57 protein-coding genes and 1 pseudogene (2 of these 58 running past the window's edge) are annotated in these 57,671 nt (G+C 39.2%); 15 read left to right on the top strand and 43 right to left on the bottom strand.

Annotated elements, in window-relative coordinates; genetic code table 11:
* The 11 genes and pseudogenes from ftsZ to HMPREF1517_RS06840 form a co-directional block, all read right to left on the bottom strand.
* A pseudogene (ftsZ, locus tag HMPREF1517_RS06890) lies at positions 1 to 383 on the bottom strand (cell division protein FtsZ) (its annotated part extends 707 nt beyond the left edge of the window); the annotation flags it as partial.
* Positions 384 to 411: 28 nt separating this feature from the next.
* Positions 412 to 1,788, bottom strand: a complete 1,377-nt coding sequence (ftsA, locus tag HMPREF1517_RS06885) for a cell division protein FtsA (RefSeq protein WP_037600477.1) — start codon at positions 1,786 to 1,788, stop codon at positions 412 to 414.
* A gap of 126 nt (positions 1,789 to 1,914) precedes the next feature.
* Positions 1,915 to 3,057, bottom strand: coding sequence for a cell division protein FtsQ/DivIB (locus tag HMPREF1517_RS06880; RefSeq protein ID WP_037600474.1), 1,143 nt, complete (start codon positions 3,055 to 3,057; stop codon positions 1,915 to 1,917).
* A 9-nt stretch (positions 3,058 to 3,066) separates the two neighbouring features.
* Positions 3,067 to 4,137, bottom strand: a complete 1,071-nt coding sequence (locus tag HMPREF1517_RS06875) for a UDP-N-acetylglucosamine--N-acetylmuramyl-(pentapeptide) pyrophosphoryl-undecaprenol N-acetylglucosamine transferase (RefSeq protein ID WP_037600470.1) — start codon at positions 4,135 to 4,137, stop codon at positions 3,067 to 3,069.
* 3 nt (positions 4,138 to 4,140) lie between these two features.
* Complete coding sequence (gene murD / locus HMPREF1517_RS06870; protein ID WP_037600467.1) at positions 4,141 to 5,493, bottom strand: UDP-N-acetylmuramoyl-L-alanine--D-glutamate ligase; 1,353 nt, start codon at positions 5,491 to 5,493, stop codon at positions 4,141 to 4,143.
* Between the two features lie 127 nt (positions 5,494 to 5,620).
* Positions 5,621 to 5,890, bottom strand: coding sequence for a DUF3165 family protein (locus HMPREF1517_RS06865; RefSeq protein ID WP_002890660.1), 270 nt, complete (start codon positions 5,888 to 5,890; stop codon positions 5,621 to 5,623).
* 19 nt (positions 5,891 to 5,909) lie between these two features.
* Positions 5,910 to 7,760, bottom strand: a complete 1,851-nt coding sequence (gene typA / locus HMPREF1517_RS06860; RefSeq protein WP_002884130.1) for a translational GTPase TypA — start codon at positions 7,758 to 7,760, stop codon at positions 5,910 to 5,912.
* A 140-nt stretch (positions 7,761 to 7,900) separates the two neighbouring features.
* Positions 7,901 to 8,869 (bottom strand): ROK family glucokinase, encoded by a 969-nt coding sequence (locus HMPREF1517_RS06855; protein ID WP_037600464.1) that lies wholly within the window; start codon positions 8,867 to 8,869, stop codon positions 7,901 to 7,903.
* On the bottom strand, positions 8,844 to 9,068 hold the full coding sequence (locus HMPREF1517_RS06850) for a YqgQ family protein (RefSeq protein WP_037600461.1): 225 nt from the start codon (positions 9,066 to 9,068) through the stop codon (positions 8,844 to 8,846). Before HMPREF1517_RS06850 ends, HMPREF1517_RS06855 begins: the two co-directional genes overlap by 26 nt.
* Before the next feature lie 107 nt (positions 9,069 to 9,175).
* Positions 9,176 to 9,613 (bottom strand): Fur family transcriptional regulator, encoded by a 438-nt coding sequence (locus HMPREF1517_RS06845; protein WP_002884117.1) that lies wholly within the window; start codon positions 9,611 to 9,613, stop codon positions 9,176 to 9,178.
* 87 nt (positions 9,614 to 9,700) lie between these two features.
* Positions 9,701 to 10,222 (bottom strand): Dps family protein, encoded by a 522-nt coding sequence (locus HMPREF1517_RS06840; RefSeq protein ID WP_037600458.1) that lies wholly within the window; start codon positions 10,220 to 10,222, stop codon positions 9,701 to 9,703.
* Between the two features lie 109 nt (positions 10,223 to 10,331).
* Here HMPREF1517_RS06840 and HMPREF1517_RS06835 point away from each other — a divergent pair, with 109 nt between their 5' ends.
* Entirely contained in the window at positions 10,332 to 10,988 is a 657-nt protein-coding gene (locus HMPREF1517_RS06835; protein WP_037600455.1) for a prepilin peptidase, read from the top strand.
* Positions 10,989 to 11,017: 29 nt separating this feature from the next.
* On the opposite strand, the gene HMPREF1517_RS06830 is transcribed toward HMPREF1517_RS06835, so the two are convergent.
* From HMPREF1517_RS06830 to HMPREF1517_RS06805, 6 genes are all read right to left on the bottom strand, one after another.
* Positions 11,018 to 12,409 (bottom strand): serine hydrolase, encoded by a 1,392-nt coding sequence (locus HMPREF1517_RS06830; protein WP_084639284.1) that lies wholly within the window; start codon positions 12,407 to 12,409, stop codon positions 11,018 to 11,020.
* Positions 12,410 to 12,507: 98 nt separating this feature from the next.
* Complete coding sequence (gene sodA / locus HMPREF1517_RS06825) at positions 12,508 to 13,113, bottom strand: superoxide dismutase SodA (RefSeq protein WP_037600453.1); 606 nt, start codon at positions 13,111 to 13,113, stop codon at positions 12,508 to 12,510.
* Between the two features lie 95 nt (positions 13,114 to 13,208).
* Complete coding sequence (gene holA, locus HMPREF1517_RS06820; protein WP_037600450.1) at positions 13,209 to 14,243, bottom strand: DNA polymerase III subunit delta; 1,035 nt, start codon at positions 14,241 to 14,243, stop codon at positions 13,209 to 13,211.
* Between the two features lie 67 nt (positions 14,244 to 14,310).
* Positions 14,311 to 17,133 (bottom strand): phosphoenolpyruvate carboxylase, encoded by a 2,823-nt coding sequence (ppc, locus tag HMPREF1517_RS06815; RefSeq protein ID WP_002890650.1) that lies wholly within the window; start codon positions 17,131 to 17,133, stop codon positions 14,311 to 14,313.
* Positions 17,134 to 17,306: 173 nt separating this feature from the next.
* The gene (locus HMPREF1517_RS06810; protein ID WP_037600447.1) at positions 17,307 to 17,702 is read right to left on the bottom strand and encodes a DUF4430 domain-containing protein; all 396 of its coding nucleotides are present in this window, start codon (positions 17,700 to 17,702) and stop codon (positions 17,307 to 17,309) included.
* Positions 17,699 to 18,172 carry a membrane protein gene (locus HMPREF1517_RS06805; RefSeq protein WP_037597654.1) on the bottom strand — a complete coding sequence of 158 codons (474 nt, stop codon included), beginning with the start codon at positions 18,170 to 18,172 and terminating at the stop codon, positions 17,699 to 17,701. Before HMPREF1517_RS06805 ends, HMPREF1517_RS06810 begins: the two co-directional genes overlap by 4 nt.
* A 289-nt stretch (positions 18,173 to 18,461) precedes the next feature.
* Between HMPREF1517_RS06805 and HMPREF1517_RS06800 the strand changes: the two genes are divergently transcribed.
* From HMPREF1517_RS06800 to HMPREF1517_RS06785, 4 genes are all read left to right on the top strand, one after another.
* A complete protein-coding gene (locus HMPREF1517_RS06800; protein ID WP_002890643.1) occupies positions 18,462 to 19,190 on the top strand; it encodes a metal ABC transporter ATP-binding protein in 729 nt (242 codons plus the stop codon).
* A complete protein-coding gene (locus HMPREF1517_RS06795) occupies positions 19,180 to 20,019 on the top strand; it encodes a metal ABC transporter permease (RefSeq protein WP_002884063.1) in 840 nt (279 codons plus the stop codon). Before HMPREF1517_RS06800 ends, HMPREF1517_RS06795 begins: the two co-directional genes overlap by 11 nt.
* A gap of 19 nt (positions 20,020 to 20,038) precedes the next feature.
* Positions 20,039 to 20,965: a metal ABC transporter substrate-binding protein gene (locus tag HMPREF1517_RS06790; protein ID WP_037600444.1), complete on the top strand. Its 927-nt coding sequence runs from the start codon at positions 20,039 to 20,041 to the stop codon at positions 20,963 to 20,965.
* Positions 20,966 to 21,044: 79 nt separating this feature from the next.
* Positions 21,045 to 21,692 (top strand): metal-dependent transcriptional regulator, encoded by a 648-nt coding sequence (locus tag HMPREF1517_RS06785; RefSeq protein WP_037600440.1) that lies wholly within the window; start codon positions 21,045 to 21,047, stop codon positions 21,690 to 21,692.
* A 50-nt stretch (positions 21,693 to 21,742) separates the two neighbouring features.
* On the opposite strand, the gene htpX is transcribed toward HMPREF1517_RS06785, so the two are convergent.
* From htpX to HMPREF1517_RS06715, 15 genes are all read right to left on the bottom strand, one after another.
* Positions 21,743 to 22,642, bottom strand: coding sequence for a zinc metalloprotease HtpX (gene htpX, locus HMPREF1517_RS06780; RefSeq protein ID WP_037600438.1), 900 nt, complete (start codon positions 22,640 to 22,642; stop codon positions 21,743 to 21,745).
* A gap of 1 nt (position 22,643) precedes the next feature.
* Positions 22,644 to 23,204: a LemA family protein gene (locus HMPREF1517_RS06775; RefSeq protein WP_037600435.1), complete on the bottom strand. Its 561-nt coding sequence runs from the start codon at positions 23,202 to 23,204 to the stop codon at positions 22,644 to 22,646.
* Between the two features lie 150 nt (positions 23,205 to 23,354).
* Positions 23,355 to 24,359, bottom strand: coding sequence for a DNA/RNA non-specific endonuclease (locus HMPREF1517_RS06770; protein ID WP_037600433.1), 1,005 nt, complete (start codon positions 24,357 to 24,359; stop codon positions 23,355 to 23,357).
* A 144-nt stretch (positions 24,360 to 24,503) separates the two neighbouring features.
* Positions 24,504 to 27,800, bottom strand: a complete 3,297-nt coding sequence (locus HMPREF1517_RS06765; RefSeq protein ID WP_037600431.1) for a YSIRK-type signal peptide-containing protein — start codon at positions 27,798 to 27,800, stop codon at positions 24,504 to 24,506.
* Positions 27,801 to 28,332: 532 nt separating this feature from the next.
* The gene (locus tag HMPREF1517_RS06760) at positions 28,333 to 29,244 is read right to left on the bottom strand and encodes an Rpn family recombination-promoting nuclease/putative transposase (protein WP_037600428.1); all 912 of its coding nucleotides are present in this window, start codon (positions 29,242 to 29,244) and stop codon (positions 28,333 to 28,335) included.
* Positions 29,245 to 29,321: 77 nt separating this feature from the next.
* Complete coding sequence (locus HMPREF1517_RS06755; protein WP_037600426.1) at positions 29,322 to 30,926, bottom strand: type I restriction-modification system subunit M; 1,605 nt, start codon at positions 30,924 to 30,926, stop codon at positions 29,322 to 29,324.
* Positions 30,927 to 30,968: 42 nt separating this feature from the next.
* A complete protein-coding gene (locus tag HMPREF1517_RS06750) occupies positions 30,969 to 31,700 on the bottom strand; it encodes a hypothetical protein (RefSeq protein WP_037600424.1) in 732 nt (243 codons plus the stop codon).
* 51 nt (positions 31,701 to 31,751) lie between these two features.
* Positions 31,752 to 32,570, bottom strand: a complete 819-nt coding sequence (locus tag HMPREF1517_RS06745; protein ID WP_037600422.1) for a hypothetical protein — start codon at positions 32,568 to 32,570, stop codon at positions 31,752 to 31,754.
* A gap of 1 nt (position 32,571) precedes the next feature.
* Positions 32,572 to 33,096 carry a hypothetical protein gene (locus HMPREF1517_RS06740; RefSeq protein WP_037600420.1) on the bottom strand — a complete coding sequence of 175 codons (525 nt, stop codon included), beginning with the start codon at positions 33,094 to 33,096 and terminating at the stop codon, positions 32,572 to 32,574.
* A 9-nt stretch (positions 33,097 to 33,105) separates the two neighbouring features.
* Positions 33,106 to 34,344: a restriction endonuclease subunit S gene (locus HMPREF1517_RS06735; protein WP_037600418.1), complete on the bottom strand. Its 1,239-nt coding sequence runs from the start codon at positions 34,342 to 34,344 to the stop codon at positions 33,106 to 33,108.
* On the bottom strand, positions 34,341 to 35,132 hold the full coding sequence (locus HMPREF1517_RS06730; protein WP_037600416.1) for a DUF4393 domain-containing protein: 792 nt from the start codon (positions 35,130 to 35,132) through the stop codon (positions 34,341 to 34,343). The genes HMPREF1517_RS06735 and HMPREF1517_RS06730 overlap by 4 nt, the downstream gene beginning before the upstream one ends.
* Positions 35,133 to 35,361: 229 nt before the next feature.
* Entirely contained in the window at positions 35,362 to 38,352 is a 2,991-nt protein-coding gene (locus HMPREF1517_RS06725; RefSeq protein ID WP_037600415.1) for a type I restriction endonuclease subunit R, read from the bottom strand.
* 117 nt (positions 38,353 to 38,469) lie between these two features.
* The gene (locus HMPREF1517_RS10720) at positions 38,470 to 38,601 is read right to left on the bottom strand and encodes a hypothetical protein (RefSeq protein ID WP_013990816.1); all 132 of its coding nucleotides are present in this window, start codon (positions 38,599 to 38,601) and stop codon (positions 38,470 to 38,472) included.
* A 9-nt stretch (positions 38,602 to 38,610) separates the two neighbouring features.
* Complete coding sequence (locus HMPREF1517_RS06720) at positions 38,611 to 39,378, bottom strand: SDR family NAD(P)-dependent oxidoreductase (protein ID WP_021144398.1); 768 nt, start codon at positions 39,376 to 39,378, stop codon at positions 38,611 to 38,613.
* Between the two features lie 31 nt (positions 39,379 to 39,409).
* Entirely contained in the window at positions 39,410 to 40,567 is a 1,158-nt protein-coding gene (locus HMPREF1517_RS06715; RefSeq protein WP_037600412.1) for an Mbeg1-like protein, read from the bottom strand.
* 109 nt (positions 40,568 to 40,676) lie between these two features.
* Between HMPREF1517_RS06715 and HMPREF1517_RS06710 the strand changes: the two genes are divergently transcribed.
* Complete coding sequence (locus HMPREF1517_RS06710; RefSeq protein ID WP_037600410.1) at positions 40,677 to 41,303, top strand: Pr6Pr family membrane protein; 627 nt, start codon at positions 40,677 to 40,679, stop codon at positions 41,301 to 41,303.
* A 37-nt stretch (positions 41,304 to 41,340) separates the two neighbouring features.
* Here the strand turns inward: HMPREF1517_RS06710 and HMPREF1517_RS06705 are convergent, their stop codons facing one another.
* Positions 41,341 to 42,183: a Cof-type HAD-IIB family hydrolase gene (locus HMPREF1517_RS06705; protein WP_037600407.1), complete on the bottom strand. Its 843-nt coding sequence runs from the start codon at positions 42,181 to 42,183 to the stop codon at positions 41,341 to 41,343.
* 151 nt (positions 42,184 to 42,334) lie between these two features.
* Between HMPREF1517_RS06705 and HMPREF1517_RS06700 the strand changes: the two genes are divergently transcribed.
* The 4 genes from HMPREF1517_RS06700 (at position 42,335) to HMPREF1517_RS06685 (ending at position 45,044) form a co-directional block, all read left to right on the top strand.
* Positions 42,335 to 42,724 carry a hypothetical protein gene (locus HMPREF1517_RS06700; protein ID WP_037600404.1) on the top strand — a complete coding sequence of 130 codons (390 nt, stop codon included), beginning with the start codon at positions 42,335 to 42,337 and terminating at the stop codon, positions 42,722 to 42,724.
* Between the two features lie 190 nt (positions 42,725 to 42,914).
* Positions 42,915 to 43,817, top strand: coding sequence for a glycoside hydrolase family 25 protein (locus HMPREF1517_RS06695; RefSeq protein WP_037600402.1), 903 nt, complete (start codon positions 42,915 to 42,917; stop codon positions 43,815 to 43,817).
* 112 nt (positions 43,818 to 43,929) lie between these two features.
* Positions 43,930 to 44,403 (top strand): aminoacyl-tRNA deacylase, encoded by a 474-nt coding sequence (locus tag HMPREF1517_RS06690; protein WP_014634221.1) that lies wholly within the window; start codon positions 43,930 to 43,932, stop codon positions 44,401 to 44,403.
* A 2-nt stretch (positions 44,404 to 44,405) separates the two neighbouring features.
* Positions 44,406 to 45,044 (top strand): histidine phosphatase family protein, encoded by a 639-nt coding sequence (locus HMPREF1517_RS06685; RefSeq protein WP_014634220.1) that lies wholly within the window; start codon positions 44,406 to 44,408, stop codon positions 45,042 to 45,044.
* Between the two features lie 100 nt (positions 45,045 to 45,144).
* On the opposite strand, the gene HMPREF1517_RS06680 is transcribed toward HMPREF1517_RS06685, so the two are convergent.
* From HMPREF1517_RS06680 to HMPREF1517_RS06665, 4 genes are all read right to left on the bottom strand, one after another.
* Complete coding sequence (locus HMPREF1517_RS06680) at positions 45,145 to 45,564, bottom strand: hypothetical protein (RefSeq protein WP_037600398.1); 420 nt, start codon at positions 45,562 to 45,564, stop codon at positions 45,145 to 45,147.
* A gap of 57 nt (positions 45,565 to 45,621) precedes the next feature.
* Entirely contained in the window at positions 45,622 to 46,524 is a 903-nt protein-coding gene (locus HMPREF1517_RS06675) for an HAD family hydrolase (protein WP_037600396.1), read from the bottom strand.
* Positions 46,525 to 46,842: 318 nt separating this feature from the next.
* Positions 46,843 to 47,322 (bottom strand): hypothetical protein, encoded by a 480-nt coding sequence (locus tag HMPREF1517_RS06670; RefSeq protein ID WP_002885961.1) that lies wholly within the window; start codon positions 47,320 to 47,322, stop codon positions 46,843 to 46,845.
* A 13-nt stretch (positions 47,323 to 47,335) separates the two neighbouring features.
* Entirely contained in the window at positions 47,336 to 48,646 is a 1,311-nt protein-coding gene (locus HMPREF1517_RS06665; RefSeq protein WP_037600393.1) for a LysM peptidoglycan-binding domain-containing protein, read from the bottom strand.
* Positions 48,647 to 48,873: 227 nt separating this feature from the next.
* Between HMPREF1517_RS06665 and lysS the strand changes: the two genes are divergently transcribed.
* Both lysS and HMPREF1517_RS06655 read left to right on the top strand, forming a co-directional pair.
* On the top strand, positions 48,874 to 50,364 hold the full coding sequence (gene lysS, locus HMPREF1517_RS06660) for a lysine--tRNA ligase (protein WP_037600390.1): 1,491 nt from the start codon (positions 48,874 to 48,876) through the stop codon (positions 50,362 to 50,364).
* Positions 50,365 to 50,417: 53 nt separating this feature from the next.
* Positions 50,418 to 50,963 (top strand): DUF7832 domain-containing protein, encoded by a 546-nt coding sequence (locus HMPREF1517_RS06655; protein ID WP_037600388.1) that lies wholly within the window; start codon positions 50,418 to 50,420, stop codon positions 50,961 to 50,963.
* Positions 50,964 to 51,002: 39 nt separating this feature from the next.
* On the opposite strand, the gene HMPREF1517_RS10480 is transcribed toward HMPREF1517_RS06655, so the two are convergent.
* Entirely contained in the window at positions 51,003 to 51,191 is a 189-nt protein-coding gene (locus tag HMPREF1517_RS10480) for a hypothetical protein (protein WP_232219566.1), read from the bottom strand.
* A 73-nt stretch (positions 51,192 to 51,264) separates the two neighbouring features.
* On the bottom strand, positions 51,265 to 52,686 hold the full coding sequence (locus tag HMPREF1517_RS06645; protein WP_037600386.1) for a hypothetical protein: 1,422 nt from the start codon (positions 52,684 to 52,686) through the stop codon (positions 51,265 to 51,267).
* 316 nt (positions 52,687 to 53,002) lie between these two features.
* Here HMPREF1517_RS06645 and HMPREF1517_RS06640 point away from each other — a divergent pair, with 316 nt between their 5' ends.
* The gene (locus tag HMPREF1517_RS06640; RefSeq protein ID WP_037600385.1) at positions 53,003 to 54,337 is read left to right on the top strand and encodes an Nramp family divalent metal transporter; all 1,335 of its coding nucleotides are present in this window, start codon (positions 53,003 to 53,005) and stop codon (positions 54,335 to 54,337) included.
* A 36-nt stretch (positions 54,338 to 54,373) separates the two neighbouring features.
* On the opposite strand, the gene HMPREF1517_RS06635 is transcribed toward HMPREF1517_RS06640, so the two are convergent.
* A complete protein-coding gene (locus HMPREF1517_RS06635; protein WP_002886106.1) occupies positions 54,374 to 54,586 on the bottom strand; it encodes a YdbC family protein in 213 nt (70 codons plus the stop codon).
* Positions 54,587 to 54,710: 124 nt separating this feature from the next.
* On the opposite strand from HMPREF1517_RS06635, the gene HMPREF1517_RS06630 reads away from it, so the two are divergent.
* Complete coding sequence (locus HMPREF1517_RS06630) at positions 54,711 to 54,995, top strand: hypothetical protein (RefSeq protein WP_037600382.1); 285 nt, start codon at positions 54,711 to 54,713, stop codon at positions 54,993 to 54,995.
* 96 nt (positions 54,996 to 55,091) lie between these two features.
* Positions 55,092 to 55,631: a biotin transporter BioY gene (locus tag HMPREF1517_RS06625; protein WP_037600379.1), complete on the top strand. Its 540-nt coding sequence runs from the start codon at positions 55,092 to 55,094 to the stop codon at positions 55,629 to 55,631.
* A 45-nt stretch (positions 55,632 to 55,676) separates the two neighbouring features.
* Here the strand turns inward: HMPREF1517_RS06625 and HMPREF1517_RS10305 are convergent, their stop codons facing one another.
* The 3 genes from HMPREF1517_RS10305 to HMPREF1517_RS06615 all read right to left on the bottom strand — a co-directional run.
* The gene (locus HMPREF1517_RS10305; protein ID WP_083320407.1) at positions 55,677 to 55,994 is read right to left on the bottom strand and encodes a CHY zinc finger protein; all 318 of its coding nucleotides are present in this window, start codon (positions 55,992 to 55,994) and stop codon (positions 55,677 to 55,679) included.
* On the bottom strand, positions 55,994 to 57,280 hold the full coding sequence (locus tag HMPREF1517_RS06620) for a peptidase U32 family protein (RefSeq protein WP_037600604.1): 1,287 nt from the start codon (positions 57,278 to 57,280) through the stop codon (positions 55,994 to 55,996). The genes HMPREF1517_RS10305 and HMPREF1517_RS06620 overlap by 1 nt, the downstream gene beginning before the upstream one ends.
* A gap of 95 nt (positions 57,281 to 57,375) precedes the next feature.
* Positions 57,376 to 57,671 carry the 3' end of a peptidase U32 family protein gene (locus HMPREF1517_RS06615; RefSeq protein WP_002886038.1) on the bottom strand. Its footprint extends 634 nt past the window's final position, so only the last 296 of its 930 coding nucleotides appear in the window; its start codon lies off the right edge, out of view; it ends in the stop codon at positions 57,376 to 57,378.

Raw genomic sequence — 57,671 nt, 5'->3', positions numbered from 1 at the left:
AATGCACCCAAACTTTTCGCAATACGTGCAATAACTGGTGCTGCCCCTGTACCAGAGCCACCACCCATACCAGCAGTGATAAAGACCATATCAGCTCCTGTAAGTGCTTCTGTAAGTGTTTCTTCACTTTCTTCAGCTGCCTTACGACCAACTTCAGGTTGACCTCCGGCACCTAGGCCACGAGTCAATTTAGGACCCAATTGGATTACTGTTTCTGCTTTAGAAGAACTGAGTGCTTGAATATCAGTATTAGCTGCAATAAATTCAACACCAGCAAGACCTTCTTCAATCATTCGGTTGATAGCGTTTCCGCCACCTCCACCGACACCGATAACTTTAATTACCGCACCTTGAACTGATGCGCTATCAAATGAAAAACTCATTTTATTTCCTCGCTTTTACTAGATTCAATTAATCAAACATACTGCCGAAAATTCCACGAACACGATCACCAAGTTTTTGTTTTTGTTCATGATTTTCTTCTTCAACTGGCAGAGGTACCTCAATAGTGTTCTCAACAGGAATAGGATTTGGTTGAGGAGCCACTCGAGGTGCTGGAGCAGGAGTTCTATCAAAACTCAAGGAAGGAGCCTCATTGTCGATTGGTTTACGACGTAGATACTCTTCACCAGACACAGCCTGTTGCGCGATGATGTCAACTTCTGTAAGAAGACCAACATACTCAACAAGACTAATCACATTTGCAAACATTGGATTACGGATACCAACTTGGTTTGGCACGTAAAGTTTAACATTTGTTTCAAAAATCTCTTGAGCAACTTCAACCACACCTGGCATGATAGCTGTTCCACCTACAAGGACAATGCCACCAGGCAAATCAAGTAGACGTCCTCGAGTCAAGTCTTGTTTAACTCTATCAAGGATATGCTTCACACGAGCTGAGATAATCTCAGCAAGGTATTTTTCTGTAATTTCAACAGGTGAATTCTCACCTACAACCTCTACTTGAACAGTTTCTGTTTCGCTTGCTTCTTCAATATCTGCATTACCAAAATTGAACTTAAGCGCTTCAGCAATCTGCATTGAAGTCTTCAAAACTTTTGAAATATCCTTAGTGATGTACTCGCCACCTTCAGAATAAATATTGGTAAATTGAAGTTCTTGAGCACGCATGCTTGCAACAGTTGTTTGACCGCCACCCATATCAATAACAGTAGCACCAAACTCACGTTCACCTTCATTCAGAACAGCACGTGTCATTGCAAGAGGAGAGATGATAATATTCTCTACTTGAATACCAGCACGTTCAACTGTCTTACGAAGGTTGTGAAGAATTGTTGTTGGTCCTGTATAAATGAGACCTCTCATTTCAAGACGAATCCCCATCATTCCACGAGGATCACGAATTCCTTGGAAGCCATCAACAATAAACTCTTCAGGAACTAGTGAGATAACCTCACGCTCAGGTGTAATGCTCTTTGTCAAGGCTGAGCGAACAACACTTTCAACATCTTCATCTTTGATTTCTTTTGATTCACTTGTTACAGGAATCATACCTTGTGTAGGCTCAATTTGAAGAAGATTAGCTGGAAGCCCAACGTTCACTTGCTCAATAACAATCCCAGCTTTTTCCTCTGCTTGTTCAATAGCTGTTTTGATTGTTTTCGCTGCAGCGTCAATGTCAACAATGATGCCATCTTTCACACCAGAACTCTTAACATTACTTACCCCGATGACATTCATTGATCCATCAATAAACTCAGCAACAAGAACCTTAATCGAGCTAGTTCCTATATCTAATCCTGTAAAAAAGCCATCTCTAGCCATTCACTCGACCTCTCAATCTTTCCATTCAATATCTTTGTAAACTGTATAAAAACAGAATTATTCGGATACTATTGTACCATAAAAAAACGTAAAATGTCAGCATTTTACGTTTTTTATTATTCAATATTAGCCTTGAGCAGGGGAAGGACGAAGAGTTGTTTCTTGACCAACAGTTGGATTTTCTTGTCCTTGAATACCCGGATTTTCAGAATTAGACTCTTCCTCAGAATGCTGTTCAGTTGATGTTGTAGTATCTTGATCTTCTTCAGAAGTTGTATTCTCTTCCTTTTTATCAGTCTTATCTTTGTCTTTCTTTTTATCCCCATCAGTTTTTGATGATTCAACCTCAGGAGTTGTTGTATAAAGTCCAACTTCCATATCAACAATACTTCCATCTGAAAGTTGGCTCTTAATTTTCTCGTAGTAAGGGAGCTTAACCGTTAATTGAGAAAGAGGAACACGAATGGAATTGCCATCATACAGCTCAATCGTTAGTAAATCTGAAGTTGCTTTAGTTGGCGTAAGATTAATAATTTGAATATTATTCTTGATTTTTGAATCAAGTTTATTTAATTCTTTTACTAAATCTTCGATTTTCTTCTCGTCATCCATCTTTAAAGTGATGAATTTATCAGGTAGATTGCTAGTTGAAACCGTTCCTCCTGTCTTACCACTTTCAAGAATAGAAACATAACCATTTGTAGTTTGACGATAAGCAACAATTGGGTATTCTTTTACTGCAATATTAAATTGATTTGGAAAACTATAAGTTACTGTAGCCTTTTTAACCCAAACATTGGTTTTTTCAACAGTTGATGCAACCTTTCCTTGGTTGAAAAAGACATGAGTGATATAGTCTGTATCAAGAATTCCACTTGCAACTTTCACATCTTCTGGTAGAGCATTTTTTGTTCCTGATACAGTGAGAACCTTTTGTTTTGACCAAGGTGAAATAAAGAAAAGTGAAAATACGATTAGGAGTGCAGCGATAAAAACAACTAGTCCCGCAAGATTTTGTTGTGCAATTGGAATATTACTACTCGTATTCCCTTTTTTTCGTTTCTTCTTTTTGGTCTTTTTTTTCTTTCTAACCTTCTTTTTCACTGGTGGCTGGCTCTCATTTGAAGTCGCTCCTTCTGAAAGAACGACCTTTCCATTCGCAAATTCTTCAGAATCTTCGGTTTCTTTTTTTCTCAAAAATTCGAGGTTTCTCTTCTGCCACTCTGTGAGAACTTGTTTTTCTTGTGATTCTTGATCCTTTTTTGCCATGAAATTCCTTTATTTTTTTGAAATACTAGTCACTAATAGGTTATAAAAATCATCAGGAGAAGTGATTTCCTCAGATTTAGCCATAGCTTCTTTGTAAGTCTCTGCATGTTCAACAAGTTGTTCAAGCTCATGATTTAAGGTTTCCCAACTTAATTCTGTTTCCTGTAATTGACGTGCGTAACCTTTTCGTTCAAAATAAGCAGCATTTTCAAGTTGGTCTCCTCGGCTAGCTTCTTTCCCTAAAGGAATAATTAAATGAAGTTTTTTCATAGCTAACAATTCAAAAATCGTATTTGAACCACCACGAGTGACAACTAAATCTGCCGTATCCATAAGAGGTTGATACAAATCTGTCACATAATCAACTCTATAAAGATGACGTTCTAAAGTATTCAATGAAGAGTCCCCAGAAATATTAATGACATTATATTTTTCAGTCAGTTGTGGAGTATTACTAATAAAATCATTAAATACCTTTGCACCAGCTGATCCACCTATGAAAAGGACAGTTTTTAACTTGTCATCAAACTGTACTTTAATCTTATCCAGAGCATCAGACTGATTGGACGTTGCCATCCCTACCTTTGTAATAGCACCTACATGTTTTGTCTTCGCCAATCCTTTAGATTGTTCAAAAGTCGTAAACATAGTAGTCGCAAATTTATAGGCAATCTTATTGGCCAAGCCCATAGAAAGATCAGACTCATGCACATATACAGGAACGCCTAATAACTTAGAAGCAATTACCGGTGGCACTGAGACAAATCCACCTTTTGAAAAGAGTGCTTGAGGACGAATCTTGGCAATAATTGCAATTGACTGTAGAATCCCCCAACCAACTTTAAAGACATCCAACATATTTTGCCATGAGAAATAACGACGTAGTTTACCTGTAGCAATACTATGGAATGTCACATCCAAGCCAGATTTATCAATTTGCTCGTGTTCAATTCCGTGCTTATCACCAATATAGTGCACTTCCCATCCATCTTTTAGAAATTTTGGAATTAAGATAAGATTTAAAGTCACATGTCCAACAGTTCCACCACCGGTAAAAACAATTTTTTTCGCTTTTGCCATAGCCTATCCCTTCAATTGCTCAACAGTTGTGATAAATTCGTCACCACGCACTTCAAAATTCTTGTACATATCCCAGCTTGCATTTGCAGGGCTCAACAAGACAACATCTCCTGCGCTGGCTTGATCAAAAGCAATACGTGTCGCATCTGCCACATCTTTGGCATCAAGATAAGTTACTCCTGCTTTATCAGCAGCACGCTTGACACGAGGAGCTGATTCCCCTAAAATCACCATTTTCTTAAGATCGGTAATGTCAGGAATGAGTTCATCAAATTCATTACCACGGTCCAAACCACCAGCAATCAAAATAACTTTACTATTATCAAAACCAGAAAGTGCTTTTTGTGTCGCTAAAATATTAGTTGACTTACTATCATTATAGAATTTCACTTCATCGATAGTATCAACGAATTGGAGACGGTGCTTAACACCACCAAAACTTGTGAGGGTTTCCTTTATAGCTTGGTTTGAAACACCTGACAATTTTGCTACAGCTATAGTTGCCAAGGCATTTTCAACATTGTGACTACCAGGAACGCCAATTTCATCAGCTTGCATCACTAATTCACCTTTGAAGTAAAGAGCACCATTTTCAAGATAGGCACCATCTACTATTTCCACTGTTGAGAATGGAACTACTTGTGCCTTAGTTTGTGTAGCTAATTCCTTAGCTAAATCTTGATTGAAGTTCAAAACAACGAAATCATCCGCAGTCATTTGATTTTGAATATTCCACTTGGCAGCCACATATGCTTCAAAACTACCATGATAGTCAATATGTGTCGGCATCAAGTTAGTAATCACAGCAATATGTGGATGGAAGCTGTCAATCCCCATCAATTGGAAAGAAGATAATTCCATAACTAAGGTATCTTGATTAGTTACTGACTGTGCAACTTCTGACGCAGGGAAACCAATATTCCCAGACAAGACACCTGATTTACCACCATGATTTAGGACATCAGCAATCATAGTTGTCGTTGTTGTCTTACCATTCGACCCTGTAATACCGATAATAGATGCTTCAGATACCAGATAGGCCAATTCCACTTCAGTCCAAACAGGAATACCTTTTTCTAGTGCACGAGCTACCATTGGATTGTCATAACGAATTCCAGGATTTTTCACCATTAATTCAAAATTTTCATCCAAAAGTTCAAGAGGATGTCCGCCGCAAACAACCTTAATGCCTTCTTCAAGAAGGGCTTGAGCCGATGGATTTTCCTCAAATGGTTTACCATCATTTACTGTGACAATAGCACCCAACTTAGCCAATAGGCGGGCAGCTGCTTCGCCAGATTTAGCCAAGCCAAGGACCAAAACTTTTTTATTTTCAAATTGTGTTACTGATTTCATAATTCGTCCATTCTCTCAAATTGTATCATAATCATTTTACCCTTTATCCCAAGCTATTTCAAGGAGTTACCTCTTCTTGGTAAAAGAAAAAGCCAATCTATCAGACTGACTTTTAATCTCATGCTACTTATTTATCCTCATGCTCAGCTTTTTCATGATTAAGCTCCGACATGGCGAAAAAATCTTTCAAGGTGAAATAGCTCAATACAAGCATTCCAACTGTAACAAAGAACTCACCAGGTAGGCTGAAGAATTTAATGATTGATAGCACTGCCAAAAGTAGGAGCAATGCTAAGGTAGCCATGACAAAGAGAAGATTCATGGTGTTTTTTACCGACTTTGGTGCAATAAAGAAATAGAATGATGCAATCAATACAGCAACAATCAGATAAAACATCTCTTCTCCTCTCTATATATTATTCAGCTTCTGCTGCTTTTTTCTTACGTTTATTGGCTTTATCACGCTCTGCTTTATTCAAAATTTGTTTACGCAAGCGGATAGATTCAGGCGTTACTTCCATGTATTCATCATCATCCAAGAATTCAAGTGATTCTTCAAGAGTCAAGATACGTGGAGTCTTGATAACAGCCGTTTGGTCCTTAGTTGCTGAACGCACGTTTGTCATTTGTTTTGCTGTAGTGATATTGACACCAAGGTCATTTTCACGAGCATTTTCACCAACAATCATACCTTCATAAACTTCAGTACCTGGGTTAACAAAGATTGTACCACGTTCTTCAATACGCATAATTGAGTAAGTTGTCGCTTTACCTGTATCGATAGAAACGAGGGCACCACGGTGACGTCCACCAATTTCACCAGCAACAACTGGCAAGTATTGGTCGAAGGTATGGTTCATGATACCGTAACCACGTGTCATAGACAAGAATTCCGTAGAGAATCCGATAAGTCCACGAGCTGGTACAAGGAAGATAAGGCGAGTTTGACCGTTACCAACCATTTGCATATCAAGCATATCACCTTTACGTTCTGAAAGGGCTTGGATGATAGAACCTTGGTACTCTTCTGGAGTATCAATTTGAACACGTTCAAATGGCTCACATTTCACGCCATCAATTTCTTTGATGATAACTTCTGGACGAGACACTTGAAGTTCGTATCCTTCACGACGCATTGTTTCAATAAGGATAGACAAGTGCAATTCACCACGACCTGATACAGTCCATTTATCTGGAGAATCAGTTGGATCAACACGAAGAGAAACGTCTGTTTGCAACTCTGCCAAAAGACGCTCTTCAACCTTACGTGATGTCACGTGTTTACCTTCACGGCCGGCAAATGGTGAGTTATTCGCCAAGAAAGTCATTTGAAGTGTTGGTTCGTCAATACGAAGAACTGGCAATGGTTCAACAGCATCAGTTGGTGTAATTGTTTCACCAACGAAGATGTCTTCCATACCTGAGATGGCAATCAAATCACCAGCTTTTGCTTCTTCAATTTCACGACGTTCCAAACCAAAGAAACCGAAAAGTTTAGTAACACGGAAGTTCTTTGTTGTTCCGTCAAGTTTTGAAAGGGTAACTTGGTCACCAACTTTTACAGTTCCACGGAAGATACGTCCAATACCGATACGACCAACGAAATCATTGTAGTCAAGAAGCGACACTTGGAATTGAAGAGGCTCATCTGAGTTATCTACAGGAGCTGGGATGTGATCAATAATAGTGTCAAAGATTGGAGCCATAGTGTGCTCTTGATCAGCAGGGTTATCTGACAATGATGATGTACCGTTAATCGCTGACGCATACACAACTGGGAATTCCAACTGATCATCATCGGCACCAAGCTCGATGAAGAGTTCAAGAACTTCATCAACAACTTCTTCAGGACGTGCTGATGGTTTATCAATCTTGTTAACAACAACGATAGGTGTCAAGTTTTGCTCAAGCGCTTTTTTTAGCACAAAACGTGTTTGAGGCATTGTACCTTCGTAGGCATCGACAACAAGGACAACCCCATCAACCATTTTCATGATACGTTCAACTTCTCCACCGAAGTCCGCGTGACCTGGTGTATCCATGATGTTGATACGTGTACCGTTATAAGCAACGGCTGTATTTTTGGCAAGAATTGTAATTCCACGTTCTTTTTCAAGATCGTTTGAGTCCATTGCACGCTCATCAAGCTCTTTACGCTCATCAAGAGTGTGTGATTGTTTCAACAATTCATCAACAAGTGTTGTTTTACCGTGGTCAACGTGGGCAATGATGGCTACGTTACGGATATCTTCTCTAAGTTTAGTCATTTTTTCCTCTTTAATTTTTATTTCAACTTTTAAAGTATACCACATTTTCAACAAAATGGCAGAACTCAGCTGATTGTAAACGTTTTTCAACAAGAAAAAGGTGCTGTCCACCTATAATTGGTCAGACACACCTTCTGTCATTAGTTATCAATTGTAAGTGCAAGACTAGCAGCTCCAATAATACCAGCATCATTTCCAAGCTCTGCTAATTTCACTTTTGTTGTACGGCGAACTTGTGGGAATGCATAACGTGTAAAGTATCCTTCAACACGGCTACGCAAGAATTCACCAGCTGCTGAAACACCACCACCGATTACAACTGAATCTGGGTTAAGAATGTTTGAAATGTTTGCTGTTGCAAGTCCGAGGTATTGAGAGACTTTATCAACAATGCTATTAGCAAACTTATCACCTTCAGCAGCAGCTACGAAGATATCTTTACTTGTCACTTGCTCACCATTATCTACAGCAGCTTTAATAGAAGAGTTCCCTTCGTATCCTTCTGCCAAATGACGTGCTAAACGTACAACACCTGTTGCTGAAGCTACAGTTTCCAAACACCCCTTGTTTCCGCATGTACATTCAAATCCTGTTTCAGGTTCAACAATAATGTGACCAATTTCACCACCAGCACCGGCAACACCATGAATTAAATTACCATCAGCGATAACACCGCCACCAACACCTGTACCCAATGTTACAAAGACAACATCTGGATTGTTAGCACCAGCACCAACCCAACGTTCCCCCAGTGCAGCCACATTAGCATCATTATCAATAGCGAATGGAATACCAAGTTCTTTTTCAATGACAGAGCCAACTTCTTGAGTTTCTGCCCAGTTCAAGTTAAAAGCACCCGTTACTGTTTTATTTTCACGGTCAACTGCACCTGGAGATCCCATACCAATTCCAATGAAGTCTTCAGCAGTAAGTCCATACATTTCCAAACGGTGTTTCAAAGATTCTACAATGTTAGGAACGATGTGGCGACCATTTTCAAGCGTATTTGTCTCAATAGCCCATTTTTCTTGCACTTCACCTTCCGAAGTCAAAATACCAAACTTAACAGTTGTTCCACCAAGGTCAATTCCTAAGAGTTTTTTTGCCATTTTCTTTCTCCATTTCAATGCGATGTTCACGTCGTAAAATCATTTCAGCAGTAAGATAGTTGTCCTTGTCCACTAAACCATTCTGGTAGAGGGCTTCTAATTCAATCTTCATCATTTCGATATCATAGAGCCTTTTCCCTAGGTAAACCACTATGCCAAACTGTTTCAACAACTGTTGAACGTCATATAAAGTTTTCATAGCAATATTTTAGCAAAAAGCTTCTGCCATGACAAGATAGTTTTGAAAACCTTTACAGATTATTGTATACTTCAAGACTTAAAAAACCTAAGTCATTAAGACTCAGGTTATTGACAGTTTGGACAAATCCCATGTAATATCATCTGTTCACGAGTAATGCGAAAACCAGTTTGTGATTCTACCTCTTCCTTGAAAGACGGAATCGGTAGGTCTAAGTCGGTAATGTGACCGCATTTTTCACAAACAATATTTAAGTGATCATGTCCCATAAAATCATAATAGGTTGTATTATCATTATTAACCTTAATTTCAGAGACAATTCCTTCTTCAACCAATACCTTCAGGTTGTTATAGACTGTCGCCAAACTCATCCCAGGATTGTCAGGGAGAAGATCATAATATATCACATCTGCACTAGGGTGTTGATCAGACATCATCAAATAGCGAATAACAGCTTTACGAGATTCCGTCAACCGAATTCCCTTAGCTTTTAACTGATTTAGGACATCTTCATAAACGCCTAGACTACGTCGATGCTCAGACATATCTCCGCCTCCCTTCTTCTAAAAGTATTTTACGTCTATTATACACTTTTAGAGGAACTCTTGACAATCATCTTAACTCAAAAATGCTTATCTCAAGCCTGGCGCTTGTCCAAGCTCAGCAGTCAACATCCAGATTGTCTTATCAATTTCAGATTTAGCTGCAGTGAAGATATCATTTGAAGGAGCATCTCCTTCTTCATCTGTGATATCCAAACCAACTTGGAACAATACTGACAAATATTTGTATGTATCAACCAATAATTGAATTTGATCAGACATTGGTTTATCAAATGTACCAGTAGTTTCAGTCAAGCCTGAATTAGATGAAAATTCTACCAAAGTTGAGTATGGTTCCCCACCGATAGTAATCAAACGTTCACTAATAACATCAAGATGAGCATTCAAACTATCCATCAATTCATCCATTTTTGGATGAAGATAGAGGAAACCAGGACCACGCATATACCAATGAACTTGGTGAACAATTGAAGCTGCTACAGACAAATCAGCAACTGCTTGATTCAAAACTGCTTTAGTTTTTGTATTTGTTGGAGTTTCAGCTTGTTGGTTAACTGTTTCATTGATTGTTTCTTTAATTGAATCTACCATATTAAATCTCCTTATTTAGAATTACTATTATTTACACTTTTATTTTAGAATATTTCTAAATAATATGCAAGTGAAATGCTTTTTCTCATTCTTTTTCGAATAATTAGGTATGTTAAGCATTATTTATTTTTTTCTAGGAGCCTCTTTAGGCTCATTTATCGGACTAGTTTGTGATCGTTTTCCTGAGAACTCGATTATTTTTCCTAGTAGTCACTGTAGCCATTGCAAGCATCAGTTGCGTTTTTCCGAGATGATTCCTATCCTCTCACAACTTTTCTTAAGATCTCGATGTCGTTCATGTCAGTCTCCTATCCCTTTTCGTTACCTCTTTATGGAAATATTTTGTGGGGTAATATGTCTTCTATATTTCTATGACTTTTTAAGTCTTGAAGTAACCTACTTTCTTTACTTCAGCCTTTGTTTATCTATTTTTGATTTGAAACAGAAATCCTATCCACTTCTGATTTGGATAGTTGGAACAGTCCCACTCCTATTCATGGGCAACTATTACCTCACATTTGCCATAGGGATACTCCTCGCTTTCCTTTCTTTTATAAAACATCTAAACATTGGGGAAGGTGATTTTCTCTACTTAGCAAGTGCCTCACTTATTTTCCCATTTTCAAAAATACTTCTAACTATCGAGCTTGCGTGCCTATTAGGGCTAGCGTACTTCCTTATACGAAGAAATCTTAAGGAATGTATCGCATTTGTCCCATTTCTTTTTCTAGGGATTGTACTTCTTACCTTTTATTCAATTGTATAGAAAAAAGCCGATAAACTCGGCTTTTTTTATTAGTTCATATTAACACGGTGCCACTCATTAATAACATAAGAGAGCATTCCTAATTGTTGGAGACCCCAACCGCTGATTTCATCTGAATTTTCAGTTGATCCACCAAGGTAACGTGTATAGATTGCAACCATATAAGGTGTATCTTCCATAACGATAGCATCAACGTTAAGTGCTTCACGGACATAACCTGGTTTTTGATAAATTGTCAGATTAGGAAGATATGTCTTGTAGTACTCATTAGGGAATGACTCACCAATGTAGTGGAGAATATCCTTGTAATTATCTTGGTGTTTCCAAAGGTAATCCAAAACTTGGATGTAATAATCCGTCGTTGTCTTATTACCATGCATTTGGATAGTTTTCACTTCACCTTTTGATTTACCATATTTATCAAGCATACCATAGAATTTTTCCATACCACCAAGGCGTTCCGCCAAAGCATAGGCTGGAGTATTCTCAGAGTAAACAAGAGAATACTCTTGCATTTCTGGAATAGTCATTGAACCGCCGAAAGCAGCAACATAATTATCATGTTCGCCTTGATACTCATACTCAGTATTAGTAATATCAAAACGTTCAGTTAAAGAAAGTTTACCTTTATTAACTTCATCCATGACAAGCATGTTTAGTGGCAATTTATAAGTTGATCCTGCAGTCATTGGCTGAGTATCATTCATAGAGAATTGCTCATTTGTCTTGGTATTTTTATATGAAAAGGCAATTTGGCTAGACTCGATACCTTGGTCAGCCATAAAAGCTTCAACCACTTGGTTCAATGTCATGTTAGCATAGTCATAATACAAGCCATTACCATTCATGGTATCTGCATCTGCTTCCATGACTGCTTGTTTAGCTTCGGCTGATTTATTAGTTGGAGTTACCTTTTCCTCTTTTTCTTTGTCTTCTTTTTTAGTGACTTTAGAACTAGAGCCGAAGATATTTCCAAGGCTACCGGTGTGACCAGCTTGTTTACCACGTCCTGCTAAAGCAAGCATAGCAACAAACAAAAGTATTACCAGAACACCTAGGAAGGCTAAGATAATATATGCTTTTTTATCATCACGAGATGATTTTGATTTAGATTTCTTAGAGCGTCTACTTCTAAGTGCCAAGGTTTCAGTTTTTGTTTCTTTTTCCTTGTGCTCAACTGGTACTACTGTTTCTTCAGCTACTTTTTTGTCTGCTGATTTTTTAGAAACCTTTTTTGTATCTTTTTTCGCTTCTTTTTTGTTGGCCTTTTTAGCGCCTTTTTTGACATCTTTTTTAGTATCTTTAGTGTCTTTCTTGACGTCTTGTTGAAGGTCTTGTTTTACCGAATCTTTCTTTTTATCTTTAGTTTTTCGGCGACTTCCACTGTACTTCTTGCTTGAATGTTTTTTCTTTTTTTTCATAACAATAATAGTTTAAGCTATAATTCACTAAAAAGCAAGGAGATTTTACAATCATATTACAAAAAAATTATCCTCTTTTATTGAGGATAATTTTAAACTTATTTAGCTGCTGCATAAAGCTCAGCAACTTTATTCCAGTTAATGATTTCAAAGAAAGCTTTGATGTAGTTTGGACGTACGTTACGGTAGTTTAGGTAGTAAGCATGTTCCCAAACATCAAGCGCCAAGATTGGTTTCTTACCGTCTGAGATAGGAGTGTCTTGGTTAGCAGTTGAAACAACTTCAAGTTTACCTTCATCGTTAACAACAAGCCATGCCCAACCTGAACCAAAACGAGTTGTTGCTGCTGCTGTGAAAGCTTCTTGGAAGGCTTCAAATGATCCGAAAGCTTCGTTAATAGCAGCTGCTACTTCAGCAGTTGGTTCTTGTTTTTCAGGAGACAAAAGTTCCCAGAAAAGTGCGTGGTTAAGGTGTCCACCACCATTATTAATAAGTGCTTGACGAATATCAGCTGGGATTTGTTCCACATCAGCCAAAAGTGCTTCAATGTCTTCACCAATTTCTGGGTGTTTTTCAAGAGCAGCATTAGCATTTGCTACATAAGTTGCATGGTGTTTATCGTGGTGAAGAGTCATTGTTTCAGCATCAATGTATGGTTCCAAAGCATCATATGCGTAAGGAAGGTCTGGAAGAATAATTGCCATAGTAAAGGTCCTCTTTTCATTTTTTCTTCATTTTACCGCAAAGTGGTAGAGCTTTCAAAAATTTTGCTTACAAAATCATAGAAAACTCTAAACCTCTAGCGGTTTGATAGAATTTTTAAAAGTGCTAAATCAAACAAGTAGTCTTTATCTAAAGTTCCTGTTTTTATCTGGTAATCTGTCTCTACTAAAATCTTAATCGTCATCTTTAAGAATGCTACTGATAAGGGACGGCTATCTCTCAGTGCGAAACGAACCTGAAACTGATTAACTTTACGCCCTAGATAATCTGAGAGACTTGAAACAATTTGCTGCTCACTTTTACCTTGAGCAGATAAAAGTTTAACCTGTAAATAGGTACGAAACTGTCCCAACATAACAGCAATCAACTTAATCTCATCTTCACCCTGCAGCCGTAAATCATGAACCAATTCACTAACGCTCTGAATCTGTCCTCGTATAAGAAGTTGCGTCATATCAAAAATGTTATCTTGCAAACTTTTCGGAATGGCCTCAGCAATATCTTGTGATGAGATGTTTCCTTCCGTTTTATATCCCTTTAGAAAAGCTAAGTTTTTTTGAACATCTGAAAAATCAAAATTTGACTTGATCAAAAGTTCCTCAAAGACTCCTGTATCAAATGTAAGCCCCTCTTGATGTGCCTGCTTTTGAAAATAGGTTCTAAGTTCTGCATCTTTTAAAGGACTAGCTTCAAGCACCATGGCATCACGTTTGAGAAGTTTGACTAAACGACGCTTTCCATCTAGCTTTCCTGCAGACATTAAGACAAGACGAGTTGTTTCAACAGGAGACTCAAGATAATTTTCAAGACGCTTCAACTCTTTCTCATCCAGATACGACTTTTTAGCAGTAGTCATATCTGCGAAATGATCAAAAATGACCACCTTCTCATCTGCAAAAAAAGGCATACTTTCTAAATCGAGCTCAGCATCTTGATAATCAGTCTCTGACATATCAAAATAAGAATAGGTCAAGTCACTGGGATCGAAACCAATTTGTTTTAAAAATTTTTCTTTAGCTTGACTATACTGCCCTAAATCCTCACCAGCCAAGACAGTTATCATGGGAAGCTTTTCTTTGGACAGCTTTTCAATCGTTTCCATAGCAATCATGGTCCTATTATAACAGAAATTTTCCCATAACAAAAAGCCCACCACTAAAGTGATGAACTTTACTTGATTAACCAGAGTTACGAAGACCTGTTGCAATACCATTGATGGTAATGTGAATAAGGCTAATTTCGTCATCAGTCAAATCATTGTTACGAAGACGTTTAATCAATTCAATTTGGATGTAGTTCAAGACATTGAAGTATGGCAAACGGAAGTCCAAACTTGCTTTAAGTGACGGACTCTCATCTAGGAAGCCATCATGTTTTTCAATCGCAAGAATGACATCTTTAGTCAACTGCCACTCATCCAAAATAATATTGAAGACACTACGAACTTCTTCACTTTCTGCCAATTGTGCATAGTGGAAGGCGATATTCATATCTGATTTTGAAAGCACCATGTCTACGTTTGACAAAAGTGAACGGAAGAATGGCCATGTTTCAAACATATGTTGAAGTTTCTCGAGGTTGCCTTCTTCAGCTTGGATAAAGCGATTAAAGGCAGAACCCACACCATACCAACCTGGGAACATGATACGGTTTTGTGACCATGAGAATACCCAAGGAATCGCACGAAGACCAGAAATTTCAGTAATAGTCTTACGAGCAGCTGGACGAGAACCAATATTCAAACTTGACACTTCTTTGATAGGACTAGCTTCAAAGAAGTAATCGTAGAAATGTTCATTTCCAAAGACAAGGTCACGATAAATAACATTTGAATCGTGAACAATTCCGTCCATAACCTCACGGAAATCAACCAATTCTTCTGGATCGGCAATTTGACGTGTCACCATACGGTCAAGAGCAGCTGAAACAAGCATTTCAAGATTGTAGTAAGCAGCATCCTTGTTGCCATATTTATTACCGATAACCTCACCTTGTTCAGTCAAACGGATACGGTCTTTAATGGTACCAAACGGTTGAGACGTAATGGCATCGTATGATGGGCCACCACCACGACCGACAGTACCACCACGACCATGGAAGAAGGTAATCTTAATACCACGCTCTTCACCAATCTTAGTCAATTCGTTTTGAGCTTTGTAAAGCGTCCAACCTGAAGACAAGTAACCACCATCTTTGTTAGAGTCTGAGTAACCCAACATGATTTCTTGGTAGTTATTGCTATTCTTAATCCAACGTTTAACGATATCATAACCAAGGTATTGTTTCATGATATCATTAGAGTTTTCCAAGTCTTCGATAGTTTCAAAAAGTGGAACGATTTGGACACGCGCACGTTCTGTATCAACCAAGCCAACTTCTTTAAGAAGGATAGCCAACTCAAACATATCAGAAACGCTCTCAGTGTGAGAGATAATATGTTGTTTGATGACATCTTCACCAATATAGTCTTTCAAGAGACGAGCTGTACGGAAGATTGCCAATTCTTTTTCAAGAATTTCTGACTTAGGCACATTAGTTGATGACAAAGTACGAGGATCTTCTTGCAATTCTTTGAGAAGAACCGCAACCTTTTCAACCTCAGTCAATTCACTATAGTTATCAACAATATTAGCAGACTTAAGCAATTCTGCCACACAAGTTTCATGAACGCTTGAATCCTGACGCATATCGATTGTAGCAAGATAGAAACCAAAGACTTCTACAGCTTGGAGAAGCTCTTCAAAATCACCTGAAATTAAGACAGCATCGTCGTTTTCAAGAAGTGAATTTTTGATTGCCAAAAGATCATCATGGAAATCCTCAGCTGTTTCATAAAATTCAGTCGTTTGTTGTGAGACAGCTTGAAGACTTTGGCTGAGACGTTGTTGCACGTAATCAGCTACTACTTCACCCGTTGAAGCTGAGCCTAGACGAACATTTTCAGAAAGACGTTTAGCAACTCTTTCCTTGCTAAAGTTTCCTTCTTTAAAGAAAAGAAGTGTCTGAATCAACTTAGACTGGATGTAACTGAAAGCACGACGGTAAGGTTCATTTTCACGATAAACAGATGTATCTGGAGAATGTTTCGCCATCTCTGCTACTGTATCTGAAACCTCAGTCAAGCGTGATGAGAGGGAGAATGAACGGTAAAGATTATCAACTTTTTCGATATAGTAATTGAGGATAACTTCACTTTGTACTGTTGCAGAAAGTTTAAGAGTTTCTGCTGTTACAAATGGGTTCCCGTCACGGTCACCACCAATCCACATCCCCATAGTAATAGGTGTTGGATTGTCAAGTTTGATACCTTTTTCAACCGCTAAACGTTTGAATTCATGCGATAAGTTCGTAATCGCCTTAATCAATGAGGAGTTATAATACTCCATAACGTTAGTGATTTCGTTTTTAACCTTAAGTTTTTTCTCACGAATGATATCTGTTTGCATCATGATTTCTACATAACGACGCAAATCTGCATACCATTTATCCTTGTTGATAAGACCAGCCTTAACATCACGATGCTTACGGAGAAGTTCGTGAATGTGGTTAGTCAATTCAAGCATGGTTTTACGTTGAACCTGAGTTGGGTGGGCTGTCAATACCGGCACGACATTGACATGTTCAAGAATGTCACGTGCATTTTCACTTTCAGCGACAACATCAAAGGTTTCAGACAACTTACCTAGATAAGATTCATCAATATTGTTCTTGTGGTTGACTTCATAAGCCAAATCCACGTCTTCAGAGATATTAATCAAAAGAGGTAACAAAGAGAAATAACGTGATGCAACGACCATATCGTCATTTGTCATTTCTGAAATGGCTTGTGTAAGGGCCACATAGTCACCTTCATCATAAAGTTCAACCAAATGTTGGATAGTTGTGAGACCTTGCTCTCCAGCCATGCCTCGTGTTGCATCATCCAACAATTCTTTCAAGATACCAACTTCTTCAGAGATGATTTCCTGGTTGTTACTGCTTTCCAATTTGTTAAAAGCCAAACCTTATTCTCCTTACTTTATGTAGTACCCTCTTATCATATCACTTTTAAAACAAAAGTAAACTATTTTCCTTTAAATCGTCAGTTATTTTGCAATTTTCCGACTTTTTCAAACAAATTTTCAAGGCTATTTCCGAACTTTATAAAAAAGACTCTGAAACAGAGTTCAGAATCTTAATTATACTTTTCTTGATAGAATTTGATTTCATCGCCATCTTCAACCTTAAGTTGGTTGGCTGCTTTTTCACCAAGTTTACCATTGACATCAAACATCCAATAGATTCCCTTATCTTTATCTTGAGAAATACCATCAATCTCAGTGATGAAGCCATCGTTTTCTTGAACAGGATATACCTCTTCCAATACATCAAGCACTGTATCACCTTTTTGGATTTCTACTGATTTTTTCTTACTTTCCTTATCTGTTTTCAAAATCAAAGTCACTTGACCTTGAACCTTAGACTGATGATTATTTGTGCTGCTAGTAAGTTTAGCTGCCTCATTTTTTCCACAGGCTACTAGAGTAACAAGTGATAAAGCAAGAAAAATATATGTCGCTATTTTTTTCATTTCAAAAACCTCCTAAAAATAGACTGGATGAATGGATAGAATAGAAGCGTCGATACTGCATGATAGGTGTCGTAAAGAAGACCAGAGATAACAAAGGTAAGACCACTCTTAAATAGGAGGCCATAACTGTAATCCATGAGAACTCCGTAGAGAAAGGACAAAAGAGTTACCAAAGCTATCTGCCAAACAAGTGATAACCTAGGTGCAATCAAACTCCAAAGAGCCATCAATACTCCGAAAGCCAGAATCTGATTAAAGACCCAGGGACCAAAACCAAAGATGAATCCTGAGATGGCCATGGTTAAAGCCATAATCAAGAGACCATCTACCAAGCCCAAATAAAGAACAGCCACAAAAAACATAGCTGTAATAGGCTGAATATTTGGCAATCCTATAAATGCTGACCGTAATCCTACTGCCAGAGCTGACAGAATAGCTATCCGAGCCATTCGTTGAATCGTTAATTTCATATATCTATTATGCCAGAAATAAGGAAATATGACTAGTTTTAAAAAATAAAAACTAAAGATTTCTTGAAATACAAAGTGAGATCGTACAAATTGTAGAAAATAACATTCCTTGTTGCCTCTCCCAAATATCAAACAGTTTGAGCAGGCTGAATATTTGATATAAAAAGTGTTCTCTCATTCACTATCCTCTGTCACCTTGATAACAGTAAATAATTAAGTTCAATTAATTATAAAAGTTAACTTGACTTAATTTTTATTTTAAAGTATATTAAACTCAAGGAGGTAGCTAATGATTCAAATTGAAAATATTAATGTGTCTTACCAACAGACATTAGCTCTGGATAATATCACCTTAAACTTGGAGGGACCTAGTATTACTGGGATTATTGGACCAAATGGTGCTGGTAAATCAACTCTAATTAAAGCATTAATTGGTATTATTCCTCACTCTGGAAAAATCCTTTTCAATAAACAACCTATTCGTCAGCAATTGAATCGTATTTCCTATGTTGCACAGAAGGCTGATATTGATTTTAACTTTCCGATTACTGTCAGAGAGTGCATCTCTCTAGGACTCTATCCCAAAACCAAGTTCTTTAAACGTCTATCTAAGAGTGATTGGTCTAAGGTCACAGATGCTTTAACACTACTTGGTCTAAATGATTTGGCCCATCGACAAATAAGCCAATTATCAGGAGGCCAATTTCAACGTGTTCTAATCGCTCGTTGTCTTGTACAAGAGGCTGATATTATTTTATTAGATGAACCCTTTGTAGGGATTGACTCTGTTAGCGAAGATATTATCATGAACACCTTGAGAGAACTTAGGGACAAAGGTAAGCTTATTCTTATTGTCCACCATGATTTGAGCAAAGTTCCTCATTATTTTGACCAAGTTATCCTCCTAAATCGTAAACTGATTGCTAGTGGGCCTACTAATCTTGTTTTTAATGAGGATAATCTCCGTAAAACCTACGGTAACAGTTTATTTTATAAAGGAGATGTAAATGATTTCTGAATTTATTGATGGTTTGCTAAATTTCCACTTCTTACAAAATGCTCTTATAACGGCTTTAGTTATTGGAATTGTCGGAGGGGCTGTTGGTTGTTTTATTATTCTAAGAGGCATGTCGCTTATGGGTGATGCGATTTCACATGCAGTTCTACCTGGGGTAGCCATTTCCTTTATCTTGGGTATTAACTTTTTCATAGGAGCTATCATCTTTGGACTTTTAGCTTCTACAATGATTACCTATATCAAAAGCAATTCCATTATTAAGAGTGACACGGCAATTGGGATTACCTTTTCGAGCTTTCTAGCTCTCGGTATTATTCTCATCGGTGTTGCTAATAGTTCCACAGATCTCTTTCATATTCTCTTCGGGAATATTCTAGCTGTACAAGACATGGATATGTGGATAACGATTATCGTTTCACTTCTCGTACTAGCAACTATTACAATCTTCTTTCGCCCTCTACTCCTAACATCCTTTGATCCAATTTTGGCCAAGTCTATGGGAGTTAAGGTCACCTTCTACCACTACTTACTTATGGTTATTCTAACTTTGGTTTCTGTAACTGCCATGCAGAGTGTTGGCACTATTCTTATTGTGGCACTTTTGATTACACCGGCTGCCACTGCCTACCTTTATGTTCATAGCCTAAAAACAATGATTCTTCTCTCATCAGGATTGGGGGCTCTGGCATCTGTTCTAGGTCTTTTTATCGGCTATAGTTTTAATATTGCAGCTGGTTCGAGCATTGTATTAACGTCTGCTCTACTCTTTCTCATCAGCTTTTTCATCGCCCCAAAACAAAGTGGCATGAATAAAACTTCTAAACAATAAAAAATAGGATGAAAATAATATGAAAAAAATACTATCAACAATAGTACTACTACTTTTAGCGGTAGTTACTCTAACAGCTTGTACCAATAAACAAGGCAGTAACAAGGATAAATTACGAGTCGTTACGACCAATTCCATTATTGCTGATATCACCAAAAATATTGCCGGAGATAAAATCACTCTCCACAGTATTGTCCCCGTTGGTAAGGATCCTCACGAATACGAACCCCTTCCTGATGATGTAAAGAAGACCTCACAAGCTGATTTGATTTTTTACAACGGTATCAATTTAGAAACTGGTGGAAATGCTTGGTTTACTAAGTTAGTCAAGAATGCTCATAAGACAGAAAATAAAGATTATTTTGCAGTTAGTGATGGTGTTAAGGTAATTTACCTTGAAGGTCAATCAGAAAAAGGTAAGGAAGATCCCCACGCTTGGCTTAATCTGGAAAATGGGATTATTTATGCTCAAAATATTGCCAAGCAACTGATTGCTAAGGACCCTAAAAACAAGACCTACTACGAAAAGAATCTAAAATCCTATACTGACAAACTTAGTAAACTGGACCAAGAAGCTAAAGAAACATTTAACAAGATTCCCGATGAGAAAAAACTGATTGTCACTAGTGAAGGATGCTTCAAATACTTCTCTAAAGCCTATGGCGTACCATCCGCCTACATCTGGGAAATCAATACTGAAGAAGAAGGTACACCAGATCAAATCAAAACACTTGTTGAAAAACTGCGTCAAACCAAGGTACCAGCTCTCTTTGTCGAATCTAGTGTCGATGAACGCCCTATGAAAACAGTCTCTAAGGATACCAATATTCCTATCTATGCAAAGATCTTTACAGATTCTATTGCTGAAAAAGGGCAAAACGGTGACAGCTACTACAACATGATGAAATATAATCTGGATAAAATCACCCAAGGCTTGAATCAGTAAAAATCTTATCTAAGAAACATTCTGTATTCTTATGATAAATCTGTTATACTAAGGTGAGACTATTTTCAAAGGAAGAGAAATGACACCTAACAAAGAAGACTACCTCAAATGTATCTATGAGATTGGTACTGAAGAAGGCAAAATAAGTAATAAGGAAATCGCAAACCGTATGCAGGTGTCTCCACCTGCTGTGACGGAAATGATTAAGAAATTGATTTCAGAAGACCTCATCATCAAAGACAAAGTCAAGGGCTATCTTCTAACGAAAACTGGTAAAATCAATGTCGCTGAACTCTATCGGAAACATCGCCTCATCGAAGTCTTTTTGGTGGACCACTTGCAATACACTTGTGATCAAATTCATCAAGAGGCTGAAATTTTAGAGCATACTGTCTCTGATCACTTCATCGATGCGCTTGACCGCCTACTCAATTACCCTCAAACCTGTCCACACGGTGGGCAAATCCCCAAGTCAGGTCAGCTCATAGAGGAAATCTACAACCAGACTTTTACACAGGACCTTGCTCCTGGAGAATATGTCCTTCGTCGAGTTCAAGATCAAATTGATCTACTCCATTATTTGAAGACTGTCGGTCTTAAAATTGGAACACCTTTTACCTTTGAAGGCTTTGACCTTTTCACACAACTCTACCGACTTCATATTGATGGAAGGGACATCCAAATCCCAGAAGCCATTGCTGGCAATCTTTATATTGAATCAAACTAAAAAAGCGAGGCTGACAGACACCCTTAGAAGTGTCATCAGTCTCACTTTTTTTACATTTGTTTCAAGCGTTCCACCCGTTCTGAAATTGGTGGGTGGGTATAAAAGAGCTTCTGCAAACCAGATTCTTTTTTAGGGTCATTGATAAAGAGGGCTGCGCTAGCATCATCCACGTGATGTTGCATTGGCGCACTATTATCAAGTTTAAGCAGAGCGTTAATCATACCTTGTGGGTTACGTGTCAATTCGACGCTAGAAGCATCAGCTAAAAATTCACGCTGGCGTGAAATAGCCAACTGAACCAGGGTAGCTGCCAAAGGCGCCAGAATAATGGCAATCAAAGAAATAATGAGAAGAATAATTTCCAAACCGCTACTTCCATTACGGTCATCATCATTTCTACGACGGCCTCCACCCCAGAACATCATATTACGAGCCATCCCAGCTAGCATGGTAATGGCAGATGCTAAGGCAACTGCTATGGTAGAGATTCGGATATCGTAGTTGCGAATATGACTCACTTCATGTCCAATAACTCCTTCAAGTTCCTCACGATTCATAACCGCAAGAAGACCTGTTGTAGCAGCTACTGCCGCGTTCTTAGGGCTTGATCCAGTCGCAAAAGCATTCATTGAAGGATCATCGACAATAAAGACACGTGGCATCGGTATTTGTGCCACCATAGCCATATCCTCAACAACATGATAAAGGTTCGGAGCGGTTTGTTCGTCAACCTCTCGTGCACCATTCATAGCCATAACGACATTGGTTGATTGGAAAATCATGGTAACGGCATAGATAAAACCGATAACTAGAGCAAGAATCAGACCACCGAAGCCTGAACCTAACCAAAGATAGCCGACACCGTAACCAACAAGGCCCAACAAGAGGAAAAAGACCAGGAGCAAAAGCCAAGTCTTTCTCTTATTTCGAGCAACCTGATCAAATAACATATTAGTTACCTAGTCCACTGAAATCAACCTTAGGAACAGCTTTTTCTTCTTCTGGTGTTTCAAGGAATTCAGCAGCCTTAAAGCTAAACATTTTAGCAATAACATTACTTGGGAAGGTTTCCAATTTCACATTGTAGTTACTTGTCACACTGTTATAGAGTTGGCGTGAATAGGCAATTTTGTTTTCAGTGTTCGTCAACTCTTCTTGAAGCTGGCTGAAGTTGGCACTAGCCTTAAGATCAGGGTAACTTTCAGCTACGGCAAAGATTCCAGAAACCTGACGAGTCAATTCATCACTGGCACGCATAGCTTCTGCAGGAGAAGTCGCAGCTGCTACTTGATTACGAAGTTCTGCTACTTTTTCAAGCGTTGAACCTTCATATTTAGCGTAACCTTTAACTGTTTCAATCAAGTTAGGAAGGAGATCATTACGACGTTTCAATTGAACATCAATTTGACTCCATGCCTCCTTGGTTTGCATACGGCTTTTAACCAAGCCGTTATAACTTGTAATAACAAAAATCACAAGAACAACAATAATGGCAATAATAATCCAAATCATATTTAGTTTCCTTTCTTATACTTAAAAAGAGTCGGTACGACTTCTCTTACAAGTATTTTGATAGTCTCAGTATATCAAATTTTCAGATAAAAGTGGTAAAATGTGAGCCGTTTTACAAAAAAAACTGGACATCTTGTCCAGCTTTTTTTATTACTCTTTAGACGTGTGTCGTTTGCCTTGGGCTAGGGCATCTGCTTCTGTCATAGTAACGACATTTGCTTTGTTGGTGTTGCTAGGCATACTATTGATGTCATACCAATAAACATCTGCTGTTCCATGACGCGCCACATAAACTGTTCTATTCTCTTCTTGTATAGGTTGCACAGGCTCTGGTTCAGAACTTGGTTGTTCAGTCACCTGTGAACTCTCAGAACTAGGCTCAGATGGTGCTTCAGTAAATTCAGTTACCTTATTTGTTGCTGTCCCATCTGCATAATTGATTTCTGCATTTGGTGATTGGTTATCTAAGACAACATGTGTAACTCCCTGACTATCAAGAGTCTCCTTATCTCCACCAAGTTTAATTTCCAAGAGATTTCCAGAACTATCGATACCAACATACTGAAGTTCCACTTGACGAGGCAACAACTCGTCTCCACTGTAGATAGCTGTTACCTTATAATCTAACCAATAGTTAGGGTGGAGTGCCAGCCAGTTATCCAAGCGATTCTCGTAATAAAGCATGCCTGACTGATTACCTTCGTCGGTTCCTTTATAATTTCCAGAGTTCAACCAGGCAGTCATAGGTACTAAATTCTTGCCCTCGTCATTGACACCAGAAAACTGATAGCCAATCAAATGTCCTCGATTCATTAACCAAGATTTTGATTTACCATCACCATAATAAAACTTATAGTTATGCCATCCTACAGGATCATATTTTATTTTACCGGGACGCTTATTCTTCGGCTCGTCCTTATCTTGTAACTGTATATGAGCACTGTGGGCACGTCCTAACTGGTCCTTCTCCTCCATGACAAACTGCTTTTGACCATTAAAAGTCAAGATACCATTGTTCTCATCCGCTTGAACCACTTGAGAGCTCACAGCCGAAGATTGTTTGCTAGTATCAAATGAAAATCCGAATCCTAAAGTAAATACTAAAACAAGAAGAGCAAATATACAAATCCTACTATTTCTTTTTTCTTTCATCATCTTAACTCCTTAATTTTTCTTATCACTTTAATTATACAGGACCAAATCAAAGCAGATGATTAAAAATAAAGAATAATGATATTAGGTATCTTAGAGCTTGCTTAAAACAAAAAAACACCCAATTTAATGGATGTTTCTTACCTATTATTTACCTGCTTTTTTACCTTGTTTTGTAAGATAAACTGTAGATATACTTAGTGCTGCAGCAACTCCGACAAGAAGGAAGACCGTTGTCGTATTAGACTTACCTTTTTCTTTTGAAGTGCTAGCTTGGCTTTCAGAACTCTTGGCTACCTGTTTTGCCTCAGTTGCTTTATCAATACGGGCGACATTCTTAGGTGTGTCATCCTTCTGGCTTTCCGCCAATTCTGACAAATCACTGCTAATCTCTTTGGCAACACCTTCAGAGCTCGTAAGTGATGCCGCTTCTGAAGCTAATGTTTCAGAGGCCATAACCGCCATGACTTTACTTGCAATCACATCCACAGACTTCTCAGTCAAAAGAGAATTAAAGCGAATAGCTTCTGAGGCGAGCTGACTGCTTGTTACAGAGATTTTTAGGTCATTGTTATAAGCGACTTGACTATTTGGCGAGATGCTGACAACTTCAGATGTACGTGCTGTTGTTGGAGCTTCAGAAACTTTGACATCGACCTGACTTGTTGAACCTTTTTCAATAACTTCTGAAGAAACCTCGCTAATCGGATCCTTTTGTGTACTTTCTGAAGTTGGAGATTTCTCTGGGCTGTCAGAAGTAATTGCTACGTCAACCTGACTAGTAGATGAAGCTACCGAAGTTTCCTCATTATTTGGTGACTCAGAGGCTGGAGCAGTTGAGCTTGCCTCACTCTTTGGGGTTTCTGATGTTGAAGTCTCAGAAACTACTTCACTAGTTGATGCTTCGGAAACTGGAGTGCTTGAACCTACCTCACTCTTTGGTGTTTCTGAAACTGAAGACTCTGAGATTACTTCACTGTTAGAAGTCTCGGAAACTGGGGCTGATGAACTTTCCTCACTCTTTGGTGTTCCTGAAACTGAAGACTCTGAGATCACTTCACTAGTTGATGCTTCAGAAACTGGAGTGCTTGAACTTTCCTCACTCTTTGGGGTTTCTGATGCTGATGTCTCGGATACCACTTCACTGTTTGATGCTTCTGAAACTGGGGTGCTTGAACCTGCTTCACTCTTTGGTGTTTCTGAAACTGAAGTCTCGGAAGCTACTTCACTGTTTGATGCTTCTGAAACTGGAGTGCTTGAACTTGCTTCACTTTTCGGTGTTTCTGATGCTGAAGTTTCGGAAATAACTTCACTGTTTGATGCTTCGGAAACTGGGGCGCTTGAGGTTTCCTCACTCTTTGGTGTTTCTGAAACTGGTGCTGATGAACTTACCTCACTCTTTGGCGATTCGGAAACTGAAGTCTCTGAGACTGGATTATTGACAGGCTTTGGTTCAGGTTTTGTTGGAGAAACTGTTGAAACAGCTCCAACAATCGTCGCCTTATTGTCAATCGTATTATTTGATAAACGGATTTCTCCATTACCATTGTCACCCATCTCAAAGTTTTTGGTAATCACCGGCTCATCCAAGGTATTCAATAGCTTATTATCGTAGATATCAACATTCTTGATTGTTCCACGAACTTGTTGGAAATCAATGGCACCACGATGGAGGTTATAGAGGTCATTAGTTGTCCCTGAACGTAGAATGGTATTGTCATGAATCTTAATTCCAGAATCATTGAGGTCAAAATTGTGGCCTGCAAAGACTGTGTTTACGCGGATACCTGCTCCAGCAAAGACGTCCTTGATGAGGTTTCCTGAGATTTCATGACCCTTACCACCAAAAATACCGATACCAGCCGCACGCCAGCCTGATTCAATGGTGTTGTTGAGGAATTTATTATTTTCCTCGGCTGCGGCATTTGTCCCATCTGAAATACTTGACCAGATAGCCAAACCATCATCACCATTCCCACGGATGTTAGAGTTTTTAACCGTTGAATTCTTGGTTCCTTGAGCAAAGTTAATCCCATCAGCCAAGTTATTACGGATACGAGCGTTTTCAACAACAAGACCGTCCGTATACTTCATATTTCCCGTCTGGTCGTAGTCTCCAATCCACATACCGACTTCAAAGTGCTGAACCCAGATATCGTGAATTTTCGAATCCTTACCAAGTGTTCCCGAAATAGCCTTGTACTGTGCATCTTCGTTATAACGAGACGTCAAGTTGGAATCCATATAAAGATTGCTCAACTCAATGCCATTACTGTTATGACCGAAGACAATACCACCACCATAGCGTTTGTCACTTGTAAAGTGTAGTTGTGTATGCCAAACACCGGCACCTGAGATTTTTAGATTATCAGCTTCGATATTAACCTGTTTATCAAAATTGAAACGTCCTTCTGGAATATAGACAGATTTTCCGCTGGCTTTAGCTTCTTCCACAGCCGCAAGTAGGGCAGCAGTGTCATCACTATCATCATTGGCAGATGCACCCTTATCCACGATACTGATACTATTTTCACCTTGGGCAACAGGCGCTGGAGCCTGTTCAAGCTCAATAAAGTCAATACCGTAAGGGACATTGTCATCTTTCTTCTTAACTAGAGAAATCTTATCTCCAGATTTCAATTGGATATCCTTTAGGAGAAGACGTGTCTCATCAAAACGAAAACGTGCACTTGAACCATCAATGGCTTGATCATACTCATGGTCCCCTTTAAGGTACTGCCATGCTGAGTGAGATGACAAATCAAGATTACCAACGCTTGAACCATTGACCTGCACATCCAACTGACCTGATGCACCATCAGGTATTGTATAACGGACATTCAAAGCATTGGCTGGCTCAGTGACATTGAAAGTAACTGCCGCATCCTTTTTAGGAAGCTCAACATAAGTTTGGTTAGTCGCTTCCACAGCCGTAGATTCCATGTCCGTTGACTGTTGAATTGTAGCACCATTTTCAACACTTGCATTCTCTGCCTCATGAGTCGTATAAGGCATCTTTGCACCGTAACCATCAGTGCTGTACTCCTTGCCTTGACCTTGGTCCTCACTCGCATTGGTTAAGACATTTGCTGAAGTTTCTTGATTTTGTGAGTTGCTTGCCTCAACCAATTGATCAATGGTCGGAGTCTGTTCAGCTGCTTGAACAGTTGTTACCTGTGGCTGAGCTGGCATAATATTGGCAGGCTGTGACGCTTGCACAGTCTCAACTGATGCTGGTTCGGAAGTCGCCAATTGTGCCTTTGAGGCTGTTTGAGGTGTCTGTGCCTGATTTGAAGCATCAGTCAAATCACTAATCGTTTGTGCCTCATCAGCCTGAGCTGCTTGCCCATTGGCAAGAGCCATAAAGCCAATCAAAGCTGATGCTGCCCCAATGGAATATTTACGGATGCTGTACTTTGGTTTCGTTTTTCTTTCTTTAAACAAGTCTATTCTCCTGATACTTTTTTTCACAATCTCTCTATCTTAGGACCAAGCCGTCCTTTGAAATAAAATAAAGATTCCCTCATATTAAAGATTGTTAATAATGCTGTTGTTTTTCTTATTAAAAACAAACCAAAGTAAATTATAAGGGATGAAAAAGTAAAAAAAAAGGCTAGGCTATCCATTTTAACAAGGCCTTAACAAAATTGTCATATTAGAAAGTTCAGTCATTCACGTCTAAATTATAGTCTAAAAATGTCGCACAAAAAGGTGATTTCTTTCACGTGTAAGAAAGAAAAAACTCTAAATTTCCATAAAGGCTTATTTAGCAAGAGTTATCAGGCAAAACAATCAAAATGTTTTAAATTTGTTTTCTCAGATTGCTGTCAAACGTTTGACAGTCTTTTTTAATTTTACGCTTCAAAGTATTATTTTCCGAATGTTTTAGTATTACAAATGTTAAACACCCAAAAATAAAAAAAGAGACAATAATCTGTCTCTGATTTTTCAAAAAAATAACTAACCTAACTAGATTTTACGATAACAATCCCTCTAATTCTTCAAGCGATAGACCAGTCACATCTGAGACAACTTCTAGAGATAGACCTTTTGAGAGCATCTTACGAATCATTTCTAGTTGTCCCTCATAACGACCTCGCTCTAGTCCCTGCTCTAACCCTTTCTCTATGCCTTCTTCACGCGCTTCATCAATTGCTGTTTCCATGGTCATGTCATAATTTTCTTGAATACGTATGCGTTCATCAATCATCGCCTTTTCCTCCTGTGTCCAGCTGGATGAATCCAGTAATGAATCGGCATGCGTGACCGCTCGGCTAGGTGCCTTAGAAAATGGGAGATTTCCAAAGAACTCTAGCCACTGCCGCCCTTCATCCCTGATATGCTTATCTTTATTATACTTATCCAACTCTAAAAAGGCAATCTGAAGAAGGTTCTGCTGTTTCCCATCCTTATAGAAAGAATGCAGAGGCTTGCCCGTCCGACTATTGGCCATCCAATAAGTATTAATCGGGGACTCCTCATCTGGCAACAAGGTCTTTTCCAAGATAGCTATGCCATAAACCGGCTCCATCTGCTCATACATCTTATGCGTTTGTCCTTGTTGACGTAAGTGTTGTACATTTTCCACCAGCTGATTAGCCAAATAATAATGAAAACGATTGAGAAAATAATGCTGCTTACGCACCTGAATCTCAATGATAACCTCGGTTCCATCATTCAACTTGGCTCGAACATCCACCGAGGTTGAAAAGAGCTCATCCTCGTCAAAGTCCTTTTTATGAAGCTGTGTTCCCTCCAAAATCTGAGCATCCACAACATCTAAATCCAAAATATCTCGAATAAATGCCACCGTCACCTCAGGCAGGCTAAAAATCTTCTTAGCCATAATATCCAAGGTCGGTGAGACATGCTTGTGTCTTTTTTCCATTTACCTCTCCTTAAGAAAAAATAGAGGGTTGGCCCCTCTACTTCTACTATTCGGAAAAAGTAAATGAAAGCTTGCAACTACCCCTTAAATGCTTCCACAAAAGCCTTGAGTTCTTCGTCTGCTTCTTTGATCGTTCCATGAAGCTGACCAAGCATATCAAGAAGGGATGCTGTCTGACTTTCGATTGTCGCATTAGTCTCGTTAATCTTAGCCACAATCTCGGTCAAGGGCTCCACTTCTTCTTCCTCAAAGGTATCCACATAGCGAGGAATATTAAGGTTATAGTCATTTTCCACAATCTCTTCAAAGCTAGCCAGATGGGCAAACTTGTCCATATCCTCTCGGCTCTTATAGGCATTGAGAATCTTCCCAATATGAGCATCCGTCATGATGTTCTGATTTTTTCCCTTATCAAACTCCTTAGAGGCATCGATAAAGTAAACATCACGATTGGTGCGGTTCTTTTTGAGAATAATGACCGTCGTTGGAATACTGGTATTAAAGAAAATATTAGCAGGCAGTCCGATTACCGTATCAATAGCACCTTCTTCCAACAAAGCCTTACGAATGGTCCCTTCAGCATTACCGCGGAAGAGCACCCCATGAGGTAGGACGATGGCCATGACACCATTGTCTTGCTTCAAGTGATAGTAACCATGCAAGAGGAAGGCAAAATCAGCCTTAGACTTAGGTGCTAGTTTCCCAAATGGTGAGAATCGGGGGTCATCCATGAAACCTGAGCTAGCAGACCACTTGGCTGAATAAGGTGGGTTCATGAGAACACCGTCAAAGTTAGTCGGCTCTTGGGTTGGCCAATCTTCATCCAAGGTATCAGCGTTGTGTAAAAACTGGTTTTCAATCGGCACACCGTGCAGAATCATGTTCATACGTGCCAGGTTATAAGTTGAGGTGTTCAACTCTTGACCAAAGTAAACCACTGTCTGTGGTTGACGTGAATAGCGTTTGGCATTAAGCAAGAGCGATCCTGACCCCATAGTCGCATCATAAAGGGTAAAGCCTTGCTTGTCCTCACGACCTAAAAAGGCAATCTGAGTCATGAGCTTGGCTACAGGCTGGGGCGTATAGAACTCTCCTGCCTTCTTACCAGAGTCGGTCGCAAACTGACCTATCAAATACTCGTAAGCATCCCCAAGCATATCGCCCGCATGACCTGCCACATCTAGGACCGCCAACTCTTTCATTACAGCCGCAACTGTCTGGTTTTGCTTTTGAGGAGTCGCTCCAAGTTTCTTAGAGTAAAGGTCGATGTCTTCAAAAAGGTTTTCATAAAGCTCGTCACTCTGCTCAATATCACGGAAGCCCTGAGCCAAGTCCTCTAACTGAAAGCTTCCATCGTTCACTCGCTCCACTAAAGCCGTAAAGGTCAAGTCAGGATGAATGGCATAACTCATCTCATCAGTGATAACTTCCAAGAGCTCCTCGTGAGTCTCCTCGTCCTCGTAGTATTTACGATAGACCGCCAATGCCTCTTCCAAGCTCTCTGTCTCTTTCTCCATGGTCTCTGCCACGAAAAAGAGCATCTTGTCCGACAAATACTTGTAAAAGACCATGCCCAAGAGATAAGACTTATAGTCATTAGCATCCATTTTAGAGCGGAGCACATCCGCTGAGTTCCACAGAGCTTGGTAGAGCGACTGGGAGGTTTGTGTTGTTTCTGACATAATGTTTCTTTCTTTGTATTTTTAAATGTTATCCTATTAGTTCTAATAGCCAATCACGTTTACTTCCACTTCCTTGATGACTTGATATGAAATCTTGAAAATAGGAAGTTGGTAAATAGTGTTTTGACGTGGGTTGAAAATGCCTAGTTTTTCAATGGTTTGAAACTCTGGATGAATCGAACGCCTACCCATGAGATAGTAAATCAGTAGCTGCAAGGTATGGTCCTTGTTGGGCTTACCTGTTGTGACTTTTAAGTCCCAAAGGGTATCTTTGGTTAGGAAATCCCCATCACCAGTCGTTATGGTAGCCGTATAAGCCCCTTCCATGGTAAAACCATCCGCAGTCACAGGACCAAAGGCCTTGAAAAAGCTCAAACTACGCTCAACCATGATACGAATATTAGCAATAGTAGCCTGATCTGGAACAATCCCCTCCACTGGACGATAAAACAGAGGACCCGCACGAAAGGCACTATCAAAACCTACCAACTGACAAGCCTTAGTAATCGACAAATCGTCTAGCCCCTCGACATCATCCAGAAGATCAAAAGCCTTAGACTCCATCCTCATGGCCCTAGCACCAAGCAAGGAAATCTCAAAAGCTTCCTCAGCAGCTGTGCCATCCATGAAACGACTGAGATAGTCCACAGCAGTCCCAACCAAACTAGCCGCAATAGACTCCTCAGGATTAAGAACCTGACTATCATCAAACGTCGTCACTGTAAAAGTCTTAACAGGCAGATAACCACCACGAGGCTGCTTAATCTGTTTAATACGTTGTGTTACTGATACCTTGCTTTTCTTTGTTACAACCTAATGTAATAATTAATTTAATTTACGAGCATAATTGGCTTCCATTTGATGCTGAGTAATTGGATTCGTATAGAGCCTACCCAAAACTAATTTTAAAAAGCAAGTTAAGCTCTTATTTGAATTAATAATAAAAACTCCATTTTCTTCTTTAAATTCTTGTTGCGGGTATTTTGAGTAAGAAGTTAATAAAGTACTTTTCAGCGAATTATCACTTAAGTCAAGGTCTTCATCATCTTCTAAAAGTGCTAGCATCCTTAAATTGTTAGTTTTTATTTCAAAATCTGAGGTAAATTTTATTATATCAAATTGCTTGAAGTTATCTATCTCTATACTATTAGCCACACGATAATAATCATCTATATTTTTAAATAACCCATTTATTGTTCGAAAGTTTTTAAAGTACAGTTTGTTTATACCATCGAAATAAGCATCACACTCTGATTTAAGTTCGATACCATCTTCAATTACTGTTCTTTCGGCTTTTCCTTTTTTTGCTCTCCAGCTCAAAATAGACTTGTCAACCATTCTCTTCGATTTTGTTATTTTTTGAAAAACAATTTCTTGATTAAAATTTTTAAAGATCAAATTAATTTCCGAAAACTCAGATTTAGTTACACCATTAGTACTACATGTACTGGAAAAATATTTACTATAATCAGTAATCATGGATGTGTGTTCTTCATCAATTACTATATAAAACCATTCATCCTCCTCAAGTATTTCTTCTGGATTAAACAGTTTACAGGAATCAATGTTAGGTACATTTAACTCAGGTATATCATCAGATTTATCTAGTTTTCGAATGCTAGTTCCAATTTTTACTAATATCATACTACTCCTTCTCCAAAAACGTAAAATTATTTATTCTTACTAATTTCTGAATGTTACCAACTTCTTTTACATCATTTCTCTTACTGTAAATTATATAAGTATTACCAATCTCATCTTGTACCTTATAATACCTATATTTTAACAACCATATAAGATTGAAATAATAAGATTTTTCCATTAAAATAAACCATATCGCAAATATAAAAATAACAATAAATATTTGATAAATAAAACTTAAACTGCCCAAACCAACCATTATAACAAACAAACCTATATACGTTGGAATAATTTCATGCTCAACCGGTTGAATCGAGACGATGGTAGCTGTATCAGATATTTCCTTTTCTTCAAAATATTTCAGTGATACGAATGCAACTACTAGCATAACTGAAATCAAAATAAATATTTTAATAAGACTCATCATTAAACTTTCAACATTTGGACAAATATTTATAGTAAAAATAAACAAAATTAAACCAGGAAAAAAAGAACTTAACGATAAAAAGAATCTTTCTAAAAGTTTCATTGGGGAACCTCAAATAAACATATCTTGCAATAGTTTCTTTTTCAAAGTCTCAAGCTGAGTGATTTTATCTTGATAAGAAGTGATAAGCTGGTCAAGTTTTGAGAAATAGGCACCGATGACTTGTTGTTCATCTATTGTTGGTAAATAAAATGGAATCTCTGAAAAAGTCGGAAACTGTACACGTTGTTTTTCGATTAGAGTTCCTGTAGCAAACTGTTTATATTGATAAATTGCATACGTTGTTTTCAATAGAATTTTTAAAAAATCATTATCAAATTTTTCTACATCTTTATTTTTCATCACAACATAATAACCAGAGACTGAAATAGTAATTTTATTATTATTTAAATCCAAAGCACCTAACGTAAGATTCATTGGATTGTAAACAAACTCATTTATATCCACCTTTTTAAATTTATCGTTCTTTTTTACCAAGAAATCTCTTTTATACCGATCCGTTTTGGGTGTTAGCCCTTTCTCAACTGTTAAACTCCATAACTCATTGTCTACAGAAGGTTCAATATAATTTGATACTTGTTCAAAAATACTACCCAAGTAACACTTTCTCCACTCATCTTCAAATCCATCCAAACGAATCTCAGGAATTGTTTGTCCAGCTTTTGGTAACATTTTGGAGAGCATGGTTGCCTTGAGTGATTGGTAGTTGGCGAGGTTGTCCTTGTAGCTCGCCAGAAGGTCGTCAAGGGTGCGAAAGAGAGAGCCAATGGCAGATTGTTCGTGGTAGGATGTCATGCCAATCTTCCACTCTCCATATTCTTTCCCATTAACCCCAGGTTGACCTGACCGTTGAGATGTGATTTCAATAAATTGCTTATACTTATCGGTAAGCGTCTGTTGAAAAACAAAATTCCCGTCATATGAATCACGTAATCTTGCTCTGATTAAGAATCCAGCATAATAGACTTCACCATCTGTTTTTCTGTATAAATAGGTTTTCCCAACACTTGCACCAGTACGTGCGAATAGAAGATCATTTTTCTGCAATTTGTAGTTTTCATAATCTCCCACAGTAAAATTTATATCAGGAGAACTAAGTTTATCAGTTAAAAATAATCTAGAAGCATCATCTATATCTGTAATTCTAAGATATTTATGAATACCATCAAAATCTTTTGCAGAAGCATTTAAACCATATTCGATAGATTTTGATATTTTATTTAAACATATCATAAACCAATTTTGTTCAAATTTTTTGAACCTAATATAAGGAATTTTCTCTTTTTTCATAATTCACAAACACATATTTTATAAAAAGTCTCCGAAAGGGCATTTAACTTTATAAATTTTTTCCTTTCTTTAACTTCAAGATTATTCAACTCAATTGTTCTTATTTCGCAATTCAATGTTTCATATATTTTTTTATACGTTGAGGACAAACGTACTAAATTATAATTCGAGTCATTATTATAGTTATAGTCATCAGGAATTTCAATCAAACCTAGTCTAGCCAAATTTGCTAATGCAACCACAACAACTTCATAGTCTCTATCTAGCCATGTAATATTTTCAATTGTAACGATTTCAGACTTGTCATCGATATTACAAATATATAAATCAATAATTGGTTTGATTGAACTCTCCATAATTTCTTTAAACACAATCGCATCTAGCGGACTCAACTGTTTTATTATTTCAACAAAGGAAGGATGGACTTTATCTTTCGTGCCTAATACCATTGCTTTTGATAATAAATTTGCATATAAATCCCTAAGTTCTTCACTATCCATAGAATATGAGAGTGCAGCAATAGCAGGCAAAGCAACATATGGTGCAGGACTCACTAACTCATTTTCCGCAACATGTTTTAATCGTTCAGCCAAAAGTACTTTAGTTTTTTCTAAATTATACTCTTTATTAAGTAACCACACATCTAGTGGCTGAAAAAGAGTATTAATCAGTTTAAGTGGCCTCGCAATAAAATTTCCCATTTCCTTTATAGCCGGTTTAGCACCATCGTCATAAATATTCGGAATTATCTCCTTACCTATTTTAATAATATCTTCTTCATCAACCATTAGACACCTCTAAAATTTAAACTAACAAATAAAAATTTATCGCTCTATAGTGTTCAAAACTATACCAAGAAATTTCTTCGACTTCTAGCATCTGATATTTTTCTTTTACTTTCACAGAGTCAAATCTAATTAATTCTCTTGAATATTTCATTAGATGATTCTTCCACCATTAAATCTCCTCGCATAGCCGTTCTTCTTCATGAATAAATCCTTCTAATACTTTTCCACTCTACCTCCCCACTCTCAACGGTTCAATAACTTCTTCAATGAGTTTGGTGTAGGCTTCTTTGATGTATTTTTTGTAGCTGAGCGGGTTGAGGGCATCAGCTGTTTCTGCTTTGTAGTCTTTATAACGTTGGCTCTTAGTGAGCTGACTTTCTCCAGATTGTTTCTTAGCACCTTTACGATAGTGTTGGACATAGTAACGAAGTTCATCGAGTCCGACATACCATTCTCTGGCAAAGCGTTTGAGATGGTCGTCGATAATGGCTTCAATCATAGTGTCCAAGACGCCAGTGATAGATTGTCCTTGGTAATCTTTAGGATTGGCTTGGACTTCTTTCCACAGGTTTCGGATGATTTCGGCTAATTTAGGATTAGTCCTCTCCAGACTCTGGATATAGTTATCAACAGTTTCGATGTCCTTGTCACTGAGAGACTGTGGACTATCCTCTTCCTGCTGAATCATACTTTGAATCAGGGTCAGGATGTAAGCGTAGTTAATCTCGTCAACTTGGACAGATTCAAGTTCGTAGTGGATGTCAAAGAGATTGTCATCACCATCGTCTTCAGCTCGGCTTTTTAGCTCTGCTAGGATATTCTGATAGATTCCTAGATAGGTTTCGAGCTTCTCATCTGATAAGCCAGTTTCTGCATAGATAGCCGCTTCATCGTATTCGCTATAGACACGGATAGATGCTAGATACTTGTCAAAGGTTTGGTAAGCCTTGGCAATGCGACGGAGTTGTGGGCTAGTGGCCTGCTCAATCGTGATGACATAGTTTTCCACATCTTCCACTTTTACTTGAAAGTCTATCCAGGCTTGGATAAAGTTAGCTTTTTCTTCTGCCCAGTCTGGGGCAGTGACGTCATTTTCACCACCGTTTGAGTAGAGTCTAAGGGCGTTATCCACAGCCTCTTTAAAGGCCTGTGGCCTTTGGAAGGTGATGATATGGCCATAACGCTTTTTACTGTCAAAGATGCGGTTGGTACGGCTAAAGGCTTGAATCAAATCCTGTGGACGCATGGGCTTACGGTCGATGAAGAGAGTGGATAGACAAGGGGCATCAAAACCGGTCAAAAGACGGTCTACAACGATGACCAAATCCAACTGCTCTTTACGGGGAATGTATTTGTCTAACTTTCTAGCTAAACGATTATTGATATCCGTGTTAAAGCCACGTAAATCAGCCATAGTAAAATGGGTCCCATACTCTTGATTGTAATCGTCCATGACCTGCTTCATGTGCTCTTGGTAGCCGATAGATTCTTCTTCATTTTCCGACACTGAGTAAGTGACTGTCACCTTTGGAAAGTCAAGTAGCACGCGCTTAACCCGCTCTGACACCTTGACACGTTCCTGTCCTGCCTTGATACTCTTGAGCAGATTGTAATAGGCCTGAGCCTGTGGAATAGACTTAACGGTTAAGATAGCCTCGTAAGTCTTACCCTCACCATTTGGGAAGCCCAACTGTTGATAACTTTTGTTTAGGATAGCATCCAAGACTTCTAGCATGTGCTCTTTATCTTCATAGACAGAGTCAGGAAGGTCTTCTTCAGGAATCGGCGAAATAATGGTATTACGATAGTCCACCTTAAATCCCAGAACTGCCCCGTCATGGATGGCTTCTTTGACCGTATACTCATGGAGGCGTTCACCATATTGTTGGTGGGTGGTTTGTGCCAAATCACCTAATTGCTTACGTTTATTTTCCTTGAAAATCGGTGTGCCTGTAAAGCCATACCAGAGCGAATTGTGGAAAAAGCCTTTGATGTCTTTTTGCGTCTGTGGTGTGACCGCACGGTGACATTCATCCACAACGAAAGCCACACGAAGGTCCTTGATTTTCTCCGAATCCTTTTGGTATTTACCTTCTTGGAACTTGCGCATCATGGTTGTGATTTTCTGGATAGTCGTCACAATCACACGCTTATCATTTCCTGCCAAACGCTTGACCAAGTCATGGGTATTGTCCGTTTCGTCGATATCGATGACATCATTAGCAGCGTAGGAAAGAAAGGACGATGTCGTCTGCTGGTCAAGGTCCCTACGGTCCACGACGAAGATTGTCTTTTGAATGGCTGGAATCTGCAAGAGGTTGCGAGCCACCTTGTAGGAGGTTAGGGTCTTACCAGAACCTGTGGTATGCCAGATATAGCCTGATTCCTGACGGCGAGAGGCATCTTGAACAGACTCGATGGCATGGATTTGATAAGGACGTAAGAGGATGAGAGCTTTTTTACTATCATCAATAACGGAGTACTGCATCACCATCTGATGAGCACGTGGAATAGACAGGACTTCGTGGGCAAAGTCCATGAGACTGGTCATGGGTTTATTATCTTTGTCCACCCAAGATGTCAAGAATTGTTTATTGAGCTTATCTTCTCGTGCAGCTGCGATATAACGTGTGTCCACCTTATTAGTCACAACAAACATCTGAAGGGCAGAATAGATGCCACGTAACTTTCCTTCACGGTCATACTTTTTGATTTGATGAAAGGCATCCAAAAAAGCCACACGAGGACTCTTGAGCTCGATATGGATAAGAGGAAGGCCATTGATCATCAGGGTTGTATCTAAACGACGGTCCTGATCTTGAGGATAGGCCTTGTCACGTTCAACTTGATTGACCACTTCGTAACTGGATTTCCCAGCAGCGATATTGTCACGCCAGATGACAGAAAGTCGGATAGTCCCAAGGCTAGCATCTTCACGCTGTACCTCGACTTTGGCAATACCATTTTCACCCGCCAACCACTTAGCAGCTTCATAATAGTTAACGAAGTTAAGCTGGTTCTTGATTTGGCGCTTCTCCTGATCGGTCAAGGGATGGTCAGCTAGTAGGGTAACGTTATTCTGAGCTAACTTCTCAAAAAAGTTATTCCATAATTGACCTTCATTTTTTAAGTCTGGGCGATAGGTCCACTGGCTCTCACCAGAGGTTAATTGCTCGATTAATTGACGTTCTATCTCAAGTTCTGGAGTAACTGCTGGCATGACTTATCCTTTCAACATTGTCGTAATCCCTTACATTATAGCATTTTCACGGGTTCTTTCATAGTTTTGGGAAAATTCGAACAAAAAAACACAGCCCGAAGGTCATGTTTTTATCATTTATTTACCCATTTTTTCCTGAATGAGTTTTTCCACTCTTTGGTAACTGGCTTCAATCTCTTCCTTGCTAAAGAGTTTTGTTTGCAAGTCTTCCCAGCTACTGCCGATGGCTGGATTAGTGTGATTCTTCATAAGCTCCTTCTAGTCTTCCTCCCTATGAATGTTAAACCCTGTAGCTTGTTGGTTTGCCATGATGGTCATGTCAGAAATCTGCACACGTCGTGGTTGTTTGGTGACGTAGAGAACAGCATCCGCAATATCTTGGGCCTGGAGGGCTTCTACCCCTTGATAAACTTTGGCTGCCTTGTCCTTGTCACCGTGAAAGCGAACTTGAGAGAAGTCGGTCTCAACGATACCAGGTTGAATGGTTGTCACCTTGATATCTGTGGCAATGGTATCGATACGCAAGCCATCACTGAAAGTTTTTACTGCAGCCTTGGTTGCTGAATACACGGCAGCACCTGCATAGGCATAGATGCCCGCCGTAGAGCCCATATTGATGATATGGCCCTCATTGGCAGCAACCATGCTTGGCAAGATCTGACTTGTCACCATCATCAAGCCCTTGACATTGGTGTCGAGCATGGTCAGCATGTCCCACTCCTCATAGTCTTGATAAGCTGTTAGACCTAGTGCCAGACCTGCATTATTGACCAAGACATGGACTTGCCCCACACTTTTTAGAATGGCTTGGCAAACATCCTTGACCATGGCCATATCTGTGACATCCAGGGCAAAGGTCCAAACTTTTTGATTTGGATAGGTTGCTTGGAGCTCTTCTTTTAGAGCTTCTAAGCGCTCCACACGGCGACCGGTTAGGATGAGATTTTCTCCCTCTTTGGCAAAGGCACGCGCTGTTGCTTCGCCAATTCCTGATGTTGCTCCTGTAATCAATACGTTTTTAGGCATAAAATTCTCCACTTCTATGATTCCGCTGCCACTAATCGTTGTTGGTTAATTCACTCAACTTCTTGATAAAATCAGGAAGTTCTAGCTTGGGCCGGCTAGATTTCTTATTTCCCGACTTCCAAAATATCCAGAGTAACTGGTTGAAACCATCTTGCAGGACCTTCTTTTGTTGGTCCGAGAGATTGCCAAATTCTTGCAACAGTTGCCCTAGCTTAGGGAGAGTTTTTATCCCAATATCATCCAGACTTTCAATTCCAGAATCAAGAATGGTATCAAAGAACAAATCACAAACCTGCTTGAGTTCTTGATTAGGCAAGGTCTCAATCCATTCTTGGAAGGTCTCTTTTAAGCGTTGACTCAAGTCTGTCGGCTGGTCCACATAAACAAAATCATTTGTTCCCAAGTCAACCTGCCAAAGTAAGACATTGTGTTGAGCAATGCCTATGCCATCTGCTGCTACGAGCTTTGCGACCTTATCCCAGTAAAGCATGACTCCTACAACAGATTCTTGAGGTCTGATAACCGTCATCTTAGCTTTCAACTCTTGGTAAGAAGGCTTCTCTAAGAGGGGCTTCATCAAGCCCGGGGAATCCAGAAGCAAGAGCTCTGCTATTTTCTCACGCAGGACAGTCGAACTCTGAACAGCCGAATAGAGGGCAAGATTGCCACCCTTGGAATGTCCAGAAACAGCGATATGGCCACTGAGGTTTGGCAAGTGCTTCTCCAGAAAGGCCATGGCTGAGCGATGGGCAGGAATTTCCCGACTGTAGGTCAGCTGAAAATCCTCCTTCCAACCAATAACGCTATCATCTGTCCCACGAAAGACAATCTGCTGGTAGCCCAATTCAGGCAGACTGAAAATCATAGCTGCAAACTGTTTTTCGACTTCCTTGTCCAAGACACTACAGTAGTCACTTAGATTAAGTCCAGTGAAACGCCTAGACCTGACCATGGCTTCAGCCAAATCGACACGTTCCTTAGTCACCATGAAGGTATAATAGGGATTTAGGTCCTTCCCTTCAGCATAGTCATGTAAATTGATGGTTTCCTTCAAATCACTTGCTGAGAGCCATTTTTCATAAGTCAGGTAGCCAATCTCATTGATGCAAACCTTATCCAAAATATTAAGAGGCTCTTGGTCGAAAGGCAAATCCTTAACCTTTTCAAGATAATCGATTAAATTGGACATCATTACTCCTTAAAGTCTTTCTTACCTTGATTTTACTAGAATTTTCAATAAATTGTTAGTGAAAAATGTGATATGATAAGAGAGATTATTTATTAGGAAAAGGAAGCTTATGACTATTTCACGATTTTACCGTATCTTGCTAGCCCTTTGTGGACTGGTAGGAGTCTCTATCCAAATCCATGATGATGGTTGGGGCATGTTACTCTATTACACTGTTTTGTCCAATATCCTTGTCTTTTCTAGTTTGATTTTCTTTATCATCTATGACTTCAAAAAAGGGAACGCGACAACCAACACCAAACTCTTGCGTTACAAGGGTGGTGTAACCATGGCTATCCTCATCACTGGAGTCATCTATCATATCCTCTTGGCACCTATTACGGAACCTGAGAAATTCTGGACCCTCCGCAACTTCTTGGTCCACTATATTGTCCCTTGGGGGGTGGTGCTTGATACCCTTATTTTCGATGCTAAGAAAGCCTACCGTCTACGTGAGCCAATTTACTGGTCCGTGGTCCCTCTGTCTTACTTTGCCTTTGCCCTTCTAAATGGCTTGGTGCTAAAACTCCCAATTCCAGGTGCCAAAGATAGCCCCTTCGCCTACTTCTTTATCAATGTTAATAAATTTGGTTGGAACAAGGTCTTGGTAAACGTCCTGGTCATCAGTGCTGGGTATATCGCTGTTGGCTATCTCTTATATCTCTTGAAAAAATTTATCGGTCGTAAACCAGCATAAAATACAAACTGAGCTCCAAAAAGGAACTCAGTTTTTTCTATTGCAACAAGCCCAATTTATCAAAAGCTTTGTACAAGCCATCAGCTTCAACATCGTCTGTGACTAGGTCTGCCATAGCCAAGATTTCTGGACCACCATTTCCCATGGCAACACCACTCTCACAGTATTCCAACATAGGGATATCAATCTTGGCATCACCAAAAGCAATGGTGTCCGAACGCTTAGCCCCTAAATGTTCCAAAAGGACATCAATGGCATGGGCCTTGTTAATATCCTTAACACCCAAGTCACCAAATAAGGCTGTTTCACCTCGTCCTCCCCAAGTATGGGCTTCAAGCTGTGGAAAAGCTTCTTTGGAATCCAAGTGATCCTGGTAGGACTCCAAAACGAAACTGACCTTGTTTAGGTCGTCACGGTAGAGTTCCCCACCATACTGGAGACCATGAATGGAATCTTCTGGTTCCTTACCCTCAACAGACTCTGCAGATTGCCCCTTTTGAATAGCGTAAGTCTTAAGTGTCTCACGCGCCCGCTCCCGAAAATCAGGACTGGCAAAGAGGCCGTTATTACTCTCCAAATAAAAGGCAAGATGGCGCTCTGTTAGCCAATCCACAATCTTTGCTGCATCTTCCTTGGAAATCAGCTGATGCATGAGGACTTGGCCATGATGCTCCACATAAGAGCCATTGCCACCAATCATCCCATCCAAGCCAATTTCCCATAATTCAGGTTGCATTTCTGCCTTGCTACGTCCGGTACAAACATAGACCAGATGCCCCTTTTCACGCGCCTGACGAATTGCCTTTACTGCTGACTCTGGAATGCGGTTATGATAATCCACCAATGTCCCATCAACATCTAGAAAAATAAGTTTTGACATGTTCTCACCTCGAGTCTTCTTTTACTTTATTATACCCTGATACTGCTCCAAGAGATAATACTTTCCTCAGACAAACTGATACTATCCTACGATAATATTGTCTCCAATCCAAAGCATTGCCATTTCTCCTGAAAGAAGCTATGATGAAGATATGAATGATTTAAAAACACTACTGAATCACCTGTCCTATAAATTAGCAGCCTATGATGCCCAAGGAAACTTTCTCTACGACAACGGTGGCGCTGACGGTAGTTTCTTCCCCCGTGAGCCTGAAAATCTGCCCGATTGGATTATGTCTGAAGTTCTAGCATCTCCTACCAAAGAAAGAAGTTATCAGATTCCAACAGACAGTTTTGATCAAGTCCTCATCCAGACCTACCAAGCTGCTATCGACAACGAAGGAAAGGTCCTAGGATTTTGGGAGACTATTTATGATTTGAAGCAACCTCTCAAGACCTATCTGGATAACTCTGCTCAAGCTCTTGTCGCCTGGTCTGATGCCACTAGTGGCGCTAGTTTCAAGGAAGAAACTGACTTTTAAGCTAAATTTCTTGCTTTAATAAATGAAAAATTCACTTAATTCAAGGATAGCTCAAAACACCTTTATTCATAAAATGTGCCTAAGTCAGCACTACAAAGGCTTTTTGGAAATCAGTCACTTTAATATCTCTCACAGAATTTATAAACATTCTATTTTGCATTTTTGCGCTATTTAAGGTAGAATGGGAGTAATGAGAAAAAGAATAAAACCGATCGTTGTTTACGTGGTTCTAGCTCTTTTAGGATTAGCATTAGTTATTGCAAATATTCACAATACGTCCAAACAACAGGCGCATCTTCAAAACGTGAAATCTGCTATTCCTTATGCTACTACACCAAAAACAACAACCAGTAGTACATCTAGCAGTTCCGACGAGGAGCTGATACTCAATCCCATTATCGACCTTTCAGGGTGGCAACTACCTCAGGATATCGATTACGATGTCTTGTCAAATCATATTTCTGGTGCTATCGTCCGCGTCTTCGGTGGATCACTGATTAGTAAGGATAGCAATGCCGCTAGTTCGAATGGGGTCGACAAATCTTTTAAAACACATATTAAAGAACTCAAAAAACGTGACGTTCCAGTTGCCGTCTATTCCTACGCTCAAGGTACTTCTGTCAAGGAGATGAAGGAAGAAGCTCGTATTTTCTACAAAAATGCTTCTCCATACAAACCGACTTATTACTGGATTGACGTCGAAGAGGAAACCATGTCTAACATGGAGCAAGGTGTCCAAGCCTTTCTCGCTGAGCTCAAACGACTTGGAGCTGAAAATGTTGGTCTCTATATTGGTGCTTATTTCATGCTCGAGCAAGAAGTTTCAACTAAAAACTTCGACGCTGTTTGGATTCCAGCCTACGGTACCGATTCTGGTTATTACGAGGCTTTACCAAACACTGAAATCGACTATGACCTTCACCAGTATACGTCTCAAGGAAGCCTTCCAGGTTTCGACAACATCCTAGATCTTAACCAAATCAATCCAGAGAAAAACAAACGTAAAACCTTTGAAAAACTCTTTGGTAAGATTAAGCAAAAACCAACTAAAAATAAGAAGACTACTTCGACAAGTTCATCTAGTAGTCAGTAAAAACCAGTGTCTAAGGCACTGGTTTTCTTCTTGTCAAATTGGTTTAGGCGTGTTCGGACGAATGTGTTATAATGGATGGTAGAAATGTATAACTTTAAAAGGAGATATGACAATGGCTAAGAAAGGCAAAGTCAAGAAAACCTTGGTTGACCAAATTCTTGATAAAGCTAAAATTGACCATGATAGCTTATCCTTCAATGGTTTAGAAGGAGAGCTTCCAGAAGATGTGGCACGTGAGAGCATTTATAAAACCCTCGCCCTTAAGGGAGATAAGACAGGACCAGTCATCGGCATCGTCCCTATCACCGAGCACCTGTCTGAAAAGAAATTAGCTAAAATTTCAGGGAACAAGAAAGTTCAAATGATTCCACAAAAGGATCTCCAAAAAACGACTGGCTATGTTCACGGAGCCAACAACCCAGTGGGAATTCGCCAAAAACACAATTTCCCTATTTACATCGATCAGTCTGCCCAAGAAGCTGGTTTCCTTATTGTCTCAGCGGGAGAAATTGGGCGCTCTATCCGTATCAATAGTCAAGAACTTGCTGATTTTGTTAATGCTGAATTTGCTGATATTAAGGAGTAATCATGAAACTGTATTTTGTACGTCACGGTAAAACTGAGTGGAACTTGGAAGGCCGACTTCAAGGCGCCAAGGGAGACTCGCCTTTGCTTAAAGAATCTGTTGAACAAGTACGTGAGCTAGGTCACTATCTTAGTGACACTCATTTTGACTTGGTCTTCTCAAGTGACCTACCACGTGCTAAAAAAACTACAGAGCTCATCATGGAGTCTCAAAAACCTAAAGCTAAAGTTACCTACACTAAAGCTTTGCGTGAATGGCAGCTTGGCAAACTGGAAGGACAAAAAATTTCACTCGTTCAGGCCATCTATCCAAAAGAAATGGATGCCTTCCGTCATAACCTAGCCAACTTCCGTGCTAATGACTTCCAAGCTGAATCTGTTTACCAGACAACCAAACGTGTGGCCGAATTTGTCAAAACACTTAAAGATAGTGATGCTAAAAATGTCCTCATTGTTGGTCACGGAGCTAACCTAACAGCTTCTATCCGTACCCTCCTTGGTTTTGAACCGGGTCTTCTTCGTAAGGCAGGAGGTCTTGACAATGCTTCTGTCACTATTCTCGAAACCAATGATTTCGAGCACTTCACTCTCAAATGTTGGAATGATACATCTTATATGGATGAACAAAACAAGATCAGCTAAATCATCGACTGACTTCATAAGACAAGCGATCCTGAACAAGGGTCGCTTTTTTGCACTCAAAAAGCCCTTAAAGCCTACTACTTCAAGAGCTTCACTTCCATTATTTCCAACTCGGTTCCTCTGGCAAACGGTCTAATTCAACACCAAATCCTCGAGCCAAATCATCTAATTCCTTTTCGAAAACGTCTAGTTCCTGTAAGACAAGATCATACTGTCCTTCAGACAATAAACGCTTAAAACGAAGACCACGACTCAAAACAAATTCCATATCTATTTTGACAGTTCTATGAACATGTTCCCAATAGTTGTTAGCAAACCCTCTTTGCTTTTCCTCAGCATTAAGGTGGTCTACTAATGCATAATAGGAATCCCAAGCAACGCCCTTCATCTGCTCTGCATCTCTAATACCTTCGAAGAGATCGTCACGTTTGGCTTCGAGTGCTTCTACCTCTTTTCTCAAAGCATCACGTTCAGCACTTAGTGCTTCAATATCATGTTTTAAGTTGTTGATTTCTACCATTTTCAAACTCCTTATCTCACGTTCTAGACAATAAAACGGCCATACGAGGCCGCTCTATTATCTTCCATATTTCATACGAAGGATTTTTTCCTGGTTCGCATTCAAACGAAGAAGGATAACCACTTTATCAATACTCATATTGCTCTCAAGAAGACGTTCAGCCGCCATCATAAGACCATTATTGATACCTAGTTGAAGGACTGGATTTTCATTATCATTGATATCAAAGATATATTTGTTATTTGGAAGATCGAAAAGGACTTTTACCGCTCCAAAGAGTTGCTCAAAATTGTCGATTTCCAAGTCGAAGACTGGCTTAGTACCTGGTTTGAGGCTACGTCCACGGTGGTTAAACCACATAGAATGCCAGCCACCATTGAAGGCACCCATGACATCATTGTCATAAGAATCTCCAACGTAGAGCGTCGTCGATGGATTCATATCAAATTGCTCAGCTGCAAGGTTGAAGATTTCCTTCTCAGGCTTTTGGAAACCTGTCGCTTGACTGACGATGACACGCTTAGGGTCCACATAATCATAAAGTCCCAACTTCTTGACTTTCTTAAGTTGGTGCTCTGTTGGTCCATTGGTAATAATACCCATAGGAACATTTTTTTCCTTGAGAAAATCAAGTGTCATGCGCATCTCATCAAGCATGGTGATATTCTCCAACTCATGCTCGTAAACCTCTTGGAAATGGTTACCCGTTTCTTCATCAATTTCACGGTAGCCAAACTCCAAAAGGGTCTCTTTACAGCGCCAAAAACGGAAATACTCAGTTGTCCACTCACCGGCCATTACACGTGGAAAACCAACATCAGAATAGTGGCGGAAACGAATGTAGGCTTGATTCATGTGGCTCATATCAAAGTCAGGGAAACATTTTTCCATGGCAATACGATAAGGTGCCTGTTGGTCATAAATAGTATCGTCAACGTCAAAAACAATAGAAGTAATCATCTGTCCGTTCTTTCTTATATCATTCTCTTGTCAGAGACTTAGATAAATTAGGAAACTAACAACTAAACTACTACATGAGTCAGCTCTTAATTTAATCTTCAGTCTTGCCAAAGTAAGCTTTAAGTCAACTGTCTTGGGGCAATCTTACTCGTCTGTTTTTTTCAGAATGCAATTGCCCAAACAGTCTTATTATACCGTTTTTGCCCTTTCTTTTCAATTTTCGACCCCACTTAAGGAAAGATTATTCGTGTTTTGAAGATAGAAAAAGGTTTGGAACAATTTGTCCCAAACCTAAAGCATCTTGTCATATTCAGATACTTATTTAATTTCTTTGAAGGTCATTTTTTGTTTGACTTCACCCTGACCACCTTTGGCAATCTGGTAATAGAAATCCTTTGAAGTGAAGTGGTCACCATAAGCAAAGACCTTGTTGTACTGCCATTGTGACAATTGATCGTCCTCTTTTTTACCAAGAGTCAAAGTAGTTTTTGTCACACTGTATTCCCACTTAGCTGTTTGGTCATTATAGGCCTTGTCAAAATCAGTCTGACTCTTAGCAGCGTTAACCACTGTCGTACGATCTTGACTCACAAGCGCCTTGTTCCCACCTTCTTGGAAGGCTACATACATGACACGATTATTGACCTCACCGTTTAGAGTACTTGAGTATTGGTAAACCTTACCAGGTACAACACTATCTAAATGGTGTGTTCCCCAGTAATAGAAAGCACCAAATCCAGCTCCCGTAACCAAGAGACAGGCAAGAACAACACTAATAATGATATTTCTCTTTGACATGTGTTGCCCCTCTCTATTCGTCACCAGTTAGGTCAGAGAAAGTTGCCTCTGAGTCTGTTTCAGTGTGGCTTGAAGAACTTGATGATGAGCGTTCAAGGCTTGATGAGCTTGAACTCATGCGTGTTTCTGTTTGAGAATCATCACTTGATGAAGCCTTAGATTCAGATGATTTTTCAGTGCTTGATGATGAACTTTCTTTTTCTTTGTAAACATCAACGTTGAAAGCCCACTTATCACCCTTATAACTTACCTGAATTTGGGCATATTTTGCCTTGATAAGGTCTGAGATCTTACTATCCCTGTTAAGAGCGTCATAAATCTTTTGAGCGAGAGCTTTGGCATTGGCTTCCGTTTTGGCACCATCTTTAGGTCCATCTACAATGTCTTGAGACTTAGGTGTTTCACCTTGCAGGTAAAGGGCTGTGCTTTCAGTGTCCTTCTTATATTCAACATTTTTACCATTCTTATCATCTGCATGTAAGAAGAAAGTCCATGCAGGACTACCTGAGCGTTTTTGTTGATATACTTGTTCGAATTCACTTTGAACCTTATCTTGGAAAGCATCATCAGTCAATTCTTTTTCCTTAGAACTTTCTGTACTTGCTTTACTTTCACTACTACTTGCTGTTGAGCTTGATGCAGAAGATGATGATGAAGATCCACTTGTTGAGCTTGATGAAGCATCTTTAGATTCTGATGATGTCGAAGATGAGTCCTTGCTATCTTTAGACTCTTTAGTATCTTTGTCTTTATCGTTATTATTGTTAGTCGTATTATTTGAGAATGAAACGCTATTGTCAGAATTATCTGGAGCGTAAATCACTGTATTCTTAGAATGGTCATCAGAAACAAAAGTGCTATTATTGATAATCACTCGGTTGTTATCACCGTAGTAGTTGATAACAATCTTAGAATGTGCACAACGGTAACCATTACCAGTGACATGATAACCTGCTGGGACATCACCATCACGTTTCAAGATGAGGACATCACCTGCAAAGATAAGATCAATATTCTGAATATTGTTATCATAGGCTAATTTTTCAATAGAAATTCCAGTCGCTTGAGAGATTCCCCACAAGGTATCTCCCCATTGAATCACGTACTGTTGGCCATCTAACTGCTGTGGATTGATGTTCTGAGTTGTCAAATTATTTGTAATTTGTTCAGGTGTGCTGGCAATCCAGTTTGTAATATCAGCAGCGTGAGCACTCGTTTGATTTTGATAAAAGCTATCTGCTAACACAGATACCGTAGGCATCCCAATAGGTGCTAGTAAAGCGCCAAGCATCACGGCTTTACTAACATAATTTTTCTTTTTCATCGTATTTCCTCCTTATATCATACGAAACTTACTTTGCTATTGTACACCCTTTTTATTATATTTGTCAATAAATTCTATAACTTTCTAATCAAAGATTAATGCTAGTTAATGATTTGTCCTAAAAATAGACAAATCCTATCTTTATTTATCTGACATTTAATCATTTGTCCTATCTTTAGAAGGTGATTTATGATACAATAATTACGACTATTTTATGGAGGACTAACATGTCAAATCAACACATGGAAGAATTGAACGATCAACAGATTGTCCGTCGTGAAAAAATGGCGGCCTTGGCTGAACAAGGAATCGATCCTTTTGGTAAGCGATTCGAACGCACAGCTACATCTGGTCAATTAAAAGAAAAATACACTGACAAAACAAAAGAAGAATTGCACGAAATCAACGAAACTGCTACAATCGCAGGTCGTTTGATGACTAAACGTGGCAAAGGTAAAGTTGGCTTCGCCCACATCCAAGACCGCGATGGTCAAATCCAAATCTACGTACGTAAAGATGCTGTCGGTGAAGAAAACTACGACATCTTCAAGAAAGCTGACCTTGGTGACTTCCTCGGCGTCGAAGGTGAAGTTATGCGTACAGATATGGGAGAACTTTCTATCAAGGCTACTCATATCACGCACTTGTCTAAAGCCCTTCGCCCATTGCCTGAGAAATTCCACGGACTTTCAGACGTTGAAACCATCTACCGTAAACGTTACCTCGATTTGATTTCTAACCGTGAAAGCTTTGACCGCTTTGTCACACGTTCAAAAATCATTTCTGAAATCCGTCGCTACCTCGATGCTCAAGGTTTCCTTGAAGTAGAAACACCTGTTCTTCACAATGAAGCTGGTGGTGCTGCTGCTAAACCTTTCATCACTCACCACAATGCACAAAACATCGACATGGTACTTCGTATCGCGACTGAGCTCCACCTCAAACGTCTCATTGTTGGTGGTATGGAACGTGTTTACGAAATCGGACGTATCTTCCGTAACGAAGGTATGGATGCCACTCACAACCCTGAGTTCACATCTATCGAAGTTTACCAAGCTTACGCTGACTTCCACGATATCATGAACTTGACTGAAGGTATCATCCAACACGCTGCTAAAGCGGTTAAAGGTGATGGACCTATCAACTACCAAGGAACTGAAATCAAGATTAACGAACCATTCAAACGCATCCACATGGTTGATGCAATCAAGGAAATCACTGGTGTTGACTTCTGGCAAGATATGACTTTGGATGAAGCCAAAGCAATCGCTGCAGAAAAGAATGTTCCAGTTGAAAAACACTACACTGAAGTTGGTCACATCATCAACGCCTTCTTCGAAGAATTCGTTGAAGAAACATTGATTCAACCAACTTTCGTTTACGGTCACCCAGTTGCTGTGTCTCCATTGGCTAAGAAAAACCCAGAAGATCCACGCTTCACTGACCGTTTCGAGCTCTTCATCATGACAAAAGAGTACGGAAATGCCTTCACCGAATTGAACGACCCAATCGATCAATTGTCACGTTTCGAAGCACAAGCTGCTGCTAAAGAACTCGGTGACGACGAAGCAACAGGCATCGACTACGACTACGTTGAAGCTCTCGAATACGGTATGCCACCAACAGGTGGACTCGGAATCGGTATCGACCGTCTCTGCATGCTTCTCACTGACACAACAACCATCCGTGATGTCTTGTTGTTCCCAACGATGAAATAAAAAGTGATATCCCATTAGTCAAATAATGGGATATTTTTATATGAGGTATAAACGTGTTCAAAAAATTACAGTCCCTATTTAAGAAAAAATCAAGTGTGGGTGAACAGGCTGATACAAAAATAGAAGAAAGCCAAGTAGACTTTCTCATAGACCGCACAGATTATTTCTTCGATCACGCACTTGTATTTTATTGTGAAGAAAACGATATCCCTTCAGAAAAACTAAGCCAATCAGATATGCAAGGGATTAGTAAAAGAGCTGCTTTTCATCTCAGTATCTTCGTCGCCTGGCTAGCAAAACATGATTTCCTGAATCCCCAAAGTGATGGATTTAACCTTGAGGATGCACAAAAACTCAAGAATGAAACGATTACGGGTACAGACTATCTCTTTAAACATCTTGATGAAAAACTCTATTCAACTGATATCAGTAACACACTCCTTCCCTTCATCTCTGATTTTTATGAAGATTACATGGATTTCTGTTATACAGTCTTGATTGATGATGTTGCTAGAACTGAATTTGACTGGAAAATCTATCACTTGGTTGAAGATGATATTGACGAGATGTTTAGTCAATATAAGACTCCCATCAGATAATATTTAAAAACGCTTCCCTCAATCGAGAGAAGCATTTTCTTATTTCCAAAATTTTGCTTTTGAAGCTGCGACCCAAGCTGACAAACAAGCAAGGGCTACTACGGCATAGATAGCGTATTGTTTCGCAGGATAAAGCCAGGCTTTGTTTTCTTCATGCCAACGAGACTTCCAGAGGCCGATGTAATCGCCCGTCATTCCAGGATTTTTAAGGTGATCTGTGTAATGCAATGCTAAATTACCTATTTTAGGTATTTAAAAAATATCAATGAAAAAGATAATTCAGTCTGCCATAACATTTATTTTAGTATTTTGGGCTTGTAAAGTAAAAGAAATACCTATCACCATTACTTAGCTTTTTCTTAGACATAAGTTTTTCGAAACTCTCCCTATTAAAAATAATACATCTAAATTTATCTTTTTGATTATTATCCCACTGTACTGCAAAAATAAAAAATTTGAATTGAGAATCAATTTTATCTTTCATAACCGTATTCCAAGACCACCATTCATACAAATACCCAGCTTTCATTTCCTGTACATAATTTTTACTCCTACTAATTTTTGAGTTTTCTTTTGTAATTCCTAAATGTAATTTCTTTTCTAATGCATCAATAATTCGATTATTAATAGATATTCGTATATCATCACTAATAGTAATAACTTCTGCACCATTTCCCTGAAGCAAATCATTAATAGGTGTGTCACCCCACTCATCTCTTTTTTCTAGAATAACTTGTTCATAATATTCTTTACTTGCCAACATACTATTAGTATCTAAATTATGTTTATTTAAATCATGAACTGCATCATCCTGTATTGAACCTTCCTCTGTTGAATATTCAAACGAAATCTGCTCTCTACTACTACCCATCTCATCATTTACTAAACTATTCCTAATAATTATTTTTGATTGATCAGGTAAAAATCTTTTGAAAAAGGATTTTGAAATACTTTCATCAAAGACACACTCATTAAAAATCACAGTTCCACCTTCAACAAAAAAATCCCAATTTTCTAAAAATTTCGCTGTAAAAAAGCATTTATAAAATGAAATTTCCTCGGGTCTACCAGCTAGATTTTTTAACATAGAACAACGATCAAAATCTACAAAACAGAGTTTATTTAGCGACTTACTAGGAAATAGTTTGTAAAATAATTCAGTACTTTCCTCATCATGAGAAATCAAGTTAATTATTTTCGAATTAACTTCTCTCCAGCTTTTCTCAGCTTTAACATCTTGTTGCAGTTTCCCTTGTAAAAAAACAAATAAACTATTCAAGTCTAATTCTATTTCATTATCAAGTTTCCTAATAACTTCAAGTTTATCTAGTATTCTTGAAATTTCTAACCAATTCTTTGAACTCAACTCCTTATTCTCCTCAGAAGTCTCAGAGGACCACTTAGAAAATGCAACTCCAACTTCTTTTTTCATCGCATCTTTACGTTTTTCTTCGGAATCATTATACCAAGTTGTTATTGTTGGGATTGCAATAACAACACCTGCCAAAACCTCGCCTTTTGTTATTTCTTCAAATATCTTTGAATCCTCAAAGAAAAATAACCTCAGGCATAATAATACCAAAATAATCCAAATTGAAAATATAACAGATGAAACAAGTCTCAATAAATACGAAAGTTTACTTCTTAAAACCATATATACCACACAAACAAGAAGTAATATCGTAAAAACAATTAGAGCCACAAGAAAAGAAATTTTTTCCATAAAAACACCTCCATTTATTATTGAACTTATTTTAACACATTTTCAAAGGTGTTTTCGTATTTTTTCAATTCATTCATCAATTTCATAAACTAAAAACATAATTAAAATATTTAATCATTCTTAAACATTAAATATATAATTAGCTTCATATAGTAAAATTTTAGCATATTAACACTCCTAGAATTAATTGGACATTGTATATTCTTCTACAACCCATTCCTTCCTTGCACATCTTCTTCATAGTGTTATAATATAATTGTCTGTCTGTCTAGAAATAATACACTTTTAGGCAGATATGACTTAGAAAGAGGTGCTTATGACATCTTCAAAGAAGGTTTCCCTTTCTGAGGTAAACCAATCCATAGATACACCAAATAATAATCGTTTTTGGCAAAATCTTAAGGCTTTCTTGGGACCTGGGGCTCTTGTGGCCGTGGGTTACATGGATCCAGGGAACTGGATTACCAGTGTCGTCGGTGGGGCGACCTACAAGTATAGTCTGCTTTTTGTCATCTTAATTTCATCTTTAATCGCTATGCAGTTGCAACAAATGGCTGGGAAATTAGGGATTGTGACCCAAATGGACCTAGCTCAAGCGACTGCCTATCACTCGCCCAAATGGTTGCGATACACGCTTTGGGTGATTCTGGAGCTGGCCTTAATGGCGACGGATTTAGCTGAGGTGCTTGGTTCTGCCATTGCTCTTAACCTGCTCTTTGGTATTCCAATTATGGTTGCCATTCTGGTGACAATCCTAGACGTCTTCCTGCTACTGCTCATCATGAAGCTAGGATTCAAAAAAATCGAGGCTATTGTTTCAACCTTGATTTTGACCATCTTGGTTATCTTTGTCTATCTGGTAGCTTTGTCTGAGCCTAGTATTACGGGAATCCTAGAGGGTTATCTCCCTACGCCAGCGCTCTTCGAGCCACATGCTGCTGGACATACCAACCAGTTGACCTTGGCGCTTGGGATTGTGGGTGCGACCGTTATGCCACATAACCTCTACTTGCACTCATCCTTGTCACAGACTCGTAAGGTTGACTATTCTGATGGCAAAGACGTGACTAAGGCTGTACGTTTCATGACCTGGGATTCTAACATCCAGTTGACTTTGGCTTTTGTGGTTAACTCCCTCCTCTTGATTTTGGGGGCAGCTCTCTTCTTTGGTCATGCTTCTGATATTTCAGCTTTCTCACAGATGTACAATGCTCTTCAGGACTCTAGGATTGCTGGTGCGGTAGCTAGTTCGACACTTTCAACACTCTTTGCCTTGGCGCTCTTGGCTAGTGGTCAAAACTCTACCATTACTGGTACTCTAACTGGCCAAATTGTCATGGAAGGCTTTCTCCACATGAGGTTACCGCAGTGGGTAATTCGTTTATTCACACGTCTCTTCGCCTTGCTACCTGTTATCGTTGTAGCTATTCTCTACGGTGATCAAGAAAAGACTCTGGATCAACTGCTGGTTTATTCACAGGTTTTCCTTTCACTTGCCTTGCCATTCTCTATCTTCCCTTTGATTTACTACACTTCTAAGAAATCACTCATGGGAAAACACGTCAATGCCAAGTGGAATACTTTCCTCGGTTATGCCATCGCTATTGTCCTAACCATTCTCAATCTCAAACTTATCATTGATACGTTTTAAACAAAAAAATAAGGCCAGCGAAATGCTGACCTTGTTTTAGTTTTTGAAGGCGTCAACGAGAACTTGGAATTCTTCATTGCTAAGGGTAATCCCCTTACCCATCTTGGTATGGTCTGGACTCCATGTACGGATGTCATACTTAGCCGGTGCGCCATTAAAGCTCACACGATTGAGTTCCTTAGTCCAGCCCTTGTCATTCTCAGACAAGACCAAGAGTTTTTCTTCAATTTCAAATGAAAATTCTGCCATTTGCTTACCTCCACTAGCTTTATTCGTTTTTTTCTGTGAAAATTGTGTGTTTTAGAAAGAAGTTATCCACAAAATTTCACCTTTCATGCTATAATTATTTTATCAAGAAACGAGGGAAATGACCATGATAAACTTTTTAGAAGCAGTAAAGCATCAGCTTCATCAGTTTGTGGAAACAGGTCACAGCAAACCTGTCCACCTAATGCAAAATCAGCTTATTAACGATATCTATCATGCTATTGATTATAACCAAATGGTCATGCTGACATCCAATCAGAAGACCTATAAGGGCTACATCAACCGTTATGACAGAGAGCGACAAGCCATCTTTATCGAGCAAGATAAGATCATCAGCATGATTGAACTAAAAGAAATCAAACGTCTAAAAAACATATCACAACGAGGTTAACTTTATCAGTTAACCTCTTTTTATTTTAGAGTTGACTATTGTAGAATCCCTTGCTATAATAAGTTAACTATTTATTTAGGAAAGGTTAACTAAAAAATGACACAAAACCGTACACTGTCACTCATACTTCCTGCCTTCGGTGCTGCTATCATTGCCGCACTGGCTCAAATTGTTATTCCTATCGGTGCAGTTCCCATTACGCTTCAGACTTTTGCTGTTGGACTGGTTGCTGCCATCCTTAAGCCAAGAGAGGCAACTCTTGCCGCTACTCTCTACCTTATCCTAGGCGCTATTGGTCTTCCCGTTTTTGCAGGTGGAGGCGGTGGGCTCCAAGCCTTCTTTGGTCCTTCAGCTGGCTATCTGCTTGCCTACCCATTTTTTGCACTTGTCACATCTGCACTGGCTCATGCTAAGACTCCTATCTGGAAGATCTTTTTGGCTTTTGTTTTGGGAGATGCACTTGTCTTTGTTGGTGGTATCCTTAGCCTGCACTTTCTTGGAAAGATGGGATGGTCTGCAGCTGTAGCAGTCGGTTTGACACCCTTTATCATCCCAGATCTTTTAAAAGGTCTGATTGTCGCTTTGGTGACTAAGCCAGTTTTAAAAGCACTAAAAAATCATAGTTACTTTAACTAAAAAAGATTGAAGACTTTGTTCGTGTGAACAGAATCTTCAATCTTTTTATTTTTCAAAATAAATATCATAGTGCTTTGAACAAGCTGGATTAAAGGCACTGTGACAATTGGGACAGGCTACTACCTCTTGATATTCCTCAATAGTCATCTCATGCCGACAAACGCCACAAATAAGGACCTTGTCCTGCTTCAACTGGCAAGGATAAGCTCGAAAATTGTGATTCTCCAAGCGATCATGGCACTGATAACAGGCATAATACTTCTGACACTCAAAGCATTTTAGGGCAACAATATCTAGCAAGGAATGGTAGTGCTGACACCTACTCTGACCATCCACCAGAAGCCCATTGATTTGACTTGTCATTAGGCACGAACAGTTTTACTTGAACCGTCTTTTTGGTAGAGGTTAATCAAACCTTCTTTAGTTGAACGAATCATGTCACCAGATTTAACTTCTTGTGGCACGGTAATTGTAAGAAGTTCCATTGGGTTTGGTGCACGGTCAATTTTGTTACCATTAGCATCGTGAAGGTCTTTGATATCACATTCAAAATGACGGAAGCCTGGTCCGTAGAATTCAACGTGGTCACCTTCGAGAATAACATTACGTTGACGGATTGTAGCTGTCATAGTGGCTGGATCAAAGTCTACTACTTCACCAACGAATTTGTATTGTGGAATTTTACGACGGGCACCAAAGAGTTGCTCGTTTTCTGTTGGTGTCTTGTAGTAGAAACCTGTTGCCAATTCACGTTGGGCAACTTTCCAGAGTTCGTTAATCAAATCATCTTTGATGGCGTAGAAGGCTTCTGCACTTTCCATGTAAGCGTCACAAGCAGCCTTGTAGCAGTTAGCAACTGTTGATACATAGTGGACAGATTTCATACGACCTTCGATTTTAAGGCTGTCAACACCATTATCAATAAGGTCTGGGATATTTTCAATCATACACATGTCAACGGCTGACATTGAGTATTCTTCAGGAACTTCACCGTGGATACTCTTTCGCTCTTGGCCGAATGGCATGTCGTAAAGATCATATTTCCAACGGCATGACTGTGAGCAACCACCACGGTTGGCATCACGGTCTGACATATGGTTAGAAAGGGTACAGCGACCTGAGTATGAGATACACATAGCACCATGGACAAAGGCCTCAATTTCAAGGTCCGTACGTTTACGGATTTCAGCCAATTCCTCCATAGTAACCTCACGTGCCAAAACAACACGGGTCAAGCCATACTGTTTCCAAAAATGGAAGGTTTCAACGTTTGTCGCAGATGCTTGCGTTGACAAGTGGATATTAAGTCCTGGAGCGTAGGTTGAACAGATTTCAATCAAGGCTGGGTCAGATACGATAACGGCATCGAGTCCCATATCACGCAATTCACGGAACCACTCACCAGCTCCTTTTTCATTTCCTTCATGGGTAACCATGTTTGAAGCGACGTGCACATCAACACCACGTGCGTGAGCGTATTCGATACCTTCACGAAGCTCATCCATGGTAAAGTTTCCGGCACGGCTACGCAAACCATAGGCTTGTCCACCAACGAAAACAGCATCTGCGCCGTAATTTACAGCGACTTTCAATTTTTCCAAAGTCCCAGCAGGTACCAAAACCTCTGGGCGTTTTTTAGTTGTAGTCATAATTTCTCCAATTTGCAAGATTGTCGATTTTTGTTTTTAGAAGTCTCCTTCGTTCCCTGAAAATGGAAAACTCTCAAACGAAAGAGGAAGGGTTATTATTTTACACGGTCAGGTTCATAATCATAGAAACCTGTGTCCAAACCACGGTTGGCTGGGTGTAATTTATGAATAGCCTCATCAAAGAGGAAGGCTTGATCTTGTGAAAATTCGCCAGCCTCGATGAGGTCACGAGCCTTCACAAAATACTCAGTGATTTTTACAAAGTTTTCACCTGGGCAATAAACACCGTCCAACTTCCAGTGGTCAAAACCATGTTCAACAAGCTCTGAAAGTTTAGTCATCATATCTAGGTCATTGTTGGCAAAGATATGTGTTCCATGCAAGTCTTCGT

Origin of the sequence: Streptococcus sp. ACS2 (genome assembly GCF_000525585.1) — a bacterium.
Taxonomy (GTDB): Bacteria; Bacillota; Bacilli; order Lactobacillales; family Streptococcaceae; genus Streptococcus.
This window is presented reverse-complemented; position numbering and strand designations above follow the sequence as displayed.

Coding starts and splice junctions, on each gene's coding strand:
- HMPREF1517_RS06690 (WP_014634221.1), top strand. CDS start 43,930: ATGGCTAAGAAAGGCAAAGTCAAGAAAACCTTGGTTGACCAAATTCTT.
- ftsA (WP_037600477.1), bottom strand. CDS start 1,788: ATGGCTAGAGATGGCTTTTTTACAGGATTAGATATAGGAACTAGCTCG.
- HMPREF1517_RS06720 (WP_021144398.1), bottom strand. CDS start 39,378: ATGCCTAAAAACGTATTGATTACAGGAGCAACATCAGGAATTGGCGAA.
- HMPREF1517_RS10720 (WP_013990816.1), bottom strand. CDS start 38,601: ATGAAGAATCACACTAATCCAGCCATCGGCAGTAGCTGGGAAGACTTG.
- HMPREF1517_RS06705 (WP_037600407.1), bottom strand. CDS start 42,183: ATGTCAAAACTTATTTTTCTAGATGTTGATGGGACATTGGTGGATTAT.
- HMPREF1517_RS06855 (WP_037600464.1), bottom strand. CDS start 8,869: ATGGCAAAAAAACTCTTAGGAATTGACCTTGGTGGAACAACTGTTAAG.
- HMPREF1517_RS06675 (WP_037600396.1), bottom strand. CDS start 46,524: ATGATTACTTCTATTGTTTTTGACGTTGACGATACTATTTATGACCAA.
- HMPREF1517_RS06770 (WP_037600433.1), bottom strand. CDS start 24,359: ATGATGAAAGAAAAAAGAAATAGTAGGATTTGTATATTTGCTCTTCTT.
- HMPREF1517_RS06805 (WP_037597654.1), bottom strand. CDS start 18,172: ATGAAATTAACGATTCAACGAATGGCTCGGATAGCTATTCTGTCAGCT.
- HMPREF1517_RS06695 (WP_037600402.1), top strand. CDS start 42,915: ATGAGAAAAAGAATAAAACCGATCGTTGTTTACGTGGTTCTAGCTCTT.
- HMPREF1517_RS06635 (WP_002886106.1), bottom strand. CDS start 54,586: ATGGCAGAATTTTCATTTGAAATTGAAGAAAAACTCTTGGTCTTGTCT.
- HMPREF1517_RS06745 (WP_037600422.1), bottom strand. CDS start 32,570: ATGATATTAGTAAAAATTGGAACTAGCATTCGAAAACTAGATAAATCT.
- holA (WP_037600450.1), bottom strand. CDS start 14,243: ATGATTGCTATGGAAACGATTGAAAAGCTGTCCAAAGAAAAGCTTCCC.
- HMPREF1517_RS06700 (WP_037600404.1), top strand. CDS start 42,335: ATGAATGATTTAAAAACACTACTGAATCACCTGTCCTATAAATTAGCA.
- HMPREF1517_RS06800 (WP_002890643.1), top strand. CDS start 18,462: ATGATTCAAATTGAAAATATTAATGTGTCTTACCAACAGACATTAGCT.
- HMPREF1517_RS06715 (WP_037600412.1), bottom strand. CDS start 40,567: ATGTCCAATTTAATCGATTATCTTGAAAAGGTTAAGGATTTGCCTTTC.
- HMPREF1517_RS06640 (WP_037600385.1), top strand. CDS start 53,003: ATGACATCTTCAAAGAAGGTTTCCCTTTCTGAGGTAAACCAATCCATA.
- HMPREF1517_RS06620 (WP_037600604.1), bottom strand. CDS start 57,280: ATGACTACAACTAAAAAACGCCCAGAGGTTTTGGTACCTGCTGGGACT.
- HMPREF1517_RS06830 (WP_084639284.1), bottom strand. CDS start 12,409: ATGAAAAAAAAGAAAAAACATTCAAGCAAGAAGTACAGTGGAAGTCGC.
- htpX (WP_037600438.1), bottom strand. CDS start 22,642: ATGTTATTTGATCAGGTTGCTCGAAATAAGAGAAAGACTTGGCTTTTG.
- HMPREF1517_RS10305 (WP_083320407.1), bottom strand. CDS start 55,994: ATGACAAGTCAAATCAATGGGCTTCTGGTGGATGGTCAGAGTAGGTGT.
- typA (WP_002884130.1), bottom strand. CDS start 7,760: ATGACTAAACTTAGAGAAGATATCCGTAACGTAGCCATCATTGCCCAC.
- HMPREF1517_RS06845 (WP_002884117.1), bottom strand. CDS start 9,613: ATGTCTGAGCATCGACGTAGTCTAGGCGTTTATGAAGATGTCCTAAAT.
- HMPREF1517_RS06850 (WP_037600461.1), bottom strand. CDS start 9,068: ATGAAAACTTTATATGACGTTCAACAGTTGTTGAAACAGTTTGGCATA.
- HMPREF1517_RS06810 (WP_037600447.1), bottom strand. CDS start 17,702: ATGAAAAAAATAGCGACATATATTTTTCTTGCTTTATCACTTGTTACT.
- HMPREF1517_RS06875 (WP_037600470.1), bottom strand. CDS start 4,137: ATGGCAAAAGCGAAAAAAATTGTTTTTACCGGTGGTGGAACTGTTGGA.
- HMPREF1517_RS06880 (WP_037600474.1), bottom strand. CDS start 3,057: ATGGCAAAAAAGGATCAAGAATCACAAGAAAAACAAGTTCTCACAGAG.
- HMPREF1517_RS06795 (WP_002884063.1), top strand. CDS start 19,180: ATGATTTCTGAATTTATTGATGGTTTGCTAAATTTCCACTTCTTACAA.
- HMPREF1517_RS06775 (WP_037600435.1), bottom strand. CDS start 23,204: ATGATTTGGATTATTATTGCCATTATTGTTGTTCTTGTGATTTTTGTT.
- HMPREF1517_RS06665 (WP_037600393.1), bottom strand. CDS start 48,646: ATGAAAAAGAAAAATTATGTTAGTAAAGCCGTGATGCTTGGCGCTTTA.
- HMPREF1517_RS06625 (WP_037600379.1), top strand. CDS start 55,092: ATGACACAAAACCGTACACTGTCACTCATACTTCCTGCCTTCGGTGCT.
- murD (WP_037600467.1), bottom strand. CDS start 5,493: ATGAAATCAGTAACACAATTTGAAAATAAAAAAGTTTTGGTCCTTGGC.
- sodA (WP_037600453.1), bottom strand. CDS start 13,113: ATGGCAATTATTCTTCCAGACCTTCCTTACGCATATGATGCTTTGGAA.
- HMPREF1517_RS06790 (WP_037600444.1), top strand. CDS start 20,039: ATGAAAAAAATACTATCAACAATAGTACTACTACTTTTAGCGGTAGTT.
- HMPREF1517_RS06785 (WP_037600440.1), top strand. CDS start 21,045: ATGACACCTAACAAAGAAGACTACCTCAAATGTATCTATGAGATTGGT.
- HMPREF1517_RS06630 (WP_037600382.1), top strand. CDS start 54,711: ATGATAAACTTTTTAGAAGCAGTAAAGCATCAGCTTCATCAGTTTGTG.
- HMPREF1517_RS06840 (WP_037600458.1), bottom strand. CDS start 10,222: ATGGTAGATTCAATTAAAGAAACAATCAATGAAACAGTTAACCAACAA.
- HMPREF1517_RS06755 (WP_037600426.1), bottom strand. CDS start 30,926: ATGTCAGAAACAACACAAACCTCCCAGTCGCTCTACCAAGCTCTGTGG.
- HMPREF1517_RS06740 (WP_037600420.1), bottom strand. CDS start 33,096: ATGAAACTTTTAGAAAGATTCTTTTTATCGTTAAGTTCTTTTTTTCCT.
- HMPREF1517_RS06710 (WP_037600410.1), top strand. CDS start 40,677: ATGACTATTTCACGATTTTACCGTATCTTGCTAGCCCTTTGTGGACTG.
- HMPREF1517_RS06865 (WP_002890660.1), bottom strand. CDS start 5,890: ATGTTTTATCTGATTGTTGCTGTATTGATTGCATCATTCTATTTCTTT.
- lysS (WP_037600390.1), top strand. CDS start 48,874: ATGTCAAATCAACACATGGAAGAATTGAACGATCAACAGATTGTCCGT.
- HMPREF1517_RS06735 (WP_037600418.1), bottom strand. CDS start 34,344: ATGAAAAAAGAGAAAATTCCTTATATTAGGTTCAAAAAATTTGAACAA.
- HMPREF1517_RS06760 (WP_037600428.1), bottom strand. CDS start 29,244: ATGGAAAAAAGACACAAGCATGTCTCACCGACCTTGGATATTATGGCT.
- HMPREF1517_RS06685 (WP_014634220.1), top strand. CDS start 44,406: ATGAAACTGTATTTTGTACGTCACGGTAAAACTGAGTGGAACTTGGAA.
- HMPREF1517_RS06670 (WP_002885961.1), bottom strand. CDS start 47,322: ATGTCAAAGAGAAATATCATTATTAGTGTTGTTCTTGCCTGTCTCTTG.
- HMPREF1517_RS06730 (WP_037600416.1), bottom strand. CDS start 35,132: ATGGTTGATGAAGAAGATATTATTAAAATAGGTAAGGAGATAATTCCG.
- HMPREF1517_RS06680 (WP_037600398.1), bottom strand. CDS start 45,564: ATGGTAGAAATCAACAACTTAAAACATGATATTGAAGCACTAAGTGCT.
- HMPREF1517_RS06645 (WP_037600386.1), bottom strand. CDS start 52,686: ATGGAAAAAATTTCTTTTCTTGTGGCTCTAATTGTTTTTACGATATTA.
- HMPREF1517_RS06835 (WP_037600455.1), top strand. CDS start 10,332: ATGTTAAGCATTATTTATTTTTTTCTAGGAGCCTCTTTAGGCTCATTT.
- HMPREF1517_RS06725 (WP_037600415.1), bottom strand. CDS start 38,352: ATGCCAGCAGTTACTCCAGAACTTGAGATAGAACGTCAATTAATCGAG.